The sequence below is a fragment of the Rhodococcus sp. WB9 genome (assembly GCF_007558985.1).
GTDB lineage: Bacteria > Actinomycetota > Actinomycetes > Mycobacteriales > Mycobacteriaceae > Rhodococcus_F > Rhodococcus_F opacus.
On record NZ_CP041769.1, the window covers coordinates 2,719,165 to 2,776,835 of the forward strand.

51 protein-coding genes and 1 pseudogene (2 of these 52 only partly in view) are annotated in these 57,671 nt (G+C 66.5%); 27 read left to right on the forward strand and 25 right to left on the reverse strand.

What is annotated here, in order from left to right; translation table 11 throughout:
• Both FND50_RS12555 and FND50_RS12560 read right to left on the reverse strand, forming a co-directional pair.
• Window positions 1-468: the 5' end (the start) of an amidase family protein gene (locus tag FND50_RS12555; RefSeq protein WP_144285981.1), read on the reverse strand. It extends 897 nt beyond the left edge of the window; 468 of the gene's 1,365 nt are visible here — the first part of the coding sequence; the start codon lies at window positions 466-468; its stop codon lies beyond the left edge, outside the window.
• Between the two features lie 10 nt (window positions 469-478).
• Entirely contained in the window at window positions 479-1,795 is a 1,317-nt protein-coding gene (locus FND50_RS12560; RefSeq protein ID WP_144285982.1) for a D-arabinono-1,4-lactone oxidase, read from the reverse strand.
• 101 nt (window positions 1,796-1,896) lie between these two features.
• Here FND50_RS12560 and FND50_RS12565 point away from each other — a divergent pair, with 101 nt between their 5' ends.
• Together FND50_RS12565 and FND50_RS12570 are read left to right on the forward strand one after the other, a co-directional pair.
• On the forward strand, window positions 1,897-2,541 hold the full coding sequence (locus FND50_RS12565; protein WP_005564766.1) for a TetR/AcrR family transcriptional regulator: 645 nt from the start codon (window positions 1,897-1,899) through the stop codon (window positions 2,539-2,541).
• 59 nt (window positions 2,542-2,600) lie between these two features.
• Window positions 2,601-3,800 (forward strand): amino acid deaminase/aldolase, encoded by a 1,200-nt coding sequence (locus FND50_RS12570; RefSeq protein WP_144285983.1) that lies wholly within the window; start codon window positions 2,601-2,603, stop codon window positions 3,798-3,800.
• Here the strand turns inward: FND50_RS12570 and FND50_RS12575 are convergent.
• Window positions 3,785-7,252: a bifunctional RecB family nuclease/DEAD/DEAH box helicase gene (locus FND50_RS12575; RefSeq protein ID WP_144285984.1), complete on the reverse strand. Its 3,468-nt coding sequence runs from the start codon at window positions 7,250-7,252 to the stop codon at window positions 3,785-3,787. The genes FND50_RS12570 and FND50_RS12575 overlap by 16 nt on opposite strands.
• 78 nt (window positions 7,253-7,330) lie before the next feature.
• Here FND50_RS12575 and FND50_RS12580 point away from each other — a divergent pair, with 78 nt between their 5' ends.
• The gene (locus FND50_RS12580) at window positions 7,331-7,954 is read left to right on the forward strand and encodes an alpha/beta hydrolase (protein ID WP_144289042.1); all 624 of its coding nucleotides are present in this window, start codon (window positions 7,331-7,333) and stop codon (window positions 7,952-7,954) included.
• 51 nt (window positions 7,955-8,005) lie between these two features.
• On the opposite strand, the gene FND50_RS12585 is transcribed toward FND50_RS12580, so the two are convergent.
• The 6 genes from FND50_RS12585 to FND50_RS12610 form a co-directional block, all read right to left on the reverse strand.
• Entirely contained in the window at window positions 8,006-9,793 is a 1,788-nt protein-coding gene (locus FND50_RS12585) for a long-chain fatty acid--CoA ligase (protein WP_005564760.1), read from the reverse strand.
• Window positions 9,794-9,932: 139 nt separating this feature from the next.
• Entirely contained in the window at window positions 9,933-10,637 is a 705-nt protein-coding gene (locus FND50_RS12590) for a hypothetical protein (protein WP_007295739.1), read from the reverse strand.
• Between the two features lie 99 nt (window positions 10,638-10,736).
• The gene (locus FND50_RS12595; protein WP_005253762.1) at window positions 10,737-11,366 is read right to left on the reverse strand and encodes a phosphoribosyltransferase; all 630 of its coding nucleotides are present in this window, start codon (window positions 11,364-11,366) and stop codon (window positions 10,737-10,739) included.
• Window positions 11,367-11,424: 58 nt separating this feature from the next.
• Complete coding sequence (locus FND50_RS12600) at window positions 11,425-12,222, reverse strand: carbon-nitrogen hydrolase family protein (RefSeq protein ID WP_144285985.1); 798 nt, start codon at window positions 12,220-12,222, stop codon at window positions 11,425-11,427.
• A gap of 342 nt (window positions 12,223-12,564) precedes the next feature.
• Window positions 12,565-13,719 carry a site-specific integrase gene (locus FND50_RS12605; RefSeq protein ID WP_186301278.1) on the reverse strand — a complete coding sequence of 385 codons (1,155 nt, stop codon included), beginning with the start codon at window positions 13,717-13,719 and terminating at the stop codon, window positions 12,565-12,567.
• A 234-nt stretch (window positions 13,720-13,953) separates the two neighbouring features.
• A complete protein-coding gene (locus FND50_RS12610; RefSeq protein ID WP_144285987.1) occupies window positions 13,954-14,469 on the reverse strand; it encodes a hypothetical protein in 516 nt (171 codons plus the stop codon).
• Window positions 14,470-15,229: 760 nt separating this feature from the next.
• On the opposite strand from FND50_RS12610, the gene FND50_RS12615 reads away from it, so the two are divergent.
• The 9 genes from FND50_RS12615 (at window position 15,230) to FND50_RS12655 (ending at window position 23,193) form a co-directional block, all read left to right on the forward strand.
• Window positions 15,230-15,616, forward strand: coding sequence for a hypothetical protein (locus FND50_RS12615; RefSeq protein ID WP_144285988.1), 387 nt, complete (start codon window positions 15,230-15,232; stop codon window positions 15,614-15,616).
• Between the two features lie 93 nt (window positions 15,617-15,709).
• Window positions 15,710-17,881 carry an AAA family ATPase gene (locus FND50_RS12620; protein WP_144285989.1) on the forward strand — a complete coding sequence of 724 codons (2,172 nt, stop codon included), beginning with the start codon at window positions 15,710-15,712 and terminating at the stop codon, window positions 17,879-17,881.
• A gap of 538 nt (window positions 17,882-18,419) precedes the next feature.
• Complete coding sequence (locus FND50_RS12625) at window positions 18,420-18,893, forward strand: hypothetical protein (RefSeq protein WP_144285990.1); 474 nt, start codon at window positions 18,420-18,422, stop codon at window positions 18,891-18,893.
• A gap of 190 nt (window positions 18,894-19,083) precedes the next feature.
• On the forward strand, window positions 19,084-19,365 hold the full coding sequence (locus FND50_RS12630; protein WP_144285991.1) for a hypothetical protein: 282 nt from the start codon (window positions 19,084-19,086) through the stop codon (window positions 19,363-19,365).
• A 464-nt stretch (window positions 19,366-19,829) separates the two neighbouring features.
• The gene (locus FND50_RS12635) at window positions 19,830-20,084 is read left to right on the forward strand and encodes a hypothetical protein (protein ID WP_144285992.1); all 255 of its coding nucleotides are present in this window, start codon (window positions 19,830-19,832) and stop codon (window positions 20,082-20,084) included.
• A 154-nt stretch (window positions 20,085-20,238) separates the two neighbouring features.
• On the forward strand, window positions 20,239-20,739 hold the full coding sequence (locus FND50_RS12640) for a hypothetical protein (protein WP_144285993.1): 501 nt from the start codon (window positions 20,239-20,241) through the stop codon (window positions 20,737-20,739).
• On the forward strand, window positions 20,736-21,401 hold the full coding sequence (locus FND50_RS12645) for a hypothetical protein (RefSeq protein WP_144285994.1): 666 nt from the start codon (window positions 20,736-20,738) through the stop codon (window positions 21,399-21,401). Before FND50_RS12640 ends, FND50_RS12645 begins: the two co-directional genes overlap by 4 nt.
• Before the next feature lie 85 nt (window positions 21,402-21,486).
• Window positions 21,487-21,978 carry a hypothetical protein gene (locus tag FND50_RS12650; protein ID WP_144285995.1) on the forward strand — a complete coding sequence of 164 codons (492 nt, stop codon included), beginning with the start codon at window positions 21,487-21,489 and terminating at the stop codon, window positions 21,976-21,978.
• 345 nt (window positions 21,979-22,323) lie between these two features.
• The gene (locus FND50_RS12655) at window positions 22,324-23,193 is read left to right on the forward strand and encodes a hypothetical protein (RefSeq protein WP_144285996.1); all 870 of its coding nucleotides are present in this window, start codon (window positions 22,324-22,326) and stop codon (window positions 23,191-23,193) included.
• Window positions 23,194-23,334: 141 nt separating this feature from the next.
• Here FND50_RS12655 and FND50_RS12660 read toward each other — a convergent pair whose 3' ends face one another.
• The 5 genes from FND50_RS12660 to FND50_RS36090 all read right to left on the reverse strand — a co-directional run bounded on the left by FND50_RS12660 (window position 23,335) and on the right by FND50_RS36090 (window position 25,655).
• Entirely contained in the window at window positions 23,335-23,673 is a 339-nt protein-coding gene (locus tag FND50_RS12660; protein WP_144285997.1) for a hypothetical protein, read from the reverse strand.
• A gap of 28 nt (window positions 23,674-23,701) precedes the next feature.
• Window positions 23,702-24,172, reverse strand: coding sequence for a hypothetical protein (locus FND50_RS12665; RefSeq protein ID WP_144285998.1), 471 nt, complete (start codon window positions 24,170-24,172; stop codon window positions 23,702-23,704).
• 320 nt (window positions 24,173-24,492) lie between these two features.
• Window positions 24,493-24,729, reverse strand: a complete 237-nt coding sequence (locus FND50_RS36470; protein WP_222105604.1) for a hypothetical protein — start codon at window positions 24,727-24,729, stop codon at window positions 24,493-24,495.
• Between the two features lie 242 nt (window positions 24,730-24,971).
• Window positions 24,972-25,160: a hypothetical protein gene (locus tag FND50_RS12670; RefSeq protein WP_144285999.1), complete on the reverse strand. Its 189-nt coding sequence runs from the start codon at window positions 25,158-25,160 to the stop codon at window positions 24,972-24,974.
• A 153-nt stretch (window positions 25,161-25,313) separates the two neighbouring features.
• Complete coding sequence (locus FND50_RS36090; RefSeq protein ID WP_186301279.1) at window positions 25,314-25,655, reverse strand: hypothetical protein; 342 nt, start codon at window positions 25,653-25,655, stop codon at window positions 25,314-25,316.
• Window positions 25,656-26,383: 728 nt separating this feature from the next.
• On the opposite strand from FND50_RS36090, the gene FND50_RS12680 reads away from it, so the two are divergent.
• The gene (locus tag FND50_RS12680; RefSeq protein ID WP_005253764.1) at window positions 26,384-28,144 is read left to right on the forward strand and encodes a DEAD/DEAH box helicase; all 1,761 of its coding nucleotides are present in this window, start codon (window positions 26,384-26,386) and stop codon (window positions 28,142-28,144) included.
• Between the two features lie 36 nt (window positions 28,145-28,180).
• Here the strand turns inward: FND50_RS12680 and FND50_RS12685 are convergent, their stop codons facing one another.
• On the reverse strand, window positions 28,181-28,813 hold the full coding sequence (locus tag FND50_RS12685) for a hypothetical protein (protein WP_005573939.1): 633 nt from the start codon (window positions 28,811-28,813) through the stop codon (window positions 28,181-28,183).
• An 87-nt stretch (window positions 28,814-28,900) separates the two neighbouring features.
• Window positions 28,901-29,452 carry a DUF664 domain-containing protein gene (locus FND50_RS12690; protein WP_144286001.1) on the reverse strand — a complete coding sequence of 184 codons (552 nt, stop codon included), beginning with the start codon at window positions 29,450-29,452 and terminating at the stop codon, window positions 28,901-28,903.
• A 152-nt stretch (window positions 29,453-29,604) separates the two neighbouring features.
• Here FND50_RS12690 and treS point away from each other — a divergent pair, with 152 nt between their 5' ends.
• Window positions 29,605-31,461 (forward strand): maltose alpha-D-glucosyltransferase, encoded by a 1,857-nt coding sequence (treS, locus tag FND50_RS12695; protein ID WP_144286002.1) that lies wholly within the window; start codon window positions 29,605-29,607, stop codon window positions 31,459-31,461.
• A complete protein-coding gene (locus FND50_RS12700) occupies window positions 31,458-32,861 on the forward strand; it encodes a maltokinase N-terminal cap-like domain-containing protein (protein WP_144286003.1) in 1,404 nt (467 codons plus the stop codon). The genes treS and FND50_RS12700 overlap by 4 nt, the downstream gene beginning before the upstream one ends.
• Here FND50_RS12700 and FND50_RS12705 read toward each other — a convergent pair.
• The 6 genes and pseudogenes from FND50_RS12705 to FND50_RS12735 form a co-directional block, all read right to left on the reverse strand.
• Window positions 32,842-34,740, reverse strand: a complete 1,899-nt coding sequence (locus tag FND50_RS12705) for an ABC transporter ATP-binding protein (protein WP_144286004.1) — start codon at window positions 34,738-34,740, stop codon at window positions 32,842-32,844. The two genes, FND50_RS12700 and FND50_RS12705, sit on opposite strands and share 20 nt — an antisense overlap.
• A gap of 100 nt (window positions 34,741-34,840) precedes the next feature.
• Window positions 34,841-35,443 (reverse strand): hypothetical protein, encoded by a 603-nt coding sequence (locus FND50_RS12710; RefSeq protein WP_054245417.1) that lies wholly within the window; start codon window positions 35,441-35,443, stop codon window positions 34,841-34,843.
• Between the two features lie 42 nt (window positions 35,444-35,485).
• Window positions 35,486-37,311, reverse strand: a pseudogene (locus tag FND50_RS12715) (zinc ribbon domain-containing protein).
• Window positions 37,312-37,970: 659 nt separating this feature from the next.
• Window positions 37,971-38,405 carry a YchJ family protein gene (locus FND50_RS12725; protein WP_144286005.1) on the reverse strand — a complete coding sequence of 145 codons (435 nt, stop codon included), beginning with the start codon at window positions 38,403-38,405 and terminating at the stop codon, window positions 37,971-37,973.
• Entirely contained in the window at window positions 38,402-39,964 is a 1,563-nt protein-coding gene (locus FND50_RS12730; RefSeq protein WP_144286006.1) for a long-chain-fatty-acid--CoA ligase, read from the reverse strand. The genes FND50_RS12725 and FND50_RS12730 overlap by 4 nt, the downstream gene beginning before the upstream one ends.
• A 72-nt stretch (window positions 39,965-40,036) precedes the next feature.
• Window positions 40,037-40,954 carry a hypothetical protein gene (locus FND50_RS12735; RefSeq protein WP_144286007.1) on the reverse strand — a complete coding sequence of 306 codons (918 nt, stop codon included), beginning with the start codon at window positions 40,952-40,954 and terminating at the stop codon, window positions 40,037-40,039.
• Between the two features lie 144 nt (window positions 40,955-41,098).
• On the opposite strand from FND50_RS12735, the gene FND50_RS12740 reads away from it, so the two are divergent.
• The 4 genes from FND50_RS12740 (at window position 41,099) to FND50_RS12755 (ending at window position 46,528) form a co-directional block, all read left to right on the forward strand.
• Window positions 41,099-41,872 carry an ABC transporter ATP-binding protein gene (locus FND50_RS12740; protein WP_144286008.1) on the forward strand — a complete coding sequence of 258 codons (774 nt, stop codon included), beginning with the start codon at window positions 41,099-41,101 and terminating at the stop codon, window positions 41,870-41,872.
• 4 nt (window positions 41,873-41,876) lie between these two features.
• Window positions 41,877-44,408, forward strand: a complete 2,532-nt coding sequence (locus FND50_RS12745) for an ABC transporter permease (RefSeq protein ID WP_144286009.1) — start codon at window positions 41,877-41,879, stop codon at window positions 44,406-44,408.
• A gap of 84 nt (window positions 44,409-44,492) precedes the next feature.
• The gene (locus tag FND50_RS12750; RefSeq protein WP_186301280.1) at window positions 44,493-45,722 is read left to right on the forward strand and encodes an NAD(P)/FAD-dependent oxidoreductase; all 1,230 of its coding nucleotides are present in this window, start codon (window positions 44,493-44,495) and stop codon (window positions 45,720-45,722) included.
• Window positions 45,723-45,754: 32 nt separating this feature from the next.
• Complete coding sequence (locus FND50_RS12755) at window positions 45,755-46,528, forward strand: glutamate racemase (RefSeq protein WP_144286010.1); 774 nt, start codon at window positions 45,755-45,757, stop codon at window positions 46,526-46,528.
• Here FND50_RS12755 and FND50_RS12760 read toward each other — a convergent pair.
• Window positions 46,516-47,169 carry a TetR/AcrR family transcriptional regulator gene (locus FND50_RS12760; protein ID WP_144286011.1) on the reverse strand — a complete coding sequence of 218 codons (654 nt, stop codon included), beginning with the start codon at window positions 47,167-47,169 and terminating at the stop codon, window positions 46,516-46,518. The genes FND50_RS12755 and FND50_RS12760 overlap by 13 nt on opposite strands.
• An 86-nt stretch (window positions 47,170-47,255) precedes the next feature.
• Window positions 47,256-47,621, reverse strand: coding sequence for an SPW repeat protein (locus FND50_RS12765; RefSeq protein ID WP_025432213.1), 366 nt, complete (start codon window positions 47,619-47,621; stop codon window positions 47,256-47,258).
• A gap of 116 nt (window positions 47,622-47,737) precedes the next feature.
• Between FND50_RS12765 and FND50_RS12770 the strand changes: the two genes are divergently transcribed.
• The gene (locus FND50_RS12770; protein ID WP_144286012.1) at window positions 47,738-48,511 is read left to right on the forward strand and encodes a DNA alkylation repair protein; all 774 of its coding nucleotides are present in this window, start codon (window positions 47,738-47,740) and stop codon (window positions 48,509-48,511) included.
• Between the two features lie 25 nt (window positions 48,512-48,536).
• A complete protein-coding gene (locus tag FND50_RS12775) occupies window positions 48,537-49,133 on the forward strand; it encodes a CHAP domain-containing protein (RefSeq protein ID WP_144286013.1) in 597 nt (198 codons plus the stop codon).
• Window positions 49,134-49,139: 6 nt separating this feature from the next.
• On the opposite strand, the gene FND50_RS12780 is transcribed toward FND50_RS12775, so the two are convergent.
• On the reverse strand, window positions 49,140-50,195 hold the full coding sequence (locus FND50_RS12780) for a ferredoxin--NADP reductase (protein WP_005253784.1): 1,056 nt from the start codon (window positions 50,193-50,195) through the stop codon (window positions 49,140-49,142).
• A gap of 322 nt (window positions 50,196-50,517) precedes the next feature.
• Here FND50_RS12780 and mdo point away from each other — a divergent pair, with 322 nt between their 5' ends.
• The 6 genes from mdo to FND50_RS12810 all read left to right on the forward strand — a co-directional run.
• Window positions 50,518-51,789 (forward strand): NDMA-dependent methanol dehydrogenase, encoded by a 1,272-nt coding sequence (mdo, locus tag FND50_RS12785; protein WP_015889849.1) that lies wholly within the window; start codon window positions 50,518-50,520, stop codon window positions 51,787-51,789.
• Window positions 51,790-51,896: 107 nt separating this feature from the next.
• Window positions 51,897-53,003 carry a MadB family AAA-type ATPase gene (locus FND50_RS12790; protein WP_144286014.1) on the forward strand — a complete coding sequence of 369 codons (1,107 nt, stop codon included), beginning with the start codon at window positions 51,897-51,899 and terminating at the stop codon, window positions 53,001-53,003.
• A gap of 2 nt (window positions 53,004-53,005) precedes the next feature.
• Window positions 53,006-54,544, forward strand: a complete 1,539-nt coding sequence (locus FND50_RS12795) for a MadC family VWA domain-containing protein (RefSeq protein ID WP_144286015.1) — start codon at window positions 53,006-53,008, stop codon at window positions 54,542-54,544.
• Between the two features lie 139 nt (window positions 54,545-54,683).
• Window positions 54,684-55,871, forward strand: a complete 1,188-nt coding sequence (locus FND50_RS12800) for an iron-containing alcohol dehydrogenase (RefSeq protein WP_313905314.1) — start codon at window positions 54,684-54,686, stop codon at window positions 55,869-55,871.
• A gap of 4 nt (window positions 55,872-55,875) precedes the next feature.
• Entirely contained in the window at window positions 55,876-57,216 is a 1,341-nt protein-coding gene (locus tag FND50_RS12805) for a MadS family sensor histidine kinase (protein ID WP_144286017.1), read from the forward strand.
• A protein-coding gene (locus tag FND50_RS12810; RefSeq protein WP_005253789.1) for a MadR family response regulator transcription factor crosses the window boundary here: on the forward strand, window positions 57,213-57,671 show its 5' portion. The gene runs 228 nt beyond the window's last position; the window shows 459 of its 687 coding nt (coding positions 1-459); the start codon lies at window positions 57,213-57,215; its stop codon lies off the right edge, out of view. The genes FND50_RS12805 and FND50_RS12810 overlap by 4 nt, the downstream gene beginning before the upstream one ends.

A 57,671-nucleotide genomic window follows, 5' to 3' on the forward strand; every position in this document is an offset into this window, starting at 1 on the left:
GGGCGGCGTACCGAACTGCTGGTTGATGCCGGAATGCCCGTAACCGAGGTCGTCGGTCTGCGCCAGGCCGACGACCCGGGCGCCCTGACCGAGGAGGCGCGCCACCACTGCGGCGGTACCGGTTTCGACGGGTGCCTCGGCGAGCCGCCGTCCGCTGCCCGCACCGATCTGCTGTCCCGCAACGGCGTACAGGTCGGTGACGGCGAGTCGCTTGCCGGCGAGGGGCCCGTCACCGGTCGGCGCGACCAGCGGATCGCCCTGTATGCGCCACGTCGCCTTGTCGACGGGCGCGAACTCGGACACCGCTCCGCCGCCCGGAACGGACAGGCCGTCGGGAAGCGGCGGAACCTCCGGGTCGTGCAGGCGTTCCCCGCACGCGCCGAGCATCACGGCACCGAGCGCCGCCGCCCCGGAGGCACCCGCGACGCGAAGGAAGTCGCGACGGTCGAAAGATCGACTGGGGGCCACCTAGCTCACGTTAGCGACCGAGGACCTGCTGGAGGTACGCGTTGCCGAACATTCGCTCGGGGTCGTACTTGTCGCGCACGGCGACGAACTCGTCGAAGTTCGGATAGGCGGGCCGCAAGTCCTCGGCGGTGCGGCTGTGCATCTTGCCCCAGTGCGGTCGCCCGTCCACTTCCCGGGCGATGGCCTCGACCGCGGAGAAGTACGGCTCGTGATCGCGGCGATGGTACTGGTGCACCGCGATGTACGCCGTGTCCCGACCGTTCGCCGTCGACAGCCACACGTCGTCGCCCGCGGCGAACCGGACCTCGACGGGGAACGCGACCGTGAAACCGGACTTCTCCACCCACGAGTCGATCGCCGCGAGAGTGTCGGGAAGCGCCTCGGTGGGAACCGCGTATTCCATCTCCCGGAACTTGACCCGGCGCTCCGACGCGAAGACGCGGTAGCTGCGATCGGTGAATTCGCGCGCGCTGAGCATGCGCGACGACAGCCGATTGATCTTCGGGATCGCAGCCGGCGCATGGCCGGCGACCCTGTTGATGCCCTCGAACAGGACGTTGGCGAGCAGTTCGTCGTCGACGTAGGCGCGGACCGGGTGGAGGGGAGAGACCGGGGTGTCACCGGGTAGCCGGGTGTTGCGTTTCGTCAGCACGCGGCGGGTGTGCGGAAACCAGTAGAACTCGAAGTGGTCGATCGTGGTGCGGTCGTGGTCGAGCCGGTCGAGGGTGGCGTCCAGTGACTCGGGCTTCTCGACGGCGTGCATCACGTAGTGCGGCACGCACTGGATCGTGACCTTCGAGATGATGCCCGCGGCGCCGAGACCCAGCCGTGCCGCCTCGAACAGTTCGGGGTTCTCGGTGGGGGAGCAGTCGGCCACCGAGCCGTCCGCCAGCACCACCTGCAGGGCGCGGACCTGAGTGGCGAGGCCTCCGAAACGCGCTCCGGTGCCGTGGGTTCCGGTGGACAGCGCACCCGCGATGGACTGCACGTCGATGTCGCCCAGGTTGATCATCGCCAGGCCACGGTGCCACAGTTGCTCGGTCAGGTCGTGCAGCCGCGTGCCGGCGAGGACGGTGACGAGGGCGCCCGCCGGTTCGTCGAGGGTGACGGATTCGATTCCGGTGAGGGCGTCGAGGCTGACGAGGATCCCGTCGGTGACGGCGACCCCGGTGAAGGAGTGCCCCGACCCCACGGCCTTGACCCGCTGTCCGTGCTCCGCGGCACCGCAGACGAGCGCGCTGAGTTCCTCCACCGAGCGCGGTGTCGCGAAGCGCAGCGGGTTCGCCGTCTCGGTGCCCGCCCAGTTGCGCCATGTGTCCTGTGCCATTCGCCCATCATGAACCTGGACGCTCGTCCAGGCAAATGGCGGGTTGGTCGGGCGTCCGTGTTGGTCACGGGCGCGGCCCCCGCAGGTTCTACGATCAGAGGATGCTGAACAGGCTTCCTGCGGATGAACGTCGTGCCCAACTCGTCGAGTCGGCGCTCGCCATCGCGGAGCAGCGCGGCGTCGCGTCGGTCACGGTGCGTGCCGTGGCGGAGGAGGCGGGCGTCTCGCTCGGGGTGGTGCACTACTGCTTCGAGAGCAAGGAGGAGCTCCTCGCGGCGATGGGCGAGAGCCTGGTTCTACAGCTCAGCGCGTCGATGCGACTGGCGTTCGGTCAGGTGCGGCACGCGCCGGACCTGCGCGGGATCGACGGTCTGCGCGAACTCCTCCACATCGGGATCAGCGGAATGTGGCCGATCATCGAGGCCACCCCGGACCGCCAGTTGCTGACGTACGAGATCACCGCGCAGGCGTTGCGGCACCGGGCGTCCGGGAGCGAGCGGGCCGGCGACATCGCCGGTCAGCAGTATCGGACCATGGACGAGGAGGCGATCGAGTTCCTCGCCGAGTGTGCCCGCATCGCCGAAGTCGGCTGGGCCACCCCGGTCGAGGCGATCGCGCGGTTCGGGCTGGCCATCCTGGACGGGCTCGTGCTGCGGTGGCTGGTCGACCGCGACAGTGAGGCGATGATCGCGGCGCTGGACGACATGGTGCACGTGATCGCGTCGAAGGCGGTCGAGCAGGCCTGAGCGGGCCCGTTTGATCTGGACAATCGTCCAACTCGATGGTTGACTGGCGTCGCAGACCGATGGAAAAGATTGGACGAACTGTGACGCCCACGCTCGACCGTCTCATCGCCTCGACGACCGAGGTCGACCCGCCGTTGGCCGCACTCGACCTGACCACGCTGCGCGCCAACGCCGCCGACCTGGTGCTGCGTGCGGGCGGCACCCCCGTCCGCGTCGCCAGCAAATCCGTCCGCTGCCGCGCGGTACTCCAGGTCGCCCTGGGGGAGAATCTCACCGGGGCCGGCGGGTTCCGCGGGATCATGGCGTATTCGCTGCGCGAGGCGATCTGGCTCGCCCGGCACGGCGCGGACGACATCCTGATGGGCTACCCGACGGCCGACCGCGGGGCACTCGCAGAACTCGCGGCCGATCCCGAACTGCTGAACAGGATCACGTTGATGGTCGACAGCGACGACCACCTCGACTTCGTTCTCGCCGCGGCAGGCACCACGTCCCTCCCGGCCCGGCTGTGCATCGACGTGGACGCCTCGTTGCGGTTCGGGCCGGTCCACATCGGGGTGCGCCGTTCCCCGCTCCGCGAACCGTCCGCCGTCGCCGCGTCCGCGAAGCGCGCCGCGGGGCGGGGATTCGCCGTCGTCGGTGTCATGTTCTACGAAGCGCAGATCGCGGGTCTGCCCGACTCCAGTCCGCCGATCGGTTGGATGAAGCGGGCGTCCGCGAAAGAACTCGCGACCCGTCGCGCTGCCGTGGTGAACGCCGTGCAGTCGGAGGTCGGGGTGCTCGAGATCGTCAACAGCGGGGGCACCGGCTCGCTGGAGGTGAGCTCCGCGGACCCGGTCGTGACGGAGGTGACAGCCGGCTCCGGTCTGTACGTCCCGACGCTCTTCGACAAGTACCGCGCGTTCCGTCCGCACCCGTCGCTGTACTTCGCCCTGTCGACGGTCCGGCGGCCGGCACCCGGCATCGCGACGCTGTTCGGCGGCGGCTACATCGCCTCCGGTCCCGCCGGGGGCAGTCGCGTGCCCACGCCGGTGTGGCCGCCGCGGCTGAAGCTACTGCGCAACGAGGGCGCCGGTGAGGTCCAGACCCCGGTGACCGGAAAGGCGGCAGCGGATCTCGGCATCGGCGACCGGGTGTGGTTCCGGCACGCGAAGGCCGGCGAGCTGTGCGAGCGGTTCACCGAGGTGCACCTCGTCGAGTCGGACGGCTCCCGCACCGTGGTGCCCACCTACCGCGGCGAAGGTCAGTGCTTCGGCTGACCGGTGAGCCGCATGAAGGCACCCAGCTCGGTCAGACCTTCCGGGGTGCTCGGCATGTACTGCGTCAGCGATTCCGACCGGATGATGATCGCAGCCCACTTGCCGCGGGACACCGCCACGTTCATCCGGTTCCGCGACAGCAGGAACGACATGCCGCGCGGCACGTCCTCGATCGCCGACGCGGTCATCGACACGATGGCGACGGCCGCCTCCCGCCCCTGGAACTTGTCGACCGTACCCACCTCGACCTTGTCGAGGCCGACCGCGGCCAGATCACGTTCGATCAACCCGACCTGCGCGTTGTACGGCGCCACGACCAGGATGTCGGACTCGCCGAGTGGGCGGGTGCCCTCGAACTCGCTGGGGTCGGTCCAGCCGGAACCGAGCAGCTTCGTGATCCGGTTGACCACCTCCCGCGACTCCTCGGGGGATTGGGTGGCGTTGCCCTGGTGGTCGACGAAGACGGTGTGCACACCCGGTTCCATGCCGTCGAGTCGTCGTGCGGCACTGGCCGATTCCTGTGAACGCAGCTTGCCGTCGTAAGACAGTGTCGACACGGGCGCGCACAGTTCCGGGTGCATCCGCCACGTGCGTTCGAGAAAATATCCCCGGCTCGCGGGCAGCGCCCCGTGCCCCTCGGCGAGCCACCCGAGGGCCGATGCGTCCACCGGTTCCGGGTGGGTGCCCTGGCTGACCTGCGGAAGTTGCTGAGGATCGCCGAGAAGCAGGAGATTGCGGGCCGCGCCGCCCACCGCGATGGTATTGGCGAGAGCGAACTGCCCGGCCTCGTCGATGACCAGCAGATCGAGGCTGCCCGGCGGAACCCGGTCGGTGTTCGCGAAGTCCCATGCGGTCCCGCCGATCACGCAGCCCGTTCCCTCGGCCTGGTCGATGAAGCCGGGGTAGTCGTTGGAGCTGATGTCGGTCCACGTCGCGGCGCGATGCCGCCCGTCCTTCTTCGCGACGAGTTCGGCGGGGAGCCCGGCCTTCACGACGCCGCCGAGCATGTTCTCGATCACCGAATGCGACTGTGCGACCACGCCGATCCGCCAGTGGTGCCGCTCGACGAGCGCCTTGATCACCCGGGCCCCGGTGTACGTCTTGCCGGTGCCGGGAGGCCCCTGCACCGCGACGTACGAGTCGTCGAGGTCGAGTAGTGCCGCGGTGATCGCGCCCGCGTAATCCGTGCCGTCGACGGGTGGGAGCGGATTCCCGCTCCGGGTGCGCGGGTCGGACCGCCGCAGAATGTCCACCGACGCGCACAGCGGGAGCTTCGGCAGCGGCGAGCACATGCCGTCCGCGGCCACCGCGATGGACGATTCGATCCGGTCGGTCGTGATCGGGGGCCCGGGGGTGATCGCCGTCGGAAGTTGCACGTACTCCTCGCCGTTCAGGAGTTCCTCGACGATCACCACGTCGCGGCGCCGGCCGTCCTTCCCGACGTCGAGCACATTGACCGTGCACGTTCCCCGTTGCTGCGGATTGTCGCCCGCGACCGCCTCGGGTGCAGGGGTGTCGTACAGCGCGTACATCGTGGTCCTGGGCCCCACCGTGCTCCCGGTCCCGAAACGGCCGGTGAGCTGAAGTCGCCGGCGCAGCTTGCGCTGCCGCGGGCTGCTCTTGTGCCAGTTCTCCTCGACGACCGCGGACGACACCACCAGAACGTCCCGGATGTCCGACAGTTCGTCGTGCGGCACGACCAGCCGGTCGAAGTGCGCCCACCAGAACGGTTTCCGCTCACGGCGGTGATAGCCGACCGCCGCCGCCATGAGCGCCGCCGCCTGCTGGTCGTGACCCCGGTGCTCGCTCGGTCCGTGCCCGGCGAACTCGCGTAACGCCGCCTCCGCGGGGGTGCATTCCTCGGTCACCGGGGTGGGCCCGTCGCCGGGCGGCCGGAGGGCGACGCCGTGCGTCTTCGCCTGCCCGATCAGCCAGTCGCGCAGCCGCAGCGTGGAATCGCAGTCGTACTCGTTGTAGTCGGCGATGCCCTGCAGCAGCGCGCGTGCCTCGTCCTCCCGGCCGTTGTCGCGGTGATCGCAGTAGTCGGCGTACGCGACCACCGATGCGGCGGCGTTGGTGACGTCGCCGTCGCGCGGCTGCTCCGGCATGTACAGCGGTTCGAGCTTCTTGATGCTGTAGGACCGTTCGCCGATGCGCAGGCACCCGCGCACCACCGGATACAGATCGACGAGGACGTTGTCGCGCAGCAGGGTGTCGACGGTCTCCTCGCCGACGCCGTGCCGTCCCGTCAGCCGCAGCAGCGCCGACTTCTCGTACGCGGCGTAGTGGTAGATGTGCATGTTCGGGTACTGCTGACGACGCGCGGTCACGTAGTCGAGGAAGTCGACGAGTGCCTGCCGCTCCTCGGCGCGGTCGTGTGCCCAGAACGGCCGGAACACGGCGGCGTCGGCGGGACCCTCGACCACGCCGAAGAGGTATTCGAGACCCCAGTCCGTGGATCCGTTCTCGGCCCAGAGCGGGTCGCCCTCGAAGTCGAAGAAGATGTCGCCGACGTCCGGTTCGGGCAGTCCGCCGAGCGCCTGCGGGGCGTACACCTGGAACTCGGGGGTCCCCGAGGACTCCTGGCGCAACTGCAGGGCGGCCTGCGCGCGCAGCGATTCCAGGGTGCGCTCGGGCAGGCCCTCGACGCTGCCCGCGTGCGCGGCGAGGGCGTCGAGAGTGCTGATCCCGGCCGCGATCAGCCGGCTCCGCTGCGTCGTGCGCATTCCGGCCACCAGCAGGAGGTCGCGGTGCCGCTCCACCTCCGGGGTGCACGTGTCGCACCGGCCGCACGCCGTGTACCGGGGGTCGCCCCACTCCGCGAGGGACTGCTCGTCGCGGTGCTCGTCGAGAATTCGCTCGAGCGAGGAGCGTCGCGCGGAGTACACGGGAACGATGTCGCCGAGCGAGTGCGCCGAGTCGCTGTCGTCGCCGAGCAGCAGGTGGACGTCCGGTGAGGTCGGGATTCCGTTGTCGGCCAGTGCTTCCGCGTACGCGGCGAGCTGGAGCAGGGCCGACACCTTCGCGTGCCGGGACAGTTTGGTGTCGTAGACGGCATACGTGTCGCCGTCGCGGACGAGGAAATCGCAGAAACCCAGGAAGCGGCCGTCGAAGAACGTCCCCTGGTACACGACGTCGGCACCGCCGCGGATCGCCTCCACGGTGGCCAGGTTCGCCTCGGACAGTCCCACCGCGGTGTACTCGGGACGGTCCATCGTGACCACCCCGTCGCCGTACTCGGCGCGGAACTGCTCGAGCCGGCGATGTTCGTGAGCATCGCCCAGGCTCGACGTCCGTTTCAGCATGGGGTCGTCGTCGACGGACATGGTGGCGGAACCGGCCCCGGCGAGCCCGAGCGTGGCGTCCAACCGGCGCAGCAACGCGAACTCGCAGGTGGCGGCCGCGGAGAGGTCGCTGGCGCTGTAGACGATGGTGTCGTCGAGGAGGAACACAGCTACGTCCCCAGTTCTGCCGGTGAGTTCACCCGGCAGATTGTGCCATCGGGGTGCGACAGAGCCAGAATGGCAGCCATGCCCTTCTTCGACGGCCACTCCGGACGAGTCCACTACCGGCACTGGAGCGCGGTGGGAGGACCCGCCGCGCAGCTGGTGTTTCTCCACGGCATGGGGCAGCACACGGGTCATTACCACCGGTTCGCGCGCGGACTCACGCCCGCCGGAATCGGGGTGTGGGGAATCGACCAGGCCGGTCACGGACTGTCCGAAGGCGACCATCCGGGATCCGTGGCGGACCTGGCGGAGGACGCCGCGCTTCTCACCGGCCTCGCCGGCAGGCACGCACCGGATGTTCCGCTCGTGCTCATGGGGCATTCGCTCGGCGCCGCGGTCTCGATGGAACTTCTCGCGTCCGGTGACGCCGGTTTCCGGTGCGCGATTCTGTGCGGGACACCGAAGACCGCAGCCGTGCAGCAGACGGCGGATGCGCTCGAATCACTCGGGATACCGCTGCTCGTGGTCCACGGCGTGGACGACCGCATCGCACCGATCGACCCTGTCCGGGACTGGGCGGCGGGGATCGGAGGCCTCGAATTCCGGGAGTTCGACGACGCCGGACACGACCTGCTCCACGAGAAGGTCCACGCGACCGTGACCGCGGTGGTCCGCGACTTCATCCTCGGCGCTGCGCGCCCGTGAGTGGTCGAGGAGTCTCTGGACTCCTCGACCACTCACGGGCGGCGGAGCCGCTTACGCGTAGATGGCCTCGATGGCCGCGCCGTGCTCCTTGTGGATGACGTTCCGCTTGAGCTTCAGGGTGGGCGTGAGCTCACCGGTCTCCTGGGTGAAGTCGACCTCGAGGATGCGGTACTTCTTGATCCGCTCCGGGTTGGACACCTTCGTGTTGCCCTCGGCCACGGCCTCGTCGATCTCGGCGACCAGGTCGGGGTTCTTCACCAGTTCGGACACCGGGGTGTCGGCTGCCAGTCCGTGGCGTTCCTTCCAGCCCGGGAGGGTTTCGGAGTCGAGGGTGATGAGCGCGCCGATGAACGGCTTGCCGTCACCGACGACGAGGCACTGGCTGATCAGCGGGTGCGCGCGGAGTGCGTCCTCGAGGACCGCGGGCGCGACGTTCTTGCCGCCCGCGGTGACGATGATTTCCTTCTTGCGGCCCGTGATCGAGATGTAGCCCTCTTCGTCGATCGAGCCGAGATCGCCCGTGTGGAACCAGCCGTCCCGGATCGAATCCGCGGTGGCCTGCTCGTTGTGCCAGTAACCGCCGAACACCACGGGACCCGTCAGGAGCAGTTCGCCGTCCTCGCCGATCTTCGCGGCGTGGCCGTCGATCGGCTTGCCGACGGTGCCGACCTTCTGTGCGCGGGTGGTGTTCACGGAGATGGCCGCGCTCGTCTCCGTCAGGCCGTAGCCCTCGTACACCGGGACGCCGATGCCGCGGAAGAAGTGACCGAGGCGTGCACCGAGTGCGGCGCCCCCGGAGACGGCGCGGTCGCACTCGCCGCCGAGGGCGGTGCGCAGCTTCGAGTAGACGAGCTTGTCGAACAGGGCGTGCTTGAGCTTGAGGCCCAGCCCGGCGCCGCCGTTGTCCTGCGCCTCGCTGTACGCGATGGCCGTGGCGGACGCCTTCTCGAAGATGCTGCCCTTGCCGCCGTCGTATGCCTTCTGCTTGGCGGAGTTGTAGACCTTCTCGAACACCCGCGGCACCGACAGGATGAAGTGCGGCTTGAACGCGGCGAACTGGTCGAGCAGCGTGGTGAGGTCGGCGGTGTGCGCGACCGTGACCTTGGCGTCGAACGCACCGAAGGAGATGGCGCGGGCGAAGACGTGCGCGAGGGGCAGGAACATCAGGGTGCGCCTGCCTGCGTACATCGCGTCGCTGAGCGCCAGCTTCACGGCCGCGGACTCCGCGTAGAAGTTGGAGTGCGTCAACTGCACGCCCTTGGGGCGGCCCGTGGTGCCCGACGTGTAGATGAGAGTCGCGGGGGAGGACGCGCGCACCTGGTGACGACGCTCGTGCAACTGCTCGTCGGTGACGCCTTCGCCGCGCTTCGACAGTTCGTCGATCGCGCCGCCCTCGATCTGCAGAACCTCACGCAGGTCCGGCGCGGCGTCGGTGACGACCTTCAGCGCGTCGGCCTGCTTGGCGTTCTCGACGACCAGCAGCGACGTGCCGGAGTCTTCGAGGATCCACTTCGCCTGATCGGGTGCGGACGTTTCGTAGATGGCGACGGTGCACCCGCCTGCCGTCCAGATCGCGTAATCGATGACGACCCACTCGTACCGGGTCGCCGACAGGATCGCGACGCGGTCACCGAGCTCGACGCCGGAAGCGATGAGGCCCTTCGCGACGGCGGAGACCTGCTCCGCGAACTCCGCGGCGGTGACGTCTACCCAACCCCCGTTGCCGGGGCGCTTGAACGGAACGAACTTCGGGTCTTCCTCGGCATGACGGAAGACCGTGTCCGCCATGGAGGCGTCCTCCGGAATTGAGAACGACTGCGGTACCGAGAATTCACGCACTATGACCCCTCCACTGAAACGACATGACGGATGTGCATTTGATCACATTTGTCCCAGTTTCGCACCAGGGTCGATGTCCGTTATGTGTATTTCTTGTCTGATCAGCGGAGATAAGTGTAACTCGGCGTAAACTGATAACTCAGGCGGCCTCTTCCAGACGGCGCGAGTTGGCCGACAGCCAGCGCCGGATCGCGTAGTTCAACTGGTCCGGATCGACACCGAGTTCGGTGGCGGTCGCCTCGAGGATCTCCTCGGCGAGGCCGTCGTCGGTGGCTTCCGAAATGCCGAGCGCGCCGCTGATGAACACGTCCGCCACCCGATTCGGCCGGACCCCGGGGATCCCGGCGAGCATCAGGAAATGCGCCCACGTGACGTCGCTGCTCTCCCCGCACACCTCGATCCACGCGTCGTGGATCTGCTCCAGGGCGGCTTCGTCCCGGGCGGCCTCGAGAAGGTCGTCGATGCTGTTGATCCGGAGCTGGTGTAGTCGCTCCGCCGCCAGCTGGATGTGGCGCGCTTCGATCGGCACACCGGTCGCGGAGTACCGCCTCTTGTACGAACCGACCTTGCCCGCCCACTGATCCGAGCTGCCCGCCTCCTCGAATGTGCGGAGAAGGTCGCGCGCGCCGTCGGTGAGGGGCTGATCGGGGTGCGCCCGCCGGTATGCCAGATAGCGGTCGACGACGGCGACCTCGCTGTGCCCGGCGCTCGACTGCACCGATTCGATGATGCAGAGGGCGAGGCTGTGCCGGTAGGCATCGGAGGTGACCCAGCCGGACGGGTCTCCCAATCGGTCGCGGCACGCGGTGACGACGGTTTCGACGGTATCGGCAGAGACGGTCACGAGATCCTCCAAAGGCAGTCTGTTCTGTGCTCTGTCCGGTGTATCGACAGGGCCTCCGGGAACGTTGCACTGGAGCTGAAGATTCCTCGAGAACCACCGTCAGTGGTGGGCCAAAAGGTCTGTGACCTCGCTGTCCGAGAGTTGATGGAAATCGTCGTACGCGTTGCCGACTCCGCCGAGATCGGCCGGGATGTACGGGCAGACCACCTCGTCGGCGGTCACGCGCAGACGTCCGACGGCCTCCGGGGCCGCCACGGGGACCGCGACGATCACGCGTGCCGCGCCCAGCTTCTTCACCGATTGGCAGGCCACCGCCGCGGTCGCGCCCGTGGCCATGCCGTCGTCGACGAGGACGGCCGTGCGGCCCTTGAGCGACACGCGCGGTTTCCCGCCGCGCAGCACCCGCGCCCGCCGTTCGAGTTCGCGGCGCTCCTTCGCCTCGACCATGGCGAGTGCGGTCTTGCTGATCCGGGCGATGCGGATGACGTCGTCGTTGATCACCCGGGATTCACCCTCACCGATGGCGCCCATGGCGAGTTCCGGCTGCCACGGGACACCCAGTTTGCGGACGAGGACCACGTCGAGGGGCGCAGACAGGGCGGCAGCGATCTCGAACGCGACGGGGACGCCGCCCCGCGGCAGACCGAGCACCACCAGATCGGTGCCGCGCAGGTGCTCCAATGCGGCGGCCAGTCTGCGGCCGGCGTCGGCGCGACTGGTGTACAACATCGACGCTCCGTGATCGGGGAGAACGGTTCGTCTCCGACGCTACTCCCGATCGGGCCGTTCAGATCTCGCTGACGGTGAATCGGCGCAGGGCGAGGGCGGGGTTCTTCTCCCGCACCTCGGTGATCCGCTCCGCGCTGACCGCCGCGACCGCTGTACCCACCCGCTCACCGAGGGAGGCGAGGGTCACGCCCATCGGATCGACGATCATGCTGTTGCCGGCCCCGGTGCGCGCGCTCTGGTCGGCGGCGGCCACGTACACGGTGTTTTCGATGGCGCGTGCCCGCACGAGAGTGGACCAGTGGTCCTCCTTCAACGGTCCGGGCACCCACTGTGCGGGCAGCAGCAGCACGTCGGCGCCCGCGTCGACGATGCGGCGGGTGACCTCGGGGAACCGGAGGTCGTAGCAGGTCTGCATGCCGAACGTGAGGCCGTCGACGGCGAAGGTCTCCGGGGCGCCGATCTCCCCGGCGCGGATGACGTCGGATTCCTTGTAGCCGAACGCGTCGTACAGGTGGAGTTTGCGGTAGGTGGCGACGATGTCGCCGCCCGGTCCGAGCGCGACGAGGGTGTTGGAGATGTGATCGTCCCCGAGCAACTGCTCGTTGACCCCGGCAATCAGGTGGACCTCGAGTTCCTTCGCGGTCGCGGCCAGCCCGCTGACGAACTCGCCGTCCAGGCCCTCGGCCGACTCGACGATCCGCTCGTCCGTTCTCGGCGCCGTGAACATCGCGTACTCCGGCGCCACCACCACCTTCGCGCCGCGGCCCGCGGCCTCGGCGGCGAGCGTGCGGAGGGTGCGCAGGTTCTCCTGCTTGTCCTGACCGGGAGCGAACTGAATGACAGCGACATCGACCATGCCGTCCACGCTAGGCGACGCGGTGCGGCAGGTGTCTCCCGTCCCGGTCGCCGCGTATTTCCGCGGCGTGGCAATGCACTGTGGACTCGTGCACTAAACTGCTGGTCAGCGGAGTATTCGCCTACGTAGTCGCTACGTCAGACCGTTTGCGCAGGCAGAGTGAAGTATTTACTGGCTACGTAGTCCGAGGGTAGGCGCCAACACAGGGTGCCATGACAGCGCCATATCGAGGAAACCTGCGCACAATCGCACTCATGTTCGGTGTGGGGCAGTCTCACGTCCGCTGACGCGCCGCGCATACGATTCCCGGTGCGACATGCGTTCAAGGCGTTAGCAGGGCTCTCAGGGCGTGCTACGGGTAGCTCTACGCGGGATGAATGCGACGACGTTATCGGCTGAGGTCTGAGCGACCTCGTCGAGCATGCTGAGATACCGCGACGTGATCTTGATGGATGAATGACCGAGTTGGTCGCGTGCAGTCGCGAGGTCCGTTCCTGATGCGAGTGCAAGGGTGGCTGCTGTATGGCGCGTGTCGTGAAGTCGAATGGGTGGCAGGTCAGCCCCACGAGTCAATCGCTTGAAGTCGCGGGCGACAATCCTGGGGTTGAGAGGTCGGCCATGATCGTCTGTGAAGAGCCAAGGGCCGATGACGTCTCGATGTGCTTTCCGGTGCGCATTCAATACCTCAAGGCCTTCTTTGCCCAAGGCAATGGTTCGACGGCCGGATTCTGATTTGGGCGTCTCGATGCGCACCACACCATGGTCCTCAGCGATGCGTTGCCGGGCGATAGTCAAGGTGCCGTATTCCTCGTCAATGTCCTGATGCTGAAGCCCCGTCGCCTCACCGCGCCTGAGTCCGCGCGTGAGCAGAATCCACCAGAGGGCGTAGTTCCGGTCATCCTCGACGTGGTCCAGAAATGCGCCTACGTGACGAGGCGACCAGCACATCACCACCGAGGGCTTGGGGACGAGGGCGCGCGATTCAATCAGGGTGTGGCCAGCATCACGAAACTCTTGTACCCCTGCTCGCCATCGCGCCTCGTGCGCCTTGGTCCATACCTGTGCCTTGGACGACGGGGCAGACGGCAGCTTGACGAGGCGGGCGAAATTTTTATCGACCAACGATTCCCTTTCTGCATCGGCGAGGGCTGATGACAGGACGGCCTTGGTGCGTTGAATCGTCGTGATTCCCCCGGCGCGCGTCTTGGCTCTCGTGGGGTCGGCAAGGTATGAGTCGAACGCGGCCCTGATGTGATGCGCACGCAACTCGTCCAGCTTGATGTGCCCGAGGTGGGGCACGATGATTCTCGCGATTAGGCCCTCGTACTGAGTGACGGACCCCTTTTTCAGATGGGCTCGCTTGTGTTTCATCCAACCCGCCATGTACGACTCGACAGTGGGCCGATCGACCACACGAATGCCTTTGGCATGCTTAGCGCGAACGCCGTCGATCCAGGCCTGTGCATCGGCGCTTGTCGTGAAGCCACCCTTGGACACATGGCGACGCTGGCCGTCCACCGTTACGCCGACGCTGGCGAAGAACGTGCCATGCGTCGCTGACCACGCACCAGACGCCCGACGCAGTTTGGGGCATCGAGAACCCAGCTGTCGTCCCTCGGCATCGGCGCACCCGCACCGTTTCCTGATACTTCCGCGAGCAGCCATTGTTACTTCCTCTCTATACGCGAAATGCCCCCGCGTGAACGGAGGCAATCGCAAGGGTGATTGGCGTCAGTAGGATTCCGGGCACAGTTTTACGAGCGAGAGTTCCCGTTCCTTCCAGAGCCAGTCCTCGAAGTAGCTCCATTGCACGTCGGCATCCGGGAATGAGTGATAGTCCCCCACGTCGTCGGTGACGACTGTGAACGCATAACGGCTGAGATTGGGTGTCTCAAGTTCAAGTTCGTAGTTGGGGCCCTCCACAATCGAGCACGTCCACGAGGCAGTCCCGTGATCCTCCTTCCATACGATGCGCTTTCCACCCGCAGTGCTGAGCCATTCGAGCACCAGGTTCCCGATATCTTCTGCGGAGTCGACGATCTCCGGCTCCTGATTTGCGCAGGCTTTGCATCGAGAGCTGACGGTTATCACGTTGCCCGATATGCGTTCTGGCTGAATCTCGTCACTAGGGAACTCGCCTTGGCATCCGTGGCATTCCCACACGCTAATCGGGCTGATGTCAAGGAAGTGGTCATCGCCGGATCCATCGCGGTAGGCCTTCATCGTCGTCTGCTCAGTCGTTGTCATCGTGTGTGCTCCTTGTTTGAGTAAAAGGGTTGGGAGGTTTAGGCCGTGCCGGGAACTGGCGAGGCAAGCGGGTTCCCAGGGGTGCAGAGGAGAATGTCGTACTCAGCCAGCAGCCAGTCGCTGAATCTCTGCGGGTCGCGCGAGGCGATCCACTCGAAGATGCACTCGTCCAGGCCAATATCCGTCCGGCCTCTCGAAAGGGCTGCATTCGAAGGGCGGAGGGCCCTCATCAATGCGGTGTCCGGTCGCATGGTGCGAGGCTCGTCGTTTTCGGGTGCTGAGAGGTCCGCAGGCGTCCGATTGGGATCGAGTGCGTGCGTCGTGTCGTTGTGCATGAGTCGGGGCCCTTAGTGTCTCGTTCGTGTCGATCGGGGGTTGGGACAGTAACAGCAATTGTTAGATGTGCGTAGTCCGCGGGCAAAGCGAATATCACACTGGCACACAGCTTGACGGGCTGTCCCTTTGCCTGTAGCGCGCCGGGGACTTAGAACCGACTCCGACAGTGACGGGGCACGTATTGACACCTCACGCGTTCATCTGTAGCGCGGCGAGGACTTAGAACCGACCCTAAGTTGACGCTTCAACCTCAGGACACGCCGGTACGAATGACGGCGCGCCGTGACGTGGGATTGACGGGCTCTCACCGTTTGCCAACGTCGTTTCGGGGTGTGTTTACATATGCACCCCAACCGGACGTCATCGTGTGACGTCATGACGAAAGGCATTGACTATGTGCGAGATTCCGAAGACCGTTCCCCTGATGATCGGCGCGTGGGGAATTGCTCGTGTCGAGGGCGTCACTGTGAACGCCATCCGTGTCCGGTTCAAGAAAGGGCACCTCCCCGCTGTCGAGGTAGCCCCTCGAGACCGCCACGGCGAACGACGCCTACGCGTGCCTGGTGTGGTGATGCTCGAGCGCTGGGGTGGGGACGTGGAGGCGCACGTTGAACGACTGCTTCAACTGGCGCGCACCGAGGAGGTCACGCCCGATGTGGCAGCTATCGAGCTGTCCATGAAGATTTGGGACCTGGAGTCTCACACCGACCTGGTGAACGCGGACGGCACGGTCGATACGGAGGACCTGTTCGCCCTCGCCGGGATCGACCGGGAGGCGTTTCTCCACGCACAATCCTTGACATCCGCGTGAATGTCGCACGAAGCCAACCCTTTTCCAGATGATTGATAGGAAGATAAAGTGACATCCGCTACCACGACACGACGCAGAATTAGCACAGCAATCGTGACGCCGCTCGACCACCTGCGCATGTTGCACGGTGAACCGCTCGACGGATTCCTCGCGATCTGCACGAAACACCGTGCCGCAGAATCGAAGCTAATTAAGTCGGGTGTAGACCCCGATGAGGCATCGCGCCGCAGTTGGCAGGAGGAATGGTTCCACGCCACCGAAATCGAGTTCGCCGCTGCGTACGCATCGAAGTGGTCACGTAAGGGTCGGGACGTCTACACGCCGCAGACGCTATTCAAGTCAGAGTCCCGCGCCAAGGGTAACGCGCTTCCCTCGCTGTGCCTTTCGCACGAACTGGACAAGATCCACAACGACGAGAACGCGCAGCTCGACCTGGGTCCGCTCGTCATCGCATCCGGGACCGAGGGGCACACCCACCCGACCTACCGCCTGCAGGATCACGTGGACGAAGACGCAGCCGACGCGCTGTCTTACACGCTGGCAGTGTTCGGAGGGATGAACGAGGACGGGGCGAAGGACGGAGGCAAATCGGAATCCAACGGGCTGACGCGCCTCGCCGGGACGTACAACTACAAGACCGGTAAGGCCGTCAAGGTCACTGTCATTCACCAGCCGTCGAAGGTGTGGGCATACGACGATCTGGTCGAGGCGGTAGGCGGCCTTGTAACGCGCCCTGAACGTGCGATGAGGGATTACGCGCGGCACGACGATTTGGTCGCTGAGCGTGTCGCTGAGCGCCGGATAAGCGATGCTGCAAAGGGCATGCTCGCGAACGACGCTGACACGAAGGGGTCCGGGAGGTGGGGGAGGATCAATGCGGTCATTCGTCAGTTCATGGAGGACGGCTTGTCGCCGGGGCAGATGCTGCGCGTGCTCGAGGGCCACACGAACGCGATTCTGGATGACGATTGGAAGCCGATTCGTTGGGAGCCCATCTACGCGAAGTGCGCGGAACAGAACACGACCGTTGGCTCGCGAATTCTCGAGGCGGTCGCGTACTGGGAGAAGCAGGGCGTCGAATCCCGTAAGCAGCGGGTGACGTCGCCGGGAAAAGGCGAGGGCCGACACGACACGGGAAGCGCGGTCGAGGAAGTCGACGATGATGGGCCTGCTGGGGCGACGTGGGAGCCGGTCAACTTCGATGACGTGCTGGACGGCACCTTCAAACGCGAGAAGGCCGTCATCGGTGAGCGAGACGACGCGGCTGGCATGTTCTACCCGGGGAAGGTCAACAGCCTCAAGGGTGAAACCGAATCCGCGAAGACATGGCTTGCGCTGATGGTCGTCGTGCAGTTGGCTCGCGCAGGTAAAACGTCCATGTTCATCGACTTCGAGGACGACAAGGGCGGCGTTGTGGGGCGCCTATTGCACATGGGCCTCGAGAAAGAGTTGATCCGCAAGCATTTCCTCTACGTTCGCCCAGACGAGAAGTATGGCCCAGAGGCTCGTCGCGTCATCGAAGCTCACATCCGCAAGCGAAACGTCTGCTACGTGCCCATTGACGGCGTGACCGAGATTCTCGGAATGCACGGACTCAGCGCAAACGAGGGAACGGATATCGCCACGTTCATCCGCCTCTTGCCGCGTGCAATTGCCAACCTTGGGCCCGCTGTTGTGTTGCTCGACCACGTCGTCAAGAACGGCGAAGAAATGGACCGCTATGACATCGGGTCGGGGCACAAGATGGCGGCGATCAACGGCGTCAGCTACAAGGTGGTGAACACCGCGGCCGGCGGCGAGGGTGAGACCACACGCTCGAACGTTTGGGTGGCGAAGGACCGTCCCGGATCGGTGCGCAAGAACGCGACCGTCAGGCAGGGAAAGACGCTGAAGTTCTTCGGGGAGCTCGTCGTCAACTCGGAATCAGGCACGGCGCTCGTGTCGGTCAACGTGGATACGGGGACGGATGCTGATACGGAACCGGCTGACGAGGACGACGTGCACAAGATTCGGAAGAACATCACCCGGACGCTGGGAATGATGAACTCGGGGGGTGTGGTCCCATCGCAGACGCGCCTTTTGCACCCGATCAAGGGGCATCGTCCGCACATCTTGAAAGAACTGAAATGGCTGATCGACAACGACTACATCAGCATCGAGCCGGGGGCTAGAAAGTCGCAGAATCACACGCTCGAAAAGCCCTACGTAGGCGTGACCGATACCACCGATAGCAACCGATACCAAAGCGCGTTGGGACCGGTGTGAAATGACCGATACCAAACGACCACACTATGTGTGTGTAGTCGTTGGTACTCGGTCACGGTTGTGGTGAGTGAGTGAAACCGGTCGAGTTGGTATTGGTCGTGGTGCCAATCAAACAAGCCCGGAACACCTCGAACGACGACGGGCTGTGTGTGGGGCATCAACCGCGAACCTGCACACGGCTCGTCTCACCCAGGGACGAGGCCTCTGAGGCGTTGCCCACTACGTGGGGCCATCATCCGAAACCACTGATACTGACCACCGAGGACGAGGCACCGAGCCTCCCGCGTACGCGACACGGAACCGCTGTGTGTGGGAAACGTCTGTACTCGATTCTCACGCCTTGAACGACTCGCTATGAATGATTCCCAGTGATCGACCGTTTCAGGCGCTCAGCGTGTCTGCTGGATGCCCGTACCGATGCCCTGATTGCGAACGATCACACGACGATGCACGAACGAACGTCTGGCCGCCTTACGTCGACGGTCTGACGAATAACATTGCTGCACTACATAACCGACAGAACTAGGAGCGAAAGACTGTGTCAGAGAACAAGTCTGAAAAGAACTTCGAGGCCGACGCGATGGACTACGCTAACAAGGTGGCAGTAAAACGCCACGGGCGCTTCCTCGACCGCCAGAACTATGTCGACTACCTCGAGGAGGACGGGTACGCCTTCCACAAGCAAACCTGGTCGCCTGTGTCTGCCCTCCCTGCGCAACCGGGCCAGGAGAATTGGTTCAAGCAATTTGACGGGTCTATCCGCAAGGAGCCGGTCCTGGTGTGGTTGGTCGTCGAGAACCGTCATGATTACTACGAAAAGGGGAACAACTTACGTCGGGTTGTCGCGGCGGACGAGATTCCGGAGCGCTCGGTCGTTGCGGGCACCCTGAATGACTCGTTGGGAGAGTTCGGCCCAGCGCACGATATCAAGAACTATGTTGGCACCTTCCCGGCTGGATACGTGAAGCCGACAGATCCGGACGATGATGACATCTACGGCCGCGAATGGTGATAGCCGCCTAGATAGTGACGCAAGGCATTTCGTCTGATGGTGTCTACCGTCGCGCTCGCACACAACCAGGACTCCGGAATCATTCGGGGAGGTAGAGAACGGTGTGAAACGATCAATTGCATGGCACCGCGACGACCGCCCTTCAGAACTCGGGTGTCAGCCACGGGAATTTCAACAGGAGGAGAACATCATGAAGCTCATCCGAAAGGCTGAGACCGACAACGACAACCCGGTATCGCTTACTGTGGCGTACCTCGATCCAGAGTCGGGCAAGCGCTACCTTGCCATCTCGGGCGATGCCTGCCCCGATTGCACGATGCCCGAAGTCGAGGTCGAGATTGACGAAGACGACGGCACTCCGATGGTGACGCATGTCTATCACGATGACCCGTGCGCGTTCCGTGTTCGTCCTCGTGTGCTTCCAGTGAAGCGCTCGCCTGCTGAGATGCGCAAGGATTACGCAACGGCCTGAACGTCTTTCGAAAGGCCCGTACTCATTCCGTGGGTGCGGGCCTTTCCTGTACTTGATTCCTGATGAACTGAACATCTGCACGAAGGCATAGCGAAAGACGCGCTGTGTCAAGAATTATGACAAGGCGGACGCCCTGACTGGTGCTGTGCGCGTCCGTGATGCGCTCGCACGACGAACGACACGGCGTACACGTGACAGGCGCTGAGGATCGCTCTCGGGACCCAACAACGACGACCGCGAGGACAACGACGATGGCACGACGCGATATTGAGCTGCATAACGCTCACGTTCGGTACGACGCGCGGAAGGCACGGGCACGACAGGCTCGACACACGGTACTCCCACCGCTGCGTGTGGTGACGCGCTGCCGATGCCCGAAGACGATTCCTGATAGGGGGATCCATATTGACGGGCGATCGGCTGCACTTTGCGTCCTTGACGGATGGGATTTATCGCCCACACGGTTGAGTGCCTTCATCGAGGGGAATGGGCGGTACGCCTTCGCTACTGACGCGCCGGGGCATTGGGCCGTCTCGATGTACTTCGACCTCGACGAGGCACAGGCGCATCAGGTCCGATTCATGACGAGCGGGCACGCGGGGAATGCGAGGCATCACGTTCTCGACCTACGCGCGGTTGTGTGGGATGAGGCAAGCGACATGTCCGACGAGGAGCGCGCGATGATGCTGGGTGCGGACGATGATTCGCCCATCATGTGAGTCCTGAAGTGTGAAAGATGTTCGTACGCAATATCTCCGAAGTCATGGCCATTCGGGAAAATTGTTGGTGACGTGCAACGATTGTCACGTGTTCACGAACGAAGTTCGTGGGTGTCAGGGAGGCGACACCAACACATCGACCAAGGAGTAGAGAATGACCGACGTAAAGGATATCGCCACGGAGGCGATGAGCGGGAAGGCTGACTTGAACGTCGCCGACTTGCGCGAACGACTGGCCGCACGGCTTCAGGCTGACCAGGACGCAGTAGATGCCGCCCGGGCAGCAATCACTCAGGGCCCCAGTGACGCGCAGTCTAAGGCGTTGGCCGAAACGATGTTCGCCCGCATCTGGCCCGGACTCAAGGAGCAGATCGCATCCGCCGACGATCTCGGGTTGGGTGTGGCAACAGACGCCATGCGCAACGCCGATCCCATTGTGCGCCCGCTCCTTACGTCGAGTGTCATAGAGGCCCTCACGGATCGGGGGCTGCGGGATGAGTCGATCGACAAGTTCTTCCTGGTCCCCACCTCGCCTGCACTTCAAGCAGCGCTCGACGAGCAACACAAGAACAAGATCCACGTTGTCTACGCACAGCACAACCTCGACCACTACGAGGCCGGAACCAACGGCTTCGTCGCACCCCAGGGAGAATGACCATGGCTACCGATACTCGAACCGTCGAAGAGCTGAAGGCTGCTGTCATCGCGGGCGATACGACCATCACCGCGTCGCAGATCGAAAAGGCAAGGCAGGCTGAAGAGTTCGCTGAGCTTCAGGCACAGGCTGAACGTGCGAAGGCGCAGCGTGATCGTGTCGCTGAGTTGGACGCGGACGTTGCGACGTTCAAGGCTGACTACGCCGAGTTCGCCGGGGCAGACCTGTCCGAACTGCGTGGGCTCTACGACGAGGCGGTCGTGATCGTCGCCGAGCTTCACGACAAGGTCAAGGCACGTGTCGCTGAGCAGCGTGAGATGGAAGAGCGCGAACGCACGCTCGAACGCCGCGCGAAGGAGCTGCGCGAACTGGGCCTCGACGCATCGACGGGACGCGGACGGCTCATCGACAACAGTCAGGGCGAGTGGACCCGTATCGCAGTCCGGCCCGAGGACGTGGATGGCATCGCTCACGAGGCGAAGTTCGGCTTCGTTCCCGGCGGAGGCGGTCTGCCCACCGTGCACGCGCTGCACTCCGACGAACGCCGCGACGACATGCTGGCGATCCGCGCATCGGGCTACGTGCAGGGCACCGGGCGCGAACTGCTCGAGGCCTTCATCGCACGGCACAACGCGGAACCGGCTGTCGAGGCCGACGCGTAACGCACGCAACGAGATTGTGGCGGGTGTGGGAAGTAGGAGGACCCCATGCCCGCCCCTCTCCACACACGATAGGAGGTGACACGACATGGCTAACACCGCGAAGAACACCAGCGTTGCGATACGGCAGAAGATGGCTGTCGAGATGCGGGCAAAGGGAATGTCCCTCGACGCCATTGCCGTCGCGCTCACAAAGAAGACCGGGCAGCAGGTCTCATCCAAGCGTGTCGGCGAGGATATTCGTCGGTGGCTGAGGGCTGTGCCGAAGGAAGATGTCGACACCGTCCGTAACCTCGAACTGCACCGCCTCGATACCGCGATCACCTTGGCCATGCGCGCAATCGCTGCGGGTGACCTCAAGGGCATTGACGGCTTAATCAAGCTGCAGGAACGTCGATCCAAGTACCTGGGTCTTGATCAGGCGAGCGGCTCGAACGACACATACTCTGAAGTTGATCAATGGCTGGCAGGTGTGGGTGACGTGGACTTCGAGTTCGACCCGTCCGTTATCGGCCTTGACGATGACGACAACGAGATAGACGATCTGCCGGACGACGAGGAGAACGGCGAACTGGATTAGACCCGGCGCGGCGTTGTCGCATCATCGGGTCCATTCCTTGCCCGATTGATCCGCAAGACTCACGCGCTGCCATCAGCCCCGATGTTGCCTTCCCATGCCATCGGGGCTGTTCGGTAGCCGGACCAGGTGCGATTGACGACGTGTCAACGACAGCGACGAACGACAGGCGCGATTGCAGGCCCTGAGCGCGTCCGTAAGCGCCTGAACGTGCATCGCTCGAGTGATCGTGTTAGCGCGCATCACAGGTATGCGCAGGCTCGTGACAAGACGAGCGCGTTTCTGTCGGTAGCCACAGGTATGCTGGTCAGTCGGTCGGGTGTGGGGCAAACGAGGAGGACGATCTTGGTGGGTAATGCGGTTTCAGTAAATCCGGCGCTCGCGCTGCATACGTTCATTGATCGGGTGATGAAGTCTGAGACGCCACACGTTCACGAGGCATTTGTGAACGTCCTCAACTGCAACCTCGGCACGGTCGAGTACGTCCAGCGCCACTCGGAAATTGTCGCGTTGGTGGCCGCAGTAACCGAACGCTTGCACGCCTTGCCTCAGGATGCGAGAGCACGGAATCGTTACCTCGCGTATGTTCCGTCTTGGTACGACGCCGTGGTGCCGAGAAACGCCTGGAACCAGACCAACCCGGGACCTTCCGCAATCATCAGCGCCGACTCTCTTCATCTCCTCGATTCCCTGGTTGACTACTTCGACTTCACCTTCGCGGATTCTCGGTCCGTCATGAGTGCGGAAGCGGTTGAGCATCTGCGCGAGGGTCTGCAGGAATGGCGCGAGCTACTCGAGGACGCAGACCTGCCCGACTCGTTGGTGTTGCAGATTCGCGGACAGGTGGACCACATCGAGTGGCTTCTCGCGAACGTGGAACTTGTCGGCAATCAGGCGGTTGAACGACGGGCACGTGAACTCGTCGGCTCGGGTGTGGACGTTATGGCCGCACGTCCCCGTACCGCTAAGCGCGTCGGGGCTGCACTAGCGGGTGTCGTGCGATTCCTGACGCTGATCCATACCGGGGTTGACGAGGCAAATGGAATTCTCGAAGGCGTCCAGCAGATGACGGCCACCGTGCAGGAGATCGCAGGCGGCGAGGTTCCCGCGCTCGAACTGCCCGCTGCGCCGGGTCCTACTGACGTGCCTCGCATCCCGCGGTTGGATGACCCGAACATCATCGACGCTGACGTAGAGGACGACGAGGCTGCCGGTTAGGGGCGTCTCAGTTCGGTGCTGAGCGAGTAGCAGGCGCTCGCCGGAGGATTCATACACACGCGACGTTCGAGCGCATCAGGCTCGCTGCTACCAATCTGCCCCACACGAGGTGATCGTGCAGGGCAGTTGGGTGCGCGGGGATTAGCGACGTGACGGGTCGATGAATCCCTGGGGCACGCAATACGAGATGCGCATTTTTCGATAGCGGGCGAGGTCCTCGTCGTTCGTGATCGTAGGCGCATTCCTGAGGGCCTGATTGACAGCCTCGACGCCCAGCTCGAGCGTTGCGTAGTGATACGTGGGCAAGACGACGTGCACGCCTGACGGGAACTGAGGCGGGGTTACGTGCCAGCTGCGTCCCTCACGATGCGCCTGCCGGCAATTGACGTTAGGCCCCTTGCATTCCCACGCGTTGATGCCCGAATAGAACAATCCGTCGGGTCCCTGAATCGTGGGCGTGACCTGAATGACGTTGCTCATGACGTGCTCCTTTCGTTTGGGTGTGGGATTACGCAGCGACGGCGAGGGCCTTCGCACGTTCGCGCCTGCAACGGGCACGAGCGGCCTTCGTGACCTCATGCGTGCAATCGGCATGGGCACCCTTGCGCGATTCCGTGGGCGCATCGTCCTTGTTCGCCTTGCGTGCCTTCGTCGCCTTGGCCGGGGCGGGTTCATCAGCGGGTGTCAGGTCCTGCGCCTTGAGGGCGGCAACGTTCGAGTCGTCCTCGGCGGCCATTCCCTCGCGGATGGATTCGAGGTGCTCGGCATTGATTTCGTCCGTCATCGTGCCCTCGTCCTCGTCGGGCATGAATTCCGTCAAGGTGTCCTCGATGACCTGGGCGCTCAGCTTGGCGGCCGACATCTTCTTGTTGCGGGCAATTGTTGCCAGCTCCTCGGCTGCGGCGTCACGCACCTCAGCGGGCACGTCGAAGGTGGCGTCGATACGGGCGGCAATGCGGGTGATCAGGTTCGCGCTCATGGTGGGCTCCTTCGTCGGGCGGTACTGCGTCGTTGTCGATGGCTACGCTAAGACACGAACCGCGCGGGTCCATAAGTCGAGTTCGACAGTCCCACACCGCTATCCGTCGTGACCTCGAGCGATGCCCTCACGATGCGCGCGTGTGCGATGACATGCGACGACGTGCGTTCGGGCGTTACGGACGAACTGAAGACGAGCGAGGGTAGGCGAATCGACGCGATGACGTGCGAATGTGCGATGACGGTCCTGTACTCTCGAAAAAGCCCGAATGAGGTGCGGTCCAGGCATCCCATTCGGGCTTCGTCGTTATGCGGGTGCGGTTATAGCGTGAGGGCCAGAATCACGAAGGCGAGCAAGACCCACGTCGAGATCGGCACTGCGAATCGTTCACGTTGGGTGTGGGCGTCGTACAGATTGACGGGTGCTGTCGTCGGCGGCCCGTATCGAGCATTGAATGCCACGCTGTCGAATGCGAGGGCCGTCTCGATTGGGTCGGGCCTACGTCGTTTACCAGCTGGATGGCGGGCGATTGACGCGTCGAGCGATTGGGCGGTCATGGTTTCTCCTGTAGTTGATCATCAGTGAAGTGAGCGCAGGGCTTCGAGCGAGTCGAGAATGTCGTTCTCACGTCGAGTTACGCGGGCAAGCTCCCGGTGTGCCTCAGCGATCTGACGACGCAATGACACAGCTTGTGCGTGGACTTTCGGTAGGGACGTACGCAACTCGTACCCGATGGCCTCCCGTTGAGCGCGTGTGAGGTCACCGATACGAGATGCATTGCCAGGCAACGCGGGCCGTGTCACTCGTCGCCACCCATCACCATCTCGGCCATCTTGCGTAGGAGCTTGGTGTGGTCGTCCGTCAGGGATACGTTGCCGCCCCGGCCATCTGCGCCCAGGAAGACGACATTGCCCGCGATGGGCGAGTCGTAGTCGAACGCGCGAACGATCACGGTGGCCGTGTGATTGAACTGGGGACGGTCGATCACCCACCCATTGTCATCGGCCATCATGTCGAAGCCGGGCAACCCAACTCGAGTGAAGCAGGAGCACCCGATCAAGCTATTCAGGTCCCCGTATGTCCTCGTCGATAGCCACCTCGGATACCACACCCAACGTGTCAATTCTCAAGCCCGTGATCGTCATTCGCCCTGCTCCTCATCCTTGATGGGGTCTTCGTCCTCGCCCAATTCTTCGAGCTCCTCAAGCTCTTCGTCGTCTGCCTCATCGTCCTCCGGTTCGATATCGGGTTCTGCGGCCGCCTTCGCAGCTGCTGCCTTCTTCTCTTCGGCTCGCTTGGCATGCGCGGCTAGCCCTTTGGCGATCTTGGGGATTGCGGATGCCGGGATCACATAGCGCGAACCGTCTCGATCTACGAGGGCGGCACCTTCGGCGGTACGCAGAAAAACCCGGAGTGATTTCGAGTCCACACCGAGCTGTGCCGCTGTTTCGGCTGTCGTGAATGTCTTTGCCTTGGTGACCATCACACGTTCCCTTCGTCGTTTGTCGTGCTCGAACGACAGGACGCTATGAGACACAGGAGATGCCAGTCAACGCCATCACGGGCGCCGTATGTGCGAACGATGACGACACGAGCGCAATGCGACGTCTTCAGGGCGACGCTGAGGGACTTTCACGTGCATACGCGTGTGATTGATCGTGTGACGTATTCAGGTGCGTGAGAAGCGCATTGGCCGTGATGCCAGAATGGGCGCCCCTCCGAGTCGAAGTGAAAGGACGCCCATGGCGTTCGATACCGGCGACCCCGATAGGCACCGGGCAACGAACGGCACGACGTTACACGACGGCCCGAATCTCTGAGGCGACGGTGAAAGGGGTAGGGGTGCCCGGCGATGACACCAGAAAGCCCCTCCCGGGACAAGGCGACCGAATGAACAACAACGACGGAACCCAAACGACGTGCCTTGGGAGAACCCCGGGAGGGGCCGTACACCACGTCACCCGCGGCGTCAATTTGCAGGTGACGACACGAACGTACACGCGTCGAATTGCCATCAGGAAAGTCGACGAGTCCCCAATGATCATTTCGTCCGAGGCGAGGTGTGGGATAGCACGCGGGAAACACGAAGCGAACGCACCTCGCCATATGACTTGTCATGAGGTATTCTTCCCGGTTCTGCAGATGCCTGCATATCGCCTGAAGTGCACTGATACACTCTTCGCGTATCCAACCGAAGGAACCTGCTGGTCAATGAGTGATATCGAGCGTGACCCCGAACCCCCCACTTTTGCCGACCTCGACATCGATGATCGGGTCTTGAAGGCACTGTCCGATGTGGGCTACGAGTCGCCCTCGCCGATCCAGGCAGCCACCATTCCGCCCCTTCTCGCCGGCAACGATGTCGTCGGCCTGGCGCAGACGGGCACCGGCAAGACCGCTGCGTTCGCGGTACCGATCCTCTCGAAGATCGACCTGACGCAGAAGTCGCCGCAGGCGTTGGTTCTCGCGCCGACGAGGGAACTGGCGCTGCAGGTCGCGGAGGCGTTCGGCAAGTACTCCGCCCATATTCCCGGCCTGCACGTCCTGCCCATCTACGGCGGTCAGAGCTATGGCGTCCAGTTGTCGGGGCTGCGGCGCGGCGCTCACGTCGTGGTGGGCACGCCCGGTCGGGTGATCGACCACCTGGAGAAGGGCACGCTCGACCTGTCCAAGCTCTCGTACCTCGTCCTGGACGAGGCCGACGAGATGTTGAAGATGGGTTTCCAGGAGGACGTCGAGCGCATCCTCGCCGACACTCCGGAGTACAAGCAGGTGGCGCTGTTCTCGGCGACGATGCCGGGGGCCATCCGCAAGATCTCGAAGCAGTACATGCACGACCCCGTCGAGATCACGATGAAGTCGAAGACGTCGACGGCCTCCAACATCTCGCAGCGGTACGTCCAGGTGGCGCACCAGCGCAAGCTCGACGCCTTGACGCGTGTCCTCGAGGTCGAGGACTTCGAGGCGATGATCATCTTCGTGCGCACCAAGCAGGCCACCGAAGACCTCGCGGAACGACTGCGCTCGCGCGGATTCTCCGCGTCGGCGATCAACGGCGACATCGTGCAGGCGCAGCGTGAACGGACCATCGGCCAGCTCAAGAGCGGCGCCCTCGACATCCTCGTGGCCACCGATGTGGCCGCGCGTGGTCTGGACGTCGACCGCATCTCCCACGTCGTCAACTACGACATCCCGCACGACACGGAGTCGTACGTCCACCGGATCGGCCGCACCGGTCGCGCCGGGCGCGCCGGCGAGGCGCTGCTGTTCGTGGCGCCGCGCGAGCGTCACCTGCTCAAGGCCATCGAGAAGGCGACCCGTCAGCCGCTGGCCGAGATGCAGCTGCCCAGCGTCGACGACGTCAACGCGCAGCGTGTGGCCAAGTTCGGCGACTCGATCACCGAGAGCCTCACGTCCGACAACCTGGCGTTGTTCCGCAAGATGATCGAGGACTACGAGCAGGAGCACGACGTCCCGCTCGCCGACATCGCCGCCGCGCTCGCGGTGCAGTCGCGCGACGGTGAGGCGTTCCTCATGGCGCCCGAACCGCCGCCCGCGCCCCGCCGTGAGCGTGAGCCCCGCGAACGCCCGGCGCGCCGTTTCGACGACGGCCCCCCGACGCGGTCGCGTGGACCGGAGGGCCAGGAGCTCGCGACGTACCGCATCGCGGTCGGCAAGCGGCACCGTGTGGTGCCGGGTGCGATCGTCGGTGCCATCGCGAACGAGGGTGGGCTGCGGCGCAGCGACTTCGGGCACATCAGCATCCGCCCGGATCACAGCCTGGTGGAGTTGCCCGCCGACCTGTCCAGCGAGACCCTCGAAGCCCTGCGCCGTACCCGGATCTCCGGTGTGCTGATTCAGCTGCAGCCCGATTCGGGTCCGCCGTCGGGTCGGCCGCGCGGTGGCCGCGACGATCGCGCAGGCGGAAAGTTCCAGCGCGACCGGGACAGCCGGAAAAGGCCGCGCGAGTAGTTCTCGCGCGGCCGTCCCGAACGGGACCCCCGGCGATTACGCCGGGGGAGCGGGAGCCGGGGCGGGCTGTGCCGCCTCGGCGGGCAGCGGCCCCTCCTCGGGAACGAAGAACGAACCGACGGTCGGCAGCACGTAGCACGTCGCGTTGGTGTAACCGACGGTGCCGAAGATCGATGCCACGACGGTGCCCGGCCCCGTCGTCACGACCTTGTTCAGCGCCGGGTAGCCGCCGTCGGTGACGCCGTCGAGGGGCAGGATTCCGCTGGCGCCGGTGTTGGTGTTGATCCACGCGACGTTGAGTCCCGACGACTTCACGACACCGGGGTACGCGGAGAGGGCCTGGAAGCTGATCTCGTTGGCCTTCACCTCGGCGGTGGGCCCGGTGGTGCCCGACGCCAGCGTCAGCGTGACCGGTGCGACGGTGCCGCAACCCACGGTCGGTGCGGTGTAGAGGAACGGAGTGTACGCGCCCGCGACATCATGCAGCACGGTCGACGTGGCCAGCGCCTCGACCGCGGCCTTCTCCTCGGGCTTGTCGGCCTGGGTGCGCAGTTCGGCGAGTCCGGGGACGTCCGGGGTGGCCGGTTCCGCCGCTGCCGTGCCCGAGAGGCCGAAAGTCGCCGCGATACCGACCGTTGCCGCCGCGATCGTGCGTCGCATCACGCTCATACCGTCCACCTGAACTCCTCGTTGTCTCGTCCGGGCAGCTCTGCAGCGCCGCCCGAGCGGAGAATTTACCCGAGAGAGTGGAAACAGTCAGGACCAGCTGCCGCCGCCGGCCAGCGTATCGGCGCGTGCACCGTCGAGGGATTGCCGGATGATGTCGGCGTGACCGGCGTGCCGGGCGAGTTCCTCGATCTGGTGCAGCAGCATGTAGCGGACGGTGAAGGTGACTCCCGACGCCATCCACTGCGCCACGTCGGCGGGCAGGTCGACGTCGCGATCCAGATCGGTTTCGGCTGCGACCGCGGCCTCGGTGGCGCGCTGTGCGTCGTCCAAGCGGGCGAGGAGAACGTCGACGGTCTCGTCCTCGGCGACGTTCCATGCGGCCATCCACGCTGCCACCGGATCGTCGCCGACATCGCGCGGGGCCCCGGTGATGCGGGAGGTCATCGCCTCCTCGCCGTCGATCACGTGCTTGAGGAGTGACGCCAGGCTCAACTCGCTGGCGCTGGGCACACTGCGGGCCTGCTCCTCGGTCAGCCCGGACAGTGCGTTGCGGAAGGCGGTGCGCTGGTTGTCCAGCATGAGGAGAAGGAGTCCGCGCTCGTCGGAGATGGGGTTCTGGGTGCTGGGTGATTCGGTCATGCACCCAGTGTGGCGGCAATAGCGGACACCTACTGTCCTCGATCGACACGCTGCGCGCGTCCCCAGCGGTTCGGGCAGGACCGACCTACGATCGAGGCACGTGTCCGGGGAACGCCCCTGTTCCTGTGATCGAGTCGCGAACCGAGGTGCTTATGCCCCTGGAAGATTCGTCGTCGGCCTTCGCCGACCCGTCCCGGGAGGGCGCGGCCCCGCCGGAGCACGACCTGGAAGGCCACATCATCGAGGCCCGGTCCGAGGACTTCTTCCACGCCAGAGAACTGCAGGTGGACAGCGAGTGGTTCAAGACCGCGGTGTTCTACGAGGTTCTGGTCCGCGCGTTCTTCGATTCCTCCGGCGACGGAACGGGCGATCTCCGGGGGCTGACGTCCAAACTCGACTACCTGTCCTGGCTCGGCGTCGACTGCCTGTGGCTGCCACCGTTCTACGATTCGCCGTTGCGCGACGGCGGATACGACATCCGCGACTTCCGCGCCGTGCTCCCCGAGTTCGGGACGGTCGACGACTTCGTCCAGCTCTTCGATCAGGCGCACCGTCGCGGGATCAGAGTCATCACGGACCTGGTCATGAACCACACGTCCGACACGCACGCATGGTTCCAGGAGTCGCGCGCCGACCCCGACGGCCCGTACGGCGACTTCTACGTGTGGTCGGACCGTGACGAAGGGTATCCGGAGGCGCGCATCATCTTCGTCGACACGGAGACGTCCAACTGGACGTGGGATCCGGTGCGCAAGCAGTACTACTGGCATCGCTTCTTCTCCCATCAGCCGGACCTGAACTACGACAATCCCGACGTCCAGGACGCGATGTTTGACGTGTTGCGGTTCTGGTTGGACCTCGGAATCGACGGCTTCCGGTTGGACGCCGTGCCCTATCTGTTCGAGCGGGAGGGCACCAACTGCGAGAACCTGCCCGAGACCCATGCGTTTCTCAAGAAGTGCAGGGCAGTCATCGACGCCGAGTACCCGGGACGGGCACTGCTCGCCGAAGCCAACCAGTGGCCGTCGGACGTCGTGGAGTACTTCGGGGAACCGGACGTGGGCGACGAGTGCCACATGGCGTTCCACTTCCCGCTGATGCCACGCATCTTCATGGCCGTGCGGCGGCAGAACCGGTTCCCGATCTCCGAGATCCTCGCGCAGACCCCACCGATTCCGAGCTCGTGCCAATGGGGAATCTTTCTCCGGAACCACGACGAGCTGACGCTCGAAATGGTGTCGGACGAGGAGCGCGACTACATGTATTCCGAGTACGCGCAGGATCCGCGGATGAAGGCGAACATCGGCATCCGCCGACGTCTCGCTCCGTTGCTCGAGAACGACCGCAACCAGCTCGAGCTGTTCACCGCGCTGCTGCTGAGCCTGCCGGGTTCGCCCGTCCTCTACTACGGGGACGAGATCGGCATGGGCGACAACATCTGGCTCGGCGATCGGGACTCGGTGCGCACGCCGATGCAGTGGACTCCCGACCGCAACGCCGGATTCTCCCGCGCCGACCCGGCGCGAGTGTACTTGCCGGTCATCATGGATCCCACGTACGGCTACCAGTCGGTGAACGTCGAGGCGCAGATGAACTCGACCAACTCGTTGCTGCACTGGACCCGGCGCCTGATCCAGGTCCGCAAACAGCATCCGGCGTTCGGAACGGCGTCGTTCACCGAACTCGGCAGCGCGAACCCGGCCGTCCTGTCGTATGTTCGGGAGACGCCGCCGAGCCAGGACCGGCCGTACAGTGACGTCATTCTGTGCGTCAACAACCTGTCCAGGTTCCCGCAGGCGGTGATCCTGGACCTCACCCAGTTCGCCGGCCGAATTCCCGTGGAGCTCACCGGTTCCGTTCCCTTCCCCTCCATCGGGGAGGACGGGTACATGATCACACTCCCCGGTCACGGATTCTTCTGGTTTGCGCTGGAACCGGATCCGAAGTCCGACGGCGCGGTGAGCGGCCACCCGGTCAGCAGCGAAGCGGAACAGGCGGTGCAGCAGTGAACGAACCCAGCAGTGAACGCATTCCCGACGAGACCCTCGAGCGGCAACTCGTCCGTTGGTTGCCGGACCGGCGGTGGTTCGCCGCCAAGGGCACCACCATTTCGGCGGTGCGGATCCTGCTGCGCCACGAGCTGATGGCGGTCGTCGGCTTCTCCGCCGAGCATCTCCTGGTGTCGGTGGAGTTCGAGGCGGGGCCGCCGCAGGTGTACCAGATACCGCTGGGGTTCCGCAGTCATCTACCCGAGGACCTCGAGCCGTGGGCGCTGCCGGACGGCGACGGAAACATCATGATCGCGTACGACGGCCTGCACGATGCCGAGATCATCACCCTGTATGCCGACTTGCTGTCGGAGGCCGAGGGTTCCGGGCCGGTGCAGTTGAAGACCGTGCCGGGCACGGTGATCGAAGCGGGGCTCCGCGGGCGGACGCTCGGCGCTGAGCAGTCGAACACGTCGGTGGTGCTGGGGGAGAAGCTTCTGATGAAGATCTTCCGTCTGGTCACGCCGGGGGTGAACCCGGACGTCGAACTCCACCTCGCGCTCGCCGAGGCGGGCAGCGAGTACGTGGCGACGCTGCGGGCGTGGATGGAGACGGACGTGGCCGGGATTCTGACCACCCTTGCGATGGTGCAGGATTTCGAGGCCAACTCGGCGGACGGGTGGAGTATGGCGCTAGGCAGCGTCCGCGACCTCCTGATCGAAGCGGATCTCCACGCCGCGGAGTTGGGGACGGACTTCGCCGGTGAGTCCTACCGGATGGGCGCAGCGGTCGCCGAGGTGCACGCGACCCTGGCGCGTGCGCTCGGGGCGGAGGAACGAGAGGTGGCGTCGACGGCCGTGGAGGCGATGACGCGCAGGCTGGACGCCGCCACCTCGATCGTTCCCGAACTGGGAGAGGTGGCCTCGGCGGTGCGGGGCAAGTTCGCCGAGGCGGAAGCTCTGGGCGCCACCACCGTCCAGCGGATTCACGGCGACCTCCACCTCGGCCAGGTGCTGCGGACGCCGGAGCGGTGGCTGCTCATCGACTTCGAGGGGGAGCCCGCCAAGACGCTCGACGAGCGCCGGGAACGGGACAGTCCGTTGCGGGACGTCGCGGGAATGCTGCGGTCGTTCGACTACGCCGCTCACCACCTGCTGGCCGATTCGGTGCCGATGGGAGCGATGGGGGCGGCGTCGCAGCGGGACTTCCGCGCGAGGGAGTGGGCGCAGCGCAACGCCGACGCCTTCTGCGAGGGCTATGCCTCCGTGTCGGGCACCGACCCGCGTGAGGCGGCGGCGTTGCTGCGGGCTTACGAACTCGACAAGGCGGTGTACGAGACCGTGTACGAGGCGCGGAACCGCCCGAATTGGATCGGCCTGCCCCTCTCGGCCATTCGCAGACTCACCGGAGTACCTCGGTGAGGGTGGGGGACGACACCGTGCCCGTGTCGAACTGAGTGCGATACAGCTCCTCGTACCGGCCGCCCGCGGCGAGCAGTTCGGAGTGGGTGCCGCGTTCGACGATGCGCCCGGCCTCGACCACGAGGATCAGATCGGCGGCGCGGACGGTTGACAGCCGGTGCGCGATCACCACCGCGGTCCGTCCGGCGAGGGCTTCGCCCAGCGCCTCCTGGACGGCGGCCTCGGACGTGGAGTCGAGGTGCGCCGTTGCCTCGTCGAGGATGACCACCCGCGGATGCGCGAGCAGCAGGCGCGCGATGGTCAGCCGCTGGCGTTCGCCTCCCGACAGCCGGTAGCCGCGTTCGCCGACCACTGTGTCGAGGCCGTCGGGCAGGGCGGCGACGAGGTCGGTGAGCCGCGCCCGTTCCAGCACCTCCGCGAGTTCGGCCGGCGTGGCGCCCGGGCGGGCGAGCAGGAGGTTGGCCCGCACGGTGTCGTGGAAGAGGTGCCCGTCCTGAGTCACCATGCCGACGGTGGCCCGCACGGAGTCGGCGGTCAGGTCGCGCACGTCCACCCCGCCGAGTTTCACCGAGCCGGCGTCTGCGTCGTAGAGCCGGGGAACCAGTTGGGCGATGGTGGACTTGCCTGCTCCGGACGATCCCACCAGCGCGACCATCTGCCCGGGTTCGGCGCGGAACGACAGCTGGTGCAGCACGTCGACGCCGCCGCGGGTGTCGAGGGTCGCGACCTCTTCGAGCGACGCCAGCGACACCTTGTCGGCCGAGGGGTATGCGAACTCGACGGAGTCGAACTCCACCGACACGGGGCCCTCGGGCACCGCGACCGCGTCGGGCTTCTCCGCGATCAGCGGCTTCAGGTCGAGGACCTCGAAGACGCGCTCGAAGCTCACCAGCGCGCTCATCACGTCCATGCGTGCGCTGGCCAGTGCGGTGAGGGGCGAGTACAGCCGGGTCAGCAACATCGCCATCGCGACGACGGCACCCGCGTCGAGTTGTCCGCGCAGTGCGTAGAAACCGCCCAGCCCGTAGACGAGCGCCAGCGCGAGAGCGGACACGAGAGTGAGCGCGGTGACGAACACCGACTGCAGCATCGCCGTGCGGACGCCGATGTTCCGTACCCGCCGGGCACGGACCGCGAACTCGGCGGACTCCTCGGACGGACGGCCGAACAGCTTCACGAGTGTGGCACCCGGCGCCGAGAACCGCTCCGTCATCTGAGTGCTCATCACCGAATTGTGGTTGGCTGCCTCACGATTGAGTTGCGCCAGCCGCGCTCCCATCTTGCGGGCGGGCAGGACGAAGATCGGCAACAGCAGCAGCGCGCACAGCGTGATCTGCCAGGAGATCCCGATCATCACGATGAGCGTGATGCCGAGCGTGACGAGGTTCGACACCACGCCCGACAGCGTGTCGCTGAACGCGCGCTGCGCACCGATCACGTCGTTGTTGAGGCGGCTGACCAGCGCGCCGGTGCGAGTGCGGGTGAAGAACGCGATCGGCATCCGCTGCACGTGGTCGAACACGGCGGTCCGCAGGTCGAGGATCAGGTTCTCCCCGATGCTCGCGGACAGCCACCGCGTCCACAGGGCGAGTGCGGATTCGAGTACGGCGATGACCGCGATGAGTGCCGCGAGGCGCACGACGACGGACACCGCGTCGCCCCCGACGATGGCGTTGACGACACGGCCCGCGAGCACCGGGGTGGCCACCGCCAGCGCGGCCGTGACGACGCTGAGCAGCAGATACCACCCGAGGCTGCGCCGATGCGGCAGGGCGAATCGGGCTACCCGCCGCAACGTCGTGCGGGAGAAGGGTCGACGATCCTCTTGGGCGTGCATCGCGTTGTACATCGCGTTCCACGCCGTGACTTCCATGCTCATGCCAGCGGCCTCCTGTCGCTATCCCCCCACGGTAGAGCCGGGGTATGACACGACGGTAGAACCTCAACGTTACTCGAGGTCAAACTGCGGGCGGGAAGCGCTACTTCGCGACGTCCACGACCACCCGCGTCGGATCGGACAGGGCCGACACCGTGAAGGGACGGTCCGGTCGGGTCACGCCGATGAACGACTGCGTGACACCTTCGAACACGAGCGCGCCGTTCACCTCGGTCACCGTGCCGCCGGGAACACCGGGCACCGGGTTGGGGCCCGAGTACCCCTCCACATCGCTGTCGAACGGGTACGCCGAGCCGTCGATCTGCACCTGCAGGATGCCGTTGCCCGACACCGGGATGGTCTTGCCGCTGCCGTCCTGCACCGCCTCGTCCACGTACGCGACCCGCCAGCCCGGCGTGCCCTTGCCGCCGAGTTCGTACACCACGCGGTCGAATCCCTCGTGCTCGCCGACGCGGACGTCGGTGACCGTGAGCTTCGCGGACTCGGACGCCGCGGACGATTTCGGCGACGCGTCCGTCGGGATCGGCGCCGACTCGGATTCGAGGGCGCTGCTGGTGGTGGCGGCCGCGGCCGGTGACGTCGCCGCCACACTGCTGGCGGAGTTCGACTCCGAGCATCCGGTGAGCGTCAGGGTCAGGGCGCAGGCGGCGAACGCGGCGAAAGGACCGATCCGGTGGTTGATCATGATCCGATCGTAAGCCGGGGCCGATCAGACACGAGGGAGCGTCTACGTAAATCTCATACTATCTGCCACTGATGTGGCGGGCGTCAGAGATAGACGTGTGTCACGGCTACCCGCATCACCTTGCGGTGGGGTGGATTTGACCGTGTCCCACACCGACGCTCGAGGTGCAGGAAGTTGCTGTTTCGGATTCACCCCCATCCGCGGTGTCACGGTGGGCAGGCGGTGGCGGACCCGGCGGTGCCGTGGTCTGCTCGGGGTGGGACCCTGTTTGTCGCGCGATGGCCGTACCGGCGCATGCTCGGCCACCGGACCGCGGGTGACTGCCCACGCCGACGAGTGGCCTTGCCTCGACCCAGCAAGGCGCGTTTGGCCAGGTTCACCCCGGCGACGTGGTCGCGGTTGCCGCCGACCTGGCAGGCGGGGCACCAGGCGGTGTGGTAGCCGCCGGGACGGGCAAGTGGTTCGTCGCAGCCCGGACATTGTGCGGAGGATCCTCGGGCGGGCACCGTGACCACCGCGATGCCGACACCCGCCGCGGTGTGCGTGAGGGCGGCGGTCGCTTGGCGGCGGGCGGACTGCGCGGCCCGGTTGTTGTTGACTCGTCCGTGTCCGCGGGTCTCGAGGGTGGTGAGATCTTCCACCGCGATCACCTGCGCGCCCGCCCCGGCGGCATAGCCGGTGACCTGGCGGGCGAAGTGGAAGGCGAGTTCCCGGTTGATCTTCCCCCGCTTGGCACCCACCGCGGTGCGGTGGGCGTCGAGGACAGCGATCTTCGCCTCCAGCTGGGCGCGGACCTCCGGTGGGGCGGTGGCGGCCAGCCGCGTCAGCCGGGCGGCCTTGCGGTGCAGCAGCTGCCCCTCGGCCTGCAGGCGCGCCAGTTTGATCCCGAGGCCGCGGTCGTCGTAGGTCCAGCCCCGGTAATCCGAGGACAGCCCTTCCGAGTTCTCGGAGGTGATGGCGGCGGCACCGAGCGTGGACGGGGACCAGTCGACCCCCACCGCCACGGCGGCCGAGTCCAGGTCGCCTGCCGGGACGAGTTCGGTCGCGGCGCACCTCCACAACAGACCCCGGCGGTCGAGGACCAGGGTCGGCAGATGCCAATCGGTGATCGCCCGGCGGTGCAGGTGCGTGGGGATGGCGGCGGTCAGCCGCACCCGCCGCCATTGCGCCCGCCCCGCCGGGGCGGGACAGGTCGGCAGCTTCACCGTCAACACCAGCTCGTCACCGGTCACGGCAAGCTGCGCGAGCTGCCGATCGGTGGCCGACAGTCGGGCCATTGACGCGATCTGCGGTGGTCCCTGCAGGTCGGTGATCCGCATCCGGCTGGCCGGTGCCCCGCCACTGGAGCGGGCGCGTGCGATCAGCTGGCGCCGCACGCCCCGAGCGAAACCCGCAGACACGTGATCGCCCGACCCGATCGGCGGCGCGACAACCCCGGTGTCCGGATCGAATCGGGTCGACAGCGCCGCGATCGCTGTGTCACGGTAGGCCAGGATCCGCAGGGTCCGCAGGGTCGCCATCACCTGCGCCGTCACCACCCGGCTCACCCGCGACGGCACATAGACCCCCTCCGGATAGGTCGGAGTCCAGCCGAGCCGGGCCGCGGCGACATGCCCCTGCGCGGGCAGCCTCCGGTCCTGGTGGTCACGCCCGGCGGCGAGTACATCGAACGTCGCCGGCCGCCACAGTCGCGACACCAACTCGGCACCGGCCGTTGTGATCAGGTCCAGCAGCCACCCCACCCGGATATCGACATCGTCGAGGCCGATCGACTCCCCGGTCTCGTCATCGAGCGCCGCAGGGGCGCGGGTGGTCACCGAAAACTGCCGCGCAGCAACCGCAGTCCGACGATCTCCGGTGGTACTCATCGGTTACCCCTACCCCAACCGGTCTGCGGCATTCGCCCCGGCGCCTGCGCTGATTCCGCTTCGACCGCAGCCGGCAGCACCGGCCGGGAATCGACCCACCAACCCCCGTGAAGTAATCCACCAGATCCTCTACCAGCAACTCATCGTTCCGGTCGAGCCCAACTCGGACACTAACCCCCCTCTGACAAATAGCGCCCGATCCACGCCACCGACGAACGCGGCCAACCGGTCTCGCCACCGCACCCGCACCACCGTGCCTCGGCCCTCGGCTGCGCTATCGAGCATCCGGCCGCGCCCCGCCCGCTGCCCGAGCCCACAAGCCGCGGTCCCTCGGAGACCGGGTGCACCACACCACCGGCACTCTCCCGCAACACATTCCCCCGGTCTTCCAGCGATGCCACTTGCCTGGAGCCCGGCACCCGGTAACACAGCGCCTCCGCCCATTCCGGCGCCACCGCCACCAAACCGACGCGGGCCTGCCCAGGTAGACGTCCAGATCCGCGCGATCAGAGATCCGGTGTCCCGCACCGGTACGCCGAGACCGCAACCGACCCTCCGACGCCACCTAACGCAACCCGCGACCAACATGCCCAGCAACTCCGCAGCCTCACCAATCCGCCTGCCGCAGAGAGTAGTAGATACTATGAAGTAGTAAAGGATTATCGATCAACAGCGGGAAGCCCCTGGCGTGGCGTCGCGATCGCGTCCAGGTACAGCCAATTGCCGTCCTCCCGGACGAATCGGCTGTTCTCGTGCAGCGATTCGCGGTGGCCGTCCAGTACGTAGTGCGCGCGGAACTCGACGGTGCCGGTGGTGTCGAGCAGTCCGCCGCCGCTCGTTCCCAGGATGTCGAGGCGGGTCCAGCGCTGCTCCGGATCGAGGTCGAGAGTCCTGGGCCGCGTGCTCGGATGCCACGTCGCGAGCAGGTAGCCGGCATCCAGCACGGCGAACGCGCTGAACCGTGATCGCATGAGGCGTTCGGCCGTGGGCGCCGTCGTCTCGCCGCGGTGATACCTCCCGCAGCACTCGTCGTACGGTTCACCGAGCAGGCAGGGGCATCGAGCGGTCACGGTACCAGTATGGACGGCGGTCACACGAGTTTGTGGGCGCGGTCCTTCCAGTACGGCGCGCGGAGTTCCCGCTTGAGGATCTTGCCGGTGGGGTTGCGGGGCAGCAGATCGACGATGTCGACCGTCGTCGGGCACTTGAACTTCGCCAGCCGCTGGCGGGTGTAGTGGATCAGCTCGTCCGGTTCGATTCTCGTCCCGGTCACCGGCACCACGACAGCCTTGACCGTCTCACCCCAGTGGTCGTCGGGCACGCCGATCACCGCCACCTCCGCCACCGCCGGATGCTCGACGAGCACCCGTTCGATCTCGGGGGAGTACACGTTCTCACCGCCGGTGATGATCATGTCCTTCAGCCGGTCCTCGATGAACACGAAACCGTCGGCGTCCGCGCGTCCCATGTCGCCGCTGCGCAACCATCCGTCGGCGGTGACGGCCTCCGCCGTCGCCTCGGGTTTGCCGAGATACCCGGGCGTGCGTTGTTCCGAACGCCACCACAATTCCCCCGTCTCGCCGGGGGCGACGTCCTCGGCGGTGGCCGGGTCCACGATGCGCATCTCCACACCGGGAATGGGTTGTCCCGCCGACGCCATCCTCTCCTCCTGCGCCGGGTCGCGATGCACCTCGGGCAGCAGAGCGGTGACGACACCCGCGCACTCGGTCATTCCGTAGACCTGGACGAACTCCGCCTCCGGCCAGGCCGCGAGCGCGCTGCGCAGCAACGGCAGCGGCATCGGCGCCGCTCCGTACGTGATGCGATGCAGCGCGCTGAACGCGGCCACGGCCTGCTCGCCCGCGGCCAGCACTCCGGCGATCACCGGCGGCACCAGGAACGCGATGTTCGCACCCGCCGCGAGCGCGCCGAACAGGGACGGGGCGTCGGCCTCCCTGGTGAAGTGGCATCGGGCGCCGGCGTGCACGCCCATGATCGCGTAGCAACTGCCGCCGACGTGGAACAGCGGCATGGCGACGAGCAGGCAGTCGTCGTGCCGCGCGGGCAGGATCTCGAGCACGGCGGCGCTGTGGGCGATCAGGTTGCGATGGGTCAGCTGAACCCCCTTCGGCCTGCCGGTGGTTCCCGAGCTGTACAGGATCAGGGCGGTCGCATCCGCTCCCACCTCCGGTGGCGACGACAGCACGGACGCCTCGGCGAGCCACGGCTCGAACTCGTCGTGCTCTCCGCCGACGGTGATGATCTGCTCGATGCCGGTCAGCCGGTCGCGCAGTGCCATGACCTGTTGGAGGAACTCGTTGCCCACGAACAGGATCCGCGCCCCGGAATCGTTGATCACGTAGTCGAGTTCCTCACCGGCCAATCGCCAGTTGGGGACTGCGGCGGCCGCGCCGAGAAGCGAGGCGGCGTAGGTGACCTCGAGGCAGGACAGATGGTTCTTGTCGACGAACGCGACCGTGTCGCCCGCCCCGATTCCGCCCTCCGCCAAGGCTCCCGCGATGTGCAGGATCCGGTCGTGCCATCCGGACCACGTGTATTCGGTGCCCTGGAACTGCACGGCGACGTCATCCGGTCGGACCTGCGCCCAGTGCGCGAGTCGGTCGAAGATGATCTCGTTGTCGGCGTCCGACATGCGCCCACCTCTCGTCTGTGACGTCAGTCACATCAGGCTAGTAGTCGGTGATCCGATCAGTGACGTTTTGCCTCACGCGGCCGAACTGCTTCGGCTCTGTGTGTCCGCGCGTCGCAGCGCGGCGGTGCCGACGGCGCCGACCACGATCAGAGTGATGCCCAGCCAGTCGGGGTCGTTGTCGGTGACGAGCATCGCGATCCCCACGCCGACCACGAACGGCGGCAGGAAGTCGAACAGTTTGACGAGGGGCGGTGCCACCTCTTGCGGTTCTCCGGGCTCCCGCGGCGCCTGCGCGCTCGCCACGTCCGGATACCACTCGGTGAAGGACAGCGCGAACAGCAGCGCTCCGATCGGGATGATCCAGCCCGTCCAGAAATTGTCCGGCTGGTCGAGGACCAGGTCGCCGTACAGTCCGGCCGCCGCCGATGCCGTGAAGGACAGCGCCCACACCAGCGTGATGAGCTGGTTGACCTTGAGGAACAGCGGCGAGGTCCAATATTCCTCGGGCGTGGTCTCTTTCGCGTACGGCAGGGTGAACGGACTGCGTAGCAGCAGCGAGCCGAACGCGAACGCGACCAGCGCCAGGCTCGACATCTCGCCCGACCACTTCTCCAGCCACGTGATCAGGTCGTCGGACGCGAACAGTCCGATGGCGGCGAGGCAGCCGAAATAGAGGATGTCGAACACTTCGAGGGGTTTGAGGGTTCCGCCGCGGCGGTGGCTGAGGAACAGGAACAGAATCGACAACCCGAGAGCGGTGGCGACCGATTCCTCGAACCGCCCGGGACCGGACAGCAGCGACATCACGATCCACGGCGCCAGGCCGGCGAAGGGTGATTGCAGGAACGCGTCGAGAAACCGCGATCCCGCCCGGGGTTGGGGGGATTCGTTGGCCATGAGGCTCTCCTTCGCACCGGCGATACCGGAATTCTCCCAGGTCGGTACTTCCGTCGTGGGAGTTTCCGCGCGGGTCTCCGTGTCCGAGATCACGGCCGCGGGGACCCAAGATCAGGGTGGTCCCTGATGGCGGGCCGCCGCGGGTGTCGACAAGATGGAGGAGTGCGCCGCGCGTGCACCGTCCCGGCCCGTCACCACGGGGCCGGACCGCCACAAGAGGAATGACGAAAGGCGATCATGAGCACGCATGCCCCCGCTGTCGCTGCCCGTGCTGTCGAGCTGTCCAAGACGTACGGCACCGGCGACACCCAGGTTCACGCGCTCAGCGCGGTATCCGCCGAGTTCGCCCGTGGTGAGTTCACCGCGATCATGGGACCGTCCGGCTCCGGTAAGTCGACGCTGATGCACTGCCTGGCAGGTCTCGACGCGGCCAGTTCGGGTTCCGTCCTGATCGGCGACACCGAGTTGACGACGCTGACGGACAAACAGATGACGCAGCTGCGACGCGACCGCATCGGTTTCGTGTTCCAGGCGTTCAACCTGGTGCCGACTCTGACGGCACTGGAGAACATCACCCTTCCGCTGGACATCGCGGGCCGCAAGCCGGACGCCGCGTGGCTCGAGAACGTGCTCACCAAGCTCGGACTGCAGGACCGTCTCGAGCATCGCCCCGGCGAGTTGTCCGGCGGTCAGCAGCAGCGGGTCGCGTGCGCCCGCGCCCTGGCCGGGCAGCCGGAGATCATCTTCGGCGACGAGCCCACCGGCAACCTCGACTCGAAGTCGTCGGGTGAGGTGCTGGCGATCCTGCGGGCGGCGGTGGACGAGTTCCACCAGACCGTCGTCATCGTCACGCACGATCCCCGCGCGGCGGCCTACGCCGACCGGGTGGTCTTCCTCGCCGACGGCAAGATCGTCGACGAACTGCGGGACCCGACGGCCGATTCGGTCCTCGATACGATGAAGCGACTCGACGAGCCCGCCCACGCCCTTACGTCCGACGCGGCGGTCTGACCGCATGGCGTCCACATCCAGCGCTCCGATGCGCAAGGTGTCGCTGCGCAACCTGGCGGCACACAAGGTTCGGCTGGCACTGACGGTGCTGTCCGTGGTGCTCGGCACCGCGTTCGTCGCAGGCTCCTTCGTCTTCACCGACACACTCCAGAAGACGTTCGACTCGATCTTCGAGAACACCGCGCAAGGGGTCGACGTCCGCGTGTCGAGCGAGGAGCGCAACTCCAGCGGAGTGCCCCTCGCCGACCTCGACACCATCACCGCGCTCGACGGAGTGCGCGCGGTGGCACCAGCTGTCAGCGGGCAGATCGTCCTCATCGACTCCGACGGCGCCGCCGTCCAGACGGGTGGTGCGCCGAGCATCGGCGAGTCGTACCTCCCGCCGGGTCAGGCGCTCGGTGAACCCGACGAATACGTTCAGGGCGGCCCGCCGGCCCAGGTCGGTCAGATGGCCGTCAACGCCAGTGCCGCCGAACGCGCGCAACTGGCGGTCGGCGACACCACCAAGGTTCTCGTGCCCGCTCGCGGCATGGTCGACGTCACCGTCTCCGGCATCTACGACACCGGCAACGAGACCGGCGGATTCATCGGCGCGACGTTCGTCGACTCGCAGGCCCGCGAACTGTTCACCGACGGCAAGCACGTCGAGTACATCGACGTCGCCGGAACGGGTCCGTCCCAGTCCGCCTTGCGCGACGAGATCGCCGCGGCCATTCCCGATGCGAAGGTCCAGACCGGCGACGAGGTGCGCGAGGAGACCAAGGCGCAGGTGACGGAGGCGCTGAGCTTCATCAACTACTTCCTCCTCGCATTCGGTGCGATCGCCCTGCTCGTCGGCACGTTCATCATCTACAACACGTTCTCGATGATCGTGGCCCAGCGCCTGCGCGAACTGGCGCTGCTCCGCGCGATCGGTGCCAGCCGCAAGCAGGTGGGCCGTTCCGTGGTCTTCGAGGCCCTCGTGGTCGGCGTGATCGGCAGCGCGATCGGGATCGCCGCCGGCGTCGGCCTGGCCTACGGTCTGCGCGGACTGCTGAACGCGTTCGACGTCGGTCTGCCCGAGGGTCCCCTGCAGGTGGGGCCGCGCACGATTCTCATCGCCCTCGTGGTCGGGGTGCTGGTGACGACGATCAGCGCGTACGCGCCCGCCCGGCGCGCGTCCAAGGTGCCGCCGGTCGCGGCGATGCGGGAGGAATTCGCGTCCACCGGTGACTCACTGCACGTGCGGACCATCGCCGGTGCCGTCCTCGGTGTCCTCGGCGTCGTGGGACTCGTGATCGGTTCGCGCGGCACGGGTGGGGGCGCGGCCGCGGTCGTCGGTGCCGGCGCGCTCGGTCTGATCCTGGCCGTGCTGTTCGCCGCCCCGGCGTTGTCCCGGCCGATCGTCGGGGCCCTCGGAGCGGTATTGGCCAAGCCGTTCGGCCCGGTCGGGCGCCTGGCCCGCACCAATGCCGTGCGGAATCCGCGTCGCACCGCCGCCACCGCGTTCGCGCTGACGCTCGGTCTGATGCTCGTGTCCGTGATCGGCGTGTTCGGCGCGTCTGCGAAGGCCAGCGTCAATCAGCTCGTCGACTCGGGGGTGTCCGCCGACTACGTGCTCACCGGCCCCAACCAGATCGGTGTGCCCAGCGGCGCGGCGAGGGCCGTACGGAACCTCGACGACGTCCAGAGCGCCGCCGCCCTGCATCCGGTGTCCGTGAAGGTCGACGACGAGCAGCAGCAGGGCGCGTCGCTGGACGGCCCGCTCGAGGGCGTCCTCGACTACAAGCTCGTCGCGGGCGGCGCCGATCTGACGGGTAACCACCTCATCGTGTCCCAGACGACGGCCGCGCAGAAGGGCTGGACACTGGGGACGACCGTCCCGATGACGAGCGCGGACGGCAAAGTCGTCGATGCCGAGGTGACAGGTGTCTTCGAGGACAACCAGCTGGTCGGCGACTGGCTCGTCTCGGACGACGTGTACCGCCAGGTGATGCCCGCCGCGACCATTCCCGATCTGGCTGTCCTCGTCGATGCGAAGCCGGGTGCGGATCTGACGCAGCTGCGCGCCGACCTCGAATCCGCGACCAAGCAGTTCGTCGTGGTTCAGGTGCAGGACCGCGAACAGTTCAAGGGAACACAGGGGCAACAGATCGACACACTCCTCGCCATCCTCTACGGATTGCTCGCACTGGCCGTCGTGATCGCGATTCTCGGCATCATCAACACGCTCGCGCTGTCGGTGGTCGAGCGTCGGCGGGAGATCGGCATGCTCCGCGCGGTCGGAATGCAGCGGTCCCAGATGCGTCGCACGATCTACCTGGAGTCGATGCTGATCGCGGTGTTCGGTGCGGCCGTCGGCGTGCTGCTCGGCATCGCATTCGGCTGGGGTTTCGTGAGCACCCTGAAGGACCAGGGGCTCGACCAGGTGACGGTGCCGTGGGGGCAGGTGATAGCGATGCTCCTCGGATCCGGCGTGGTCGGCGTCCTCGCCGCGCTGTGGCCGGCGAGCCGGGCCGCCCGCACCCGGCCGCTGGAGGCCATCGCCGATCTCTGACCCGTGAGTACTTGTCAACCGCGGGCGGTTGACAAGTACTCACGGGTGCGGAGCGCGTTTGATATGACTTGTGCCAGAGATGTGATGGCGGTCATGTTCGTCGCAGGGGCAGATTGGGCGGGTACGGGGACAGTGCAGAGAATTGTGATCGTCGGAGCGGGCCTGGCAGGTCTGCGCACAGCCGAGGAACTCCGGCGGGCCGGATACGAGGGTGACCTGGTGCTTCTCGGCGGTGAACCGCACCTTCCGTATGACCGCCCGCCGCTGTCGAAGGAAGTGATGCGCGGGGAGAAGAGCGACACCACGCTCAAGCCGCGCGAGTTCTTCGACGAGAAGAACATCCAGTTGCGTCTGGGGGTCGAGGCGGCCTCGGTGGACACCGGTTCCCGCATCCTGAGACTCGCGGACGGCACCGAACTCGGCTACGACGAACTGGTGATCGCCACCGGCCTCGTGCCGCGGCGGATACCGGGTCTGCCCGACCTCGCGGGCGTCCACGTTCTCCGGTCCATCGACGAGAGCCTGGCGTTGCGCGCGGACCTCGCCGAGGGCAAGCGGGCACTGATCGTCGGGGCGGGCTTCATCGGCTGCGAGCTGGCGGCGAGCATGCGGGCCGGTGGTCTCGACGTGGTGGTGGTGGAGCCGCAGCCGACACCGCTGGCGTCCGTGCTCGGCGAGAAGGTCGGCGGTCTCGTCGCCCGGCTGCACACGGACGAGGGAGTCGACCTGCGTGCCGGTGTCGGGCTCACCTCGCTGGTGGGCACGGACCGCGTCACCGGAGCCGTCCTCGGCGACGGATGCGAGGTGGACGTCGACGTGGTGGCGATCGGTGTCGGCTCGGTGCCGGTCACCGCGTGGCTCGACGGCTCGGGTGTCGAACTGGACAACGGGGTGGTGTGCGACGGCGTGGGACGCACGGCGGTCCCGCACGTGTGGGCGGTCGGCGACGTGGCGGCATGGCAGTTGCAGGTGGGCGGTCGCAAACGCGTCGAGCACTGGAGCAATGCCGGCGAGCAGGCCAAGATCCTCGCCGGGGCGTTGACCGGGACCGGCGACGAGAACGCCGCAGCGCAGGTGCCGTACTTCTGGAGCGATCAGTACGACATCAAGATCCAGGCCCTGGGCACGGTGTCGGCCACCGACGAGGTGCACGTGATCAAGGACGACGGCCGCAAGTTCCTCGCCTACTACGAGCGGGACGGCATCCTGGCCGGTGTCGTCGGCGGTGGGATGGCGGGCGGTGTCATGAAGATGCGGGCCAAGATCGCGGCGGGAACTCCGATCGGTGAGGTCCTCGAGGCCGCGTCGGCGTAGGGCCCGGGGCGGGGGCGCGATAGATTCTCCGGGTGATTGTTGCGCTCATCGACTCGGGTCTCGGCATGCTGCCGACGGCGGCGTGGCTGCGCAAGTTGCGACCCGAACTGAATCTGATCCTCGCGCTGGATCCGGAGGGGGCCCCGTGGGGTCCCAAGCCGGAGCAGTGGGTGATCGACCGTGTTCTCGCGACCGCGCAGCGCAGCGTCGACCGCGGCGCCGAGGTGATCGTGCTGCCGTGCAACACGGCGAGCGTCACCGCGCTCGACCACGTCCGGGAGTTCGTCGGACCGCAGATTCCGGTCGTGGGGACGGTGCCGGCGATCAAGCCGGCCGCCGCGGCGTTCGAGTCCGTCGCCGTCTGGGCGACCGCGGCGACGACGGCGAGCCGCTACCAGGCCGATCTGATCGAGAAGTTCGGGAACGGCAGTGCGGTGGTGGGGGTCGCGTGTCACGGGCTCGCGGAGGCCATCGACCGGGGTGAGCGGGAGGCCGCGATCGCTGCCATCGCTTCCGCCGTGGAGCGGACGCCCGGCGATGTCGGCGGGGTGGTGCTGGGCTGCACCCACTATCCGTTGATGGCCGACGAGATCGCGGCGCAGCTTCCCGCCGGGGTGCGGTTGTTCGACAGCGCGGAGGCGGTGGCGGCGCAGACCCTCCGCCGTATCGATGCGTTGAACCGTCCGAGCGCGGGGGAGGGCACCGTCGAGGTCTTCCTCAGCGGCAGGCCCGGGCGGCTGCCCGCGAGCGCGGAGGCGTTCCCCGCCGGTCAGCTGTTGTCGGCGGGGCGTTCTCAGCCGAGCTGAACCATCCCGGCCGCCACGACGCGTGCGACGTTGCCGAGTTCCTCGCCGTGTCGTCGTGGCAGGTCGTCGAGGTCGTGCAGACGGTCGTTGCCTGCGACGGAGAACATCGCGGCCACCCACGCCGTCGCGCAGGCCCGGAGCGTCCCGGGTTGCACGGGGTACGGCGAACTGGCCTGCAGTAGTCGTTCGGTGATGTCGCTGAGGTAGTCGCGGAACCGCCTCAGGTGGGCGCGGACGTCCGGGTGGGTCTCGGCCTCGCGCCAGATGATCACCCGCATCACCGACGAGTGGTGATCGCGCAGGTTCAGTGCGGCGTCGAGGTTGACGAGGCTGGCGGCGGGGTCGCCCGGCGTCACCAAAGGTCCCACGTCGCCGAAGGGTTCGGTCGGGAGCCGCTCGGACAGCAGTGCCAGGAGGATGTCGGTCTTGGAGGGGAAGTAGTAGAACACCAGTCCTTTCGGGACGTGTGCGGCAGAGGCGATCGATGCGGTGGACGTGGCATCGAATCCGTGTATGGCGATGAGGGATTCGGCGGAATCGAGAATCAGTTCCCGGGCGTCGCCGTCGATCTTCGCGCTGCGCCGCCGCCGGCCTTTCCGCGGTTGGGGGCCACCGGGCTTTCCGAGATGGGGTGCTGGCATGGGCCTTTCCCGACGTGAACGGCGGGGCGCAGGCCGTAAGCCTGCGCCCCGCCCGAATCGATGTTCTCGGTGCTGTGGTTCACAGATCAGTGATGTGTCGCCAGCCCTCCGTGTCCGTGCATCCGGGAACTCATCATCGGCAACCCCGTGACAGCCACGACGACTGCCAGCACACCGACGACCCATGCGGTCCACGACGCGCCCGTGAATGCGTCGAAGTTCATCACCCACGGGGAGAGGAACAACAGCACTCCGAAGACGGCCATCGCGTACTCGGCCACGGTCATCTCCGGGCGGCTCATATGAACGAGACCGGAGAGGGCCACGAGTACACCGAGGACGATGAGTGACCACATCGCGGCGTTGTTGGTGTCGAGCCACAACGGCGAGAGCGCCGCGAAGGCTCCGATCACGATCGCCACCACATCTTGCATACGACTCCACGATCTCATGTCCGGCCTCCTCGAAATGGATTGTGTCCACCTCGAGTACACGCCTGATTGACCGCCCGATCAATACTTGACCTGTTGCAGTCGGATAACGGTAACCGCAGGTCGGAGCATGTTTCGTGATCTTCGCTCGCGCTGTCGGTGAGGTGTGGGAGAGTGCCTTCGTGACTTCGACCGCGGACGACGTGAAGCGCGCTCTCGACGAGGTGTCGGACGAGACCGACGCCGTTGCTCTGGCTCGGTTCTTCAAGACGGGTCCGGGGGAGTACGGGGAGGGCGACGTCTTCATCGGCGTGCGGGTTCCCCGCACGCGCGGCGTGGTGCGGGCGCACGCCGACCTGGACCTGCCGGAGGTGGCGGTACTGCTCGACAGCCCGGTGCACGAGCATCGACTGGCGGGGCTGCTGGTGCTCGTCACGCAGTTCGACAGGTCGGCGAAGGCGGGCGACGACGCACTGGGCGAGAAGATCGCGTCCTTTTACCTCGACCTGGTGATGCGGGGCCGGGTGAACAACTGGGATCTGGTGGACGCGTCCGCCGAGCGGATCCTCGGCGGGTGGCTGTTCGACCGGCCGCGAGACCCGGTGTACGAGTTGGCCGCGGACGACGACCTGTGGCGGCGCCGCGTCGCGCTGCTCACCACGTTCGGCTTCATCCGGCGGGGTGATGCGTCCACGACGCTCGAGGTCGCGGAGTCCGTCCTCGGGGATCGTCGCGACCTCACCCAGAAGGCAACGGGCTGGATGCTGCGTGAGGTCGGCAAGCGGGTCGACCGTGCCCTGCTGACCGGTTTCCTCGACCGGCACGCCGCGGCGATGGGCCGCACCGCCCTGTCGTATGCGTGCGAGCATCTGACCGCAGAGGAGCGTGCGGGCTACCGCGCGATGCGGTGACTGGATACCCGCTACATTCGGTGGCATGACTGCTCCCGCGCCCACGCGCCGCCGCCGACGTGCCGGGGTGATCCTCGGCGCCGTCGTCGCTGTGATGGTCGTCGTGGCGGGAGGGGTGTTGTGGCTGGCGCCGGACCGCTATCTACCGTGGGACACCGCAGAATTCCCGGCCGTCGACACATCCGCGTTGTCGCCGCAGCAGGCACGGATCGTCGGGCTGCTCGAGGCTGAACACGACAGGCAGCGGCCGGGCACGTTCTACTCCGAAGGGGTCGAGGAGCCCTGGTGCGCGGACTTCGTCAGCTGGATCATGCGGGAAGCCGGCCTGCCGCTGGCGAATCCGAATTCCGGGCACTGGCGGATTCCCGGGGTCTACACGTTGCAGGAGTACTACGAGTCGCAGTCGCGGTTCGAGGAGGTCGGGGGCGGCTACCGCCCGAGCGTCGGGGACGTGGTGCTCTACGACAACAGTAGCTGGGTCGGCCAGCACACCAACGTCGTCGTCGCGGTGGACGGGGACACCGCTACGACGGTCGGCGGCAACGAGTTCGGCCGTATCCGCGTCCACACCGTGGACTGGACGAGCGACTCCGCCGTCGTCGGCTTCGGCCGGCTCGGGTGAGCGGAGTCAGAATTCGATCTTGAGGTGGTCTGTGACCGGCCGGGCCTGGCAGCCCAGGATGTAGCCGCTCTCGATGTCCTCGGGGTCGAGGATTTCGCTGTTCTCCATCTCGACCTTGCCCTCGAGTACGGTGCACGCGCAGGACCCGCATTCGCCCTCCTGGCAGGAGTAGGGCACGTCGATTCCCTTGGCCAGCATGATGTCGACGAGGGTCTGCTTGCGGGGCCAGCTCAGGTTGTGGATCTCGCCGTCGAGTTCCACCTCCACGGTGGCGGCGTCGGCGGCCTCGTCGTCGGTGACCTCCACGACGTCGGCGTCACGGAACGGGTCGCCGGCCAGCGAGTTGAACACTTCGGCGTGCACCTGGCTGCGGGGCATCCCGGCGTCGGCGAGGGCCTTGTGGATGGTGTCCATGAACGGCACCGGTCCGCACATGAATGCTTCGTGCCCAAGGTAGGGCGCGACGGCGGAGGCGAGTTGATCGACGCTCGGCAGTCCCTGGACCGTCTCGAGCCAGTGGATGGACACGAGCCGTGACGGGTACCGGCTCGCGAGCGTGCGGAGTTCCTCCGCGAAGATGACCGACTTCTCGTCGCGGTTGGCGTAGAAGAGCACGACCTTGCCGGACCCCTCGGTGAGGGCGGACTTGAGGATCGAGATCACCGGCGTGACGCCACTACCTGCCGCGAACAGCAGGAAGTCGTGGTCCAGTGACTTGGGGGTGAACACTCCCGACGGGGGGAGGACCTCGAGGGTGTCGCCGACGGCGATGTTGTCGCAGAGCCAGTTGGACCCGTAGCCCTCGGCCGTCCGCTTGACGGTCACCTTGGGGGCGTCGTCGGTGAACGGTGAGCTGGCCAGCGAGTAGCACCGGGCGACCGAGCCCGTGCGGTCGCTGGGGATGCGCAGGGTGAGGAACTGGCCCGGCTTGTAGGCGAACTTGTCGGCGAGGTCTGCCGGGACGTCGAAGACCAGTGACCGGGAGTCGGGGGTTTCCTCGACCACGCCCGACACGGTGAGCACCACCGATCGTGAGCTGTGCGGCACCTCGACAGTCGTCATCGTGTGTGCAGTCCTTCCGTACTTCGCAGCGCCGGAACGCTCGCTTGCCTGCTCCAAATATAGAACAGGTTCTAGTTTTTGCCTAGCGGGTGGACTCCGCGTGAAGTGGACATCCTATCGAGTGCCGCCCCCTCCGGCTCGGCCCGGCCGCACCTGCCCGTTCGGGCAGTTTGTGCACCGCGGTCGGACGGTTCGGCCCCGCAGGCCTGTAACCGGGGCCCGAACTAGGTCACAGTGGATTCCAGGTGAGACGCCGATCACATCGAGTGCGTCCCCTTCCGCAACGCTTCAGATCCGACATCGACTAATCGAGGAGACGGCCATGGCCATCGAGCTCAACCAGATCTGGGACTTCCCCATCAAGGAATTCCACCCGTTCCCGCGGGCACTGATGGGGGTCGGCGCCCACGACATCATCGGCGTCGAGGCGAAGAACCTCGGATTCAAGAGGACCCTGCTCATGACCACCGGCCTGCGCGGCTCGGGCATCATCGAGGAACTGGTCGGCAAGATCGAGTACCAGGGCGTCGAGGTCGTGCTCTACGACAAGGTCGAGTCCAATCCCAAGGACTACAACGTCATGGAGGCGGCCGCGCTCTACCAGAAGGAGAAGTGCGATTCGATCATCTCCGTCGGCGGCGGCTCGAGTCACGACGCCGCCAAGGGCGCCCGGGTGGTGGTCGCGCACGACGGCCGCAACATCAACGAGTTCGAGGGATTCGCGAAGTCCACCAACAAGGAGAACCCACCCCACATCGCCGTATCCACCACGGCCGGTACGGGTTCGGAGACATCGTGGGCGTACGTCATCACCGACACGTCGGACATGAACAACCCGCACAAGTGGGTGGGATTCGACGAGGCGACCATCGTGACCCTCGCGATCGACGACCCGCTGCTGTACTACACCTGCCCCCAGCACTTCACGGCGTACTGCGGATTCGACGTCCTCGCGCACGGCAGTGAGCCGTACGTGTCGCGTCTCGACTTCGCGCCGTCGCTCGGCAACGCGCTGTACTCGGTGGAACTGGTCGCGAAGAACCTGCGGGAGGCCGTGTTCGAGCCGCGCAACCTGAAGGCCCGCGAGGGAATGATGAACGCGCAGTACATCGCCGGCCAGGCATTCAACTCCGGCGGCCTCGGCATCGTGCACTCCATCTCGCACGCGGTCAGCGCGTTCTTCGACAGCCACCACGGACTGAACAACGCCATCGCCCTGCCCCGCGTCTGGGAGTACAACCTGCCGTCGCGGTACGAGCGCTACGCCCAGCTTGCCGGCGCGCTGGGGGTCGACACCCGCAACCTCACCACGGTGCAGGCCGCGGACGCGGCGGTCGAGGCCGCCATCCGACTGGCGAAGGACGTCGGCATTCCCGACAACTTCGGTCAGGTGCGCACCGACTCGTACGAGAAGAACCAGATGAACACGAAGAAGTACGAGGGTCGCGGCGACACCATCCGCGGCGACGAGAAGACCGTGCGGGCCATCTCCGAGCACATCCAGGGCGACTGGTGCACACCGGGCAACCCGCGCGAGGTGACGGTCGAGTCGATGCTCCCCGTGGTCGATCACGCGATCAACAGCGCGTACTGACCGACCGCAGAAGACTCGCGTCCGGGGCGGGCGCCTCACCCCAGCCCGGCCCCGCCCCGGATGCGTTCCCACCACCACACCGCTGACGAAGGACGGACGCCCCGATCATGACTGCACCGCACACAGCCCCGGAACCGGAGGACATCCGCTTCGCCGACGGCGCGGAACTGAAGGAGGCGTTGCGCGAGGTCGACTACATCGCCGACGACGAGTTCGCGGTGGTCGTCCACCTGGCGACCGCGCTCGAGCGCCCGCTGCTGCTGGAGGGGCCTGCCGGCGTCGGCAAGACGGAGCTGGCGAAGTCGCTGGCCGAGGCGTCGGGGCGGAAGCTCGTTCGGCTGCAGTGCTACGAAGGTCTCGACGACAACCGGGCCCTGTACGAGTGGGACTACGCGAAACAGCTTCTGCACGTGCAGATGTTGCGCGACCGCATCGGTGAGAAGATGGCCGCGTTCGACGACGTCGCCGAGGCGTCGCAGTTCCTGGCCGCGCAGGATTTCGGATTGTATTCGGAGAAGTTCCTGTCGGTCCGCCCGCTGCTCGAGGCGATCCTGTCGCCGGAACCGGTGGTCCTGCTCGTCGACGAGGTGGACCGCACCGAGGAGTCGATGGAGGCGCTGCTCCTCGAAGTTCTCGCGGAGGGACAGGTCACCATCCCCGAAGTGGGGACGTTCACCGCGCGGTCGGCGCCGTGGGTGATCCTGACGTCCAACGACACTCGCGAACTGTCGCCCGCACTCAAGCGTCGTTGCCTGCACTACCACCTCGGCTACCCGACACCACAGCGCGAGCGGGACATCGTGACGGCCAAGGCCCCCGAGGTCGAGGAGGCCGTCGCGGCGGATGTGGTGGATCTGGCTCGCACGCTGCGGCAGTTGCCGCTCCGCAAGAGTCCGTCCATCGCGGAGGTCATCGACGCGGCCCGGGCGGCGGTGGTCCTGAAGTCGACGGGAGTGGCGGTGAGTTCGCAGGCCGAGGTCCGCGACATCCTTCTCACCGCCCTGCTGAAATACACCAGCGACGTCGAACTGGTCCGCAACCGGCTCTCCGGCGAACAGCCTGTCCCGGCGGACGTCGAGGAAACCGCTCCGGCCGGGCCGGTGGAGCGGGTGACGGTCGCATCGCGGCCGGCCAACACCACCACGGCCGTCTTCCGCGGGCACGGCGGCCGCGACCGGGGCGGCCTCGGCGCGGGTCGGCAGGGCAGGCGCTGACGATGCTCCGCCCGCAGCCCGACCCCTCCCCGTCCCTGCCCGCGCAACTCCTCGACGTGCTCGCGGCGTCCTTCGGAAAGGTGTTGCGCCGCTACGGTGTCGCCGCGTCCCCGGCCGAGGTCATCGAGGTTCGCCGGGTGTTCGGCCTGATCGGCGGCCGGGACCTGCCCACGCTGAGGGCGTCGCTGCGTGCGGTGTGCGCGAAGTACACGTACGAGCAGGCGGGTTTCGACCGCGCCTTCGACGTGTTCTTCGCATCGGTCGCCGACGCGGCACCCGACGACGTGCGTGCACCGTCCCGGACCGAGTTCGCGGAGGGCCTGCCCTCCGCGCTGGAGGTGGCGGACAACGCGGAGACCGCCCGGTACGCGGAGTACAACGAGCGCGCCGCCGAGGTGGGCGACCACTTCGACACCCCCGAAGCGCAGAAGGGTTTCAACCCCCACAAGGACGACGACGACGTCAGCATGACGTCGAGCGACGCGGATCTGTCCGTCGATTCGGAAGCCGAGTCCGGACGACGCGGTGTCACGTACACGGTGGAGGTCGAGCGGGCGGCGAGCACCGCCGTCGGTGACCTGGCGTCGTCGACGAGCGGTGCCGTCGTCGGATCGTTGTCCTGGGACGATCCGGAGTCGATTCTCGCGTGGCTCGACGCCTACGACCCGAGCACGGTCTACACCGATTCCGATGGGGCCGAACCACTCACCGCGGCCCAGCTGAACCGGCTGGCGGAGGCGGTGGAGGCATTCGTCGGCGCGCTGGCGGACGCCCGCGACCTGACCGCCGGACCCGCAGAAGCACCGGGGACCACGAGCGGATCGGTGTCGGCCACGTCCCGTGCCGAAGTGAATCAGGCGTGCTACGAGGTGCTTCGGCGGATGCGCGGACCGTCGCGTCCCCGCCCGCGCGAACTGGCGCGGGGCCGGCTCGACATGCGCCGGACCGTGCGCGCGAGCCTGCGGACCGAGGGCATACCCTTCCACCTCATGGTGAAGGCGCCCCGCCCGGACCGGGTGCGGGTGCTGATCCTCGCGGACGTGTCGCTGTCGGTGCGGCCCGTCACCGCCTTCACCCTCCGGCTGGCACAGGCCATGCATCGCCGGGCGAGCCGCTGCCAGGTGCTGGCGTTCGTGGACCGGCCCGTCGACGTCACGGACACTCTCCTCGCCGGGGCCGACGACGACGCGCTCGCGTCGGTGCTCGCCGACCCGCGCATCGATCTGGAGGCGAGCAGCGACTACGGCCGGGTGTTCTCCGACGTGCTGACCGAGTTCGGCACCGACGTGAACTCCCGCACCTCGGTGGTCGTCGTCGGCGACGGGCGGTGCAACGGCCTCCCACCGGGTGTCGACGAATTCGCCGAACTGCGTCGCAAAGTGCACCGGCTGGCCTGGATCACCCCGGAACCCGAGCGGTACTGGAACCAGGCGTCGTGCGCGATGCCGGAGTACGCCGAGATCTGCGACCGTGTCGTCGTCGCGCGGGATGCCGCCCAGCTGATGTCCCGCGCCGCCGAGCTGGGGCACGCGTTGCGGTGAAGATCCCGTCTACCTACCCGATCGGGTAGGTACGTACCTGTCCTTCGGTGGGTGTGGGAGCTCGTCCCGGACCGTAGGGTCTAGGTCAGAGTCTTGTAATCTGGATCACATGCACGCAGGTGTCGGGAGGAGTGTCGACTTGTCCGTGTCCTATCCGTCCACCCGCACCACCGCCCCGGGCAGGCTGGTCAAATTCCATGCGCCCGAGATCGTGTTCGGTATCGGATCAATGGTCGAGGCCGCGCACGCGGTACTCCGCCTCGGCGGATCGAGGCCGATGCTCGTCACCGATCCGGGTCTGATCGACGCCGGCTGGGCGACCGAGCTTCAGGATCAGCTGCGCGAGCAGGGCCTCACCCCGGTCGTGTGGAGCGCGTTGACTCCCAACCCCAAGGACCACGAGATCGCGGCCGGGCACGACGCGTATCGCGAGGGTGAATGCGACGTCCTCGTCGCCCTGGGCGGCGGCTCCGTCATCGACGCGACGAAGGGCATCGCGGTACTCGCCGCGAACGGGGGCAACATCCTCGACTACGAGGGAGTCGACCAGGCCACCAGTCCGATCCCGCCGCTGGTGATGGTGCCGTCCACGTCGGGCACAGGCGCCGACGTGTCGCAGTTCTGCATCGTCACGGACACGAAGCGGGGCACCAAGATCACCATCATCGGCCGCGCGCTCGTACCGGACGTGACCGTGATCGACCCCCGGCTGCTGACCACCATGCCGGAATGGCTCAATGCGGCGACCGGCCTGGACGCCCTCACTCACGGCATCGAGGCGTTCGTGTCGCTGGCCCACAACCCGCTCACCGACCACCATGCGCTCCGCGCGGTGGGGCTGGTCACCGACACCCTCGTCCGCACCATCGAGGAGCCGATGGAGATGGAGTCGCGCGCCGTCATGGCGCAGGCGAGTCTCGAAGCCGGCCTCGCGTTCACCAATGCGATCCTCGGTGCCGCCCACGCGATGAGCCATCAGGTCGGGGGACTGCTCGACCTGCCGCACGGAGTCATCAACGGCATCCTTCTCCCGCACGTGATCCGTTTCAACGCCACCGACGACGCCACCCCGTTCGTCGCCATCGCCGCTGCTCTCGGTCTCGAGGAGCGTCGCGGAACACCCGAGGAGGCTGCGCTGGCGGTCGCCGACCGGGTGGAACGCCTCGCCCGCGAGGTCGGAGTTCCGAAAGGTCTGGGCCAGTTGGGGGTTCGCGAAGCCGACCTGTCACGCCTGGCCGAGTTCGCGCTCCGCGACGCCTGCATGTCCACCAACCCGCGCACGGCCACCCAGGAGCAGATGGTGGCGCTGTTCCGGACTGCGCTGTGAGCACATGAACGCCCCGGACCTGTCGACGCTCACCGGACTGCGGTCCGGCAAGCCGACGTTCTACCCCCAATATCGTGGCGCCGCAGAACGTCTCGAACGTGTGGTCCACGCGCTGGAACTCATCTCGCGGGCCCTCGTCCGCACGGTGGAAGGCCCCGAGACCCTCATCTGCGCGGTCGCCGAGGCGGCCCGGGCGCACCTGGACGCGCGATGGGTCGCGTTCGCCCTCGCCGACGGCATGCTGCCCGACGCCGGCCCGCGCCGGCTCGTCCTGGGGCCGGACGCGACGCCGTTCCTCGTCGACAACGTCGAGGGCCCCCCGCTGCCGGACGAGGTCGTGACGTGCCTGGCCGACATCCGGTCCGCGCGCACCGGGGGCGCTCCCGTCATCGACGCGCACCATGCCTTCGTGCCGATCGTCCTCGAGGGTGGCGTCGTGGGAGCCTTCGCGGCCTGGACGGCCGAGCACCGCACGCTCGACACGACCGACGGCGCGGTCCTCAGCATCCTCGCGAGCCAGACCGCCGTGGCTCTGCAGAATTCGGCCTTGTACCAGCGGGGCCAGCTGCTGCTCGGGCGGGCCGAGCACGCGTACTCGGAGGCGCGGCGTACCGCCTCCGATCTCGCGGTGCGCAACGTCGAACTCGAATCCACCCAGCGTCAACTCGGAGCGGCGCACCGGCACCAGGTCCTCGACGAGGAACGACACCGGATCGCGCGCGAACTCCACGACAGCGTCACGCAGGCGGTGCTGTCGGCGGGGATGCAGATCGAGGTGTGCCGGAGCGGTGTCCCGGACGACGAACGCAGCGAGAGGCTCGATCTTGCAAAGGAATTGACGCGCCGCGCCGTGGAGCAGTTGCGCTCGGCCATCTACGCGCTCAATCACTCCGGCGGCTCCGACCGGACGTCCCTGCCCGAGATGCTCGAGCAACTCGGGGTGGTGCACATGCCCGACGAACTCGCGGTCACCGTCCGCGTCGGCGGCACCCCCGCCGAGCTGTCCAGCGACCGGGAACACGCGCTGCTGAGGATCGCCGGCGAGGCGCTGTTCAACGCGGCGGTCCACGCCAACGCGACGCGCGCCGTCCTGCGGCTCACGTATTCGGCAGATTCGGTGCTGCTCTCCGTCGCCGACGACGGAGACGGAGACCCCAAGCGGATGCGCCTGATGCTGCGGATGGCGGCGAACAACGACCTCGACGGCCACCACCGCGGGTTGGCGAACATGCAGGCCCGGGCAGCCGAATTGGGCGGCACTCTCGAAGTGGCGCGGGCCAGGATCGGCGGAGTCCGGGTGGCTGCCCGGATCCCGTTACATTCCGACAGTGAGGTGGACCGATGACCATACGAACCTCGGTGCGTGACCAGGCCGGGTCCGCCCGCCCCACCTCGGTCGTGAAGCTCGTGCTCGTCGACGACCACGCGATTCTCCGCCAGGGACTGCGATCGGTCCTCGAGCGGGAGCCGGATCTCGAGGTGGTCGGGGAGGCGTCGTCCATGCAGGAGGCGCTGGCCGTCGTCGGTGACGTCGCGCCCGATGTCGTGCTGATGGACTTGAAACTGTCGGCGGCCTCCGATTACGAGGGGCTGGCACTGTGCGCGCAGCTGTCCGCCGCGGACGGCAAGATGGGTCTGCTCGTGCTCACGACGTTTCTCGACGAGCAACTCGTCGTGCGCGCCATCCACGCCGGCGCCCGCGGATACGTGGTCAAGGACGTCGACACCACCGAACTGGTGCGCGCCATCCGCGCCGTGTCCCGCGGCGAGAGCGCGTTCGATTCACGCAGCGCGTCGGCC

Coding starts and splice junctions, on each gene's coding strand:
- FND50_RS12560 (WP_144285982.1), bottom strand. CDS start 1,795: ATGGCACAGGACACATGGCGCAACTGGGCGGGCACCGAGACGGCGAAC.
- FND50_RS12565 (WP_005564766.1), top strand. CDS start 1,897: ATGCTGAACAGGCTTCCTGCGGATGAACGTCGTGCCCAACTCGTCGAG.
- FND50_RS12570 (WP_144285983.1), top strand. CDS start 2,601: ATGGAAAAGATTGGACGAACTGTGACGCCCACGCTCGACCGTCTCATC.
- FND50_RS12580 (WP_144289042.1), top strand. CDS start 7,331: ATGCCCTTCTTCGACGGCCACTCCGGACGAGTCCACTACCGGCACTGG.
- FND50_RS12595 (WP_005253762.1), bottom strand. CDS start 11,366: ATGTTGTACACCAGTCGCGCCGACGCCGGCCGCAGACTGGCCGCCGCA.
- FND50_RS12600 (WP_144285985.1), bottom strand. CDS start 12,222: ATGGTCGATGTCGCTGTCATTCAGTTCGCTCCCGGTCAGGACAAGCAG.
- FND50_RS12610 (WP_144285987.1), bottom strand. CDS start 14,469: ATGACAACGACTGAGCAGACGACGATGAAGGCCTACCGCGATGGATCC.
- FND50_RS12615 (WP_144285988.1), top strand. CDS start 15,230: ATGATCGGCGCGTGGGGAATTGCTCGTGTCGAGGGCGTCACTGTGAAC.
- FND50_RS12630 (WP_144285991.1), top strand. CDS start 19,084: ATGAAGCTCATCCGAAAGGCTGAGACCGACAACGACAACCCGGTATCG.
- FND50_RS12640 (WP_144285993.1), top strand. CDS start 20,239: ATGACCGACGTAAAGGATATCGCCACGGAGGCGATGAGCGGGAAGGCT.
- FND50_RS12645 (WP_144285994.1), top strand. CDS start 20,736: ATGACCATGGCTACCGATACTCGAACCGTCGAAGAGCTGAAGGCTGCT.
- FND50_RS12650 (WP_144285995.1), top strand. CDS start 21,487: ATGGCTAACACCGCGAAGAACACCAGCGTTGCGATACGGCAGAAGATG.
- FND50_RS12660 (WP_144285997.1), bottom strand. CDS start 23,673: ATGAGCAACGTCATTCAGGTCACGCCCACGATTCAGGGACCCGACGGA.
- FND50_RS12665 (WP_144285998.1), bottom strand. CDS start 24,172: ATGAGCGCGAACCTGATCACCCGCATTGCCGCCCGTATCGACGCCACC.
- FND50_RS36470 (WP_222105604.1), bottom strand. CDS start 24,729: ATGACCGCCCAATCGCTCGACGCGTCAATCGCCCGCCATCCAGCTGGT.
- FND50_RS36090 (WP_186301279.1), bottom strand. CDS start 25,655: ATGGTCACCAAGGCAAAGACATTCACGACAGCCGAAACAGCGGCACAG.
- FND50_RS12680 (WP_005253764.1), top strand. CDS start 26,384: ATGAGTGATATCGAGCGTGACCCCGAACCCCCCACTTTTGCCGACCTC.
- FND50_RS12685 (WP_005573939.1), bottom strand. CDS start 28,813: ATGAGCGTGATGCGACGCACGATCGCGGCGGCAACGGTCGGTATCGCG.
- FND50_RS12690 (WP_144286001.1), bottom strand. CDS start 29,452: ATGACCGAATCACCCAGCACCCAGAACCCCATCTCCGACGAGCGCGGA.
- treS (WP_144286002.1), top strand. CDS start 29,605: ATGCCCCTGGAAGATTCGTCGTCGGCCTTCGCCGACCCGTCCCGGGAG.
- FND50_RS12705 (WP_144286004.1), bottom strand. CDS start 34,740: ATGAGCATGGAAGTCACGGCGTGGAACGCGATGTACAACGCGATGCAC.
- FND50_RS12710 (WP_054245417.1), bottom strand. CDS start 35,443: ATGATCAACCACCGGATCGGTCCTTTCGCCGCGTTCGCCGCCTGCGCC.
- FND50_RS12730 (WP_144286006.1), bottom strand. CDS start 39,964: ATGTCGGACGCCGACAACGAGATCATCTTCGACCGACTCGCGCACTGG.
- FND50_RS12740 (WP_144286008.1), top strand. CDS start 41,099: ATGAGCACGCATGCCCCCGCTGTCGCTGCCCGTGCTGTCGAGCTGTCC.
- FND50_RS12745 (WP_144286009.1), top strand. CDS start 41,877: ATGGCGTCCACATCCAGCGCTCCGATGCGCAAGGTGTCGCTGCGCAAC.
- FND50_RS12750 (WP_186301280.1), top strand. CDS start 44,493: ATGGCGGTCATGTTCGTCGCAGGGGCAGATTGGGCGGGTACGGGGACA.
- FND50_RS12760 (WP_144286011.1), bottom strand. CDS start 47,169: ATGCCAGCACCCCATCTCGGAAAGCCCGGTGGCCCCCAACCGCGGAAA.
- FND50_RS12765 (WP_025432213.1), bottom strand. CDS start 47,621: ATGAGATCGTGGAGTCGTATGCAAGATGTGGTGGCGATCGTGATCGGA.
- FND50_RS12775 (WP_144286013.1), top strand. CDS start 48,537: ATGACTGCTCCCGCGCCCACGCGCCGCCGCCGACGTGCCGGGGTGATC.
- FND50_RS12780 (WP_005253784.1), bottom strand. CDS start 50,195: ATGACGACTGTCGAGGTGCCGCACAGCTCACGATCGGTGGTGCTCACC.
- mdo (WP_015889849.1), top strand. CDS start 50,518: ATGGCCATCGAGCTCAACCAGATCTGGGACTTCCCCATCAAGGAATTC.
- FND50_RS12790 (WP_144286014.1), top strand. CDS start 51,897: ATGACTGCACCGCACACAGCCCCGGAACCGGAGGACATCCGCTTCGCC.
- FND50_RS12795 (WP_144286015.1), top strand. CDS start 53,006: ATGCTCCGCCCGCAGCCCGACCCCTCCCCGTCCCTGCCCGCGCAACTC.
- FND50_RS12805 (WP_144286017.1), top strand. CDS start 55,876: ATGAACGCCCCGGACCTGTCGACGCTCACCGGACTGCGGTCCGGCAAG.